Source organism: Streptomyces sichuanensis, from assembly GCF_020328095.1.
Classification (GTDB): domain Bacteria; phylum Actinomycetota; class Actinomycetes; order Streptomycetales; family Streptomycetaceae; genus Streptomyces; species Streptomyces cinnamoneus.
Genome location: NZ_JAIXMK010000081.1, coordinates 1 through 57,671, shown reverse-complemented (window position 1 = coordinate 57,671; position 57,671 = coordinate 1). Strand labels below are relative to the sequence as shown.

General features: G+C 72.4%; 35 protein-coding genes and 2 pseudogenes (1 of these 37 running past the window's edge). 18 read left to right on the top strand and 19 right to left on the bottom strand.

Annotated elements, in window-relative coordinates:
• Window positions 1-380: the end of a class I SAM-dependent methyltransferase gene (locus LE181_RS22095; RefSeq protein WP_225663255.1), read on the top strand. 481 nt of this gene lie to the left of the window's left edge; 380 of the gene's 861 nt are visible here — the last part of the coding sequence; the start codon falls outside the window, past its left edge; its stop codon occupies window positions 378-380.
• Between the two features lie 36 nt (window positions 381-416).
• Here the strand turns inward: LE181_RS22095 and LE181_RS22090 are convergent, their stop codons facing one another.
• From LE181_RS22090 to LE181_RS22065, 6 genes are read right to left on the bottom strand one after another with little or no spacing between them, the layout of a single operon-like run.
• A complete protein-coding gene (locus LE181_RS22090) occupies window positions 417-1,481 on the bottom strand; it encodes a class I SAM-dependent methyltransferase (protein ID WP_225663254.1) in 1,065 nt (354 codons plus the stop codon).
• Window positions 1,478-2,659: a glycosyltransferase gene (locus LE181_RS22085; protein WP_225663253.1), complete on the bottom strand. Its 1,182-nt coding sequence runs from the start codon at window positions 2,657-2,659 to the stop codon at window positions 1,478-1,480. The genes LE181_RS22090 and LE181_RS22085 overlap by 4 nt, the downstream gene beginning before the upstream one ends.
• Window positions 2,656-3,450: an alpha/beta fold hydrolase gene (locus LE181_RS22080; RefSeq protein ID WP_225663252.1), complete on the bottom strand. Its 795-nt coding sequence runs from the start codon at window positions 3,448-3,450 to the stop codon at window positions 2,656-2,658. Before LE181_RS22080 ends, LE181_RS22085 begins: the two co-directional genes overlap by 4 nt.
• Window positions 3,447-3,767, bottom strand: coding sequence for an acyl carrier protein (locus LE181_RS22075; RefSeq protein ID WP_225663251.1), 321 nt, complete (start codon window positions 3,765-3,767; stop codon window positions 3,447-3,449). The genes LE181_RS22080 and LE181_RS22075 overlap by 4 nt, the downstream gene beginning before the upstream one ends.
• Window positions 3,764-8,320, bottom strand: a complete 4,557-nt coding sequence (locus tag LE181_RS22070) for a type I polyketide synthase (RefSeq protein WP_225663250.1) — start codon at window positions 8,318-8,320, stop codon at window positions 3,764-3,766. Before LE181_RS22070 ends, LE181_RS22075 begins: the two co-directional genes overlap by 4 nt.
• A gap of 2 nt (window positions 8,321-8,322) precedes the next feature.
• Complete coding sequence (locus tag LE181_RS22065; RefSeq protein ID WP_225663249.1) at window positions 8,323-15,246, bottom strand: type I polyketide synthase; 6,924 nt, start codon at window positions 15,244-15,246, stop codon at window positions 8,323-8,325.
• A 314-nt stretch (window positions 15,247-15,560) separates the two neighbouring features.
• Here LE181_RS22065 and LE181_RS22060 point away from each other — a divergent pair, with 314 nt between their 5' ends.
• Window positions 15,561-16,415 carry a serine hydrolase domain-containing protein gene (locus LE181_RS22060; RefSeq protein ID WP_225663248.1) on the top strand — a complete coding sequence of 285 codons (855 nt, stop codon included), beginning with the start codon at window positions 15,561-15,563 and terminating at the stop codon, window positions 16,413-16,415.
• Window positions 16,416-16,452: 37 nt separating this feature from the next.
• On the opposite strand, the gene LE181_RS22055 is transcribed toward LE181_RS22060, so the two are convergent.
• Entirely contained in the window at window positions 16,453-17,226 is a 774-nt protein-coding gene (locus tag LE181_RS22055; RefSeq protein ID WP_225663247.1) for an SDR family oxidoreductase, read from the bottom strand.
• A gap of 106 nt (window positions 17,227-17,332) precedes the next feature.
• Between LE181_RS22055 and LE181_RS22050 the strand changes: the two genes are divergently transcribed.
• Window positions 17,333-18,247, top strand: coding sequence for a sigma-70 family RNA polymerase sigma factor (locus tag LE181_RS22050; RefSeq protein ID WP_225663246.1), 915 nt, complete (start codon window positions 17,333-17,335; stop codon window positions 18,245-18,247).
• 100 nt (window positions 18,248-18,347) lie between these two features.
• Here the strand turns inward: LE181_RS22050 and LE181_RS22045 are convergent, their stop codons facing one another.
• From LE181_RS22045 to LE181_RS22025, 5 genes are read right to left on the bottom strand one after another with little or no spacing between them, the layout of a single operon-like run.
• The gene (locus tag LE181_RS22045; RefSeq protein WP_225663245.1) at window positions 18,348-19,247 is read right to left on the bottom strand and encodes a class I SAM-dependent methyltransferase; all 900 of its coding nucleotides are present in this window, start codon (window positions 19,245-19,247) and stop codon (window positions 18,348-18,350) included.
• A gap of 21 nt (window positions 19,248-19,268) precedes the next feature.
• Window positions 19,269-20,795, bottom strand: coding sequence for an FAD-binding oxidoreductase (locus tag LE181_RS22040; protein ID WP_225663244.1), 1,527 nt, complete (start codon window positions 20,793-20,795; stop codon window positions 19,269-19,271).
• 15 nt (window positions 20,796-20,810) lie between these two features.
• Complete coding sequence (locus LE181_RS22035) at window positions 20,811-21,983, bottom strand: Rieske 2Fe-2S domain-containing protein (protein WP_225663243.1); 1,173 nt, start codon at window positions 21,981-21,983, stop codon at window positions 20,811-20,813.
• Window positions 21,980-23,404 carry a cytochrome P450 gene (locus tag LE181_RS22030; RefSeq protein WP_225663242.1) on the bottom strand — a complete coding sequence of 475 codons (1,425 nt, stop codon included), beginning with the start codon at window positions 23,402-23,404 and terminating at the stop codon, window positions 21,980-21,982. Before LE181_RS22030 ends, LE181_RS22035 begins: the two co-directional genes overlap by 4 nt.
• Complete coding sequence (locus LE181_RS22025; protein WP_225663241.1) at window positions 23,401-24,465, bottom strand: NAD-dependent epimerase/dehydratase family protein; 1,065 nt, start codon at window positions 24,463-24,465, stop codon at window positions 23,401-23,403. The genes LE181_RS22030 and LE181_RS22025 overlap by 4 nt, the downstream gene beginning before the upstream one ends.
• Window positions 24,466-24,792: 327 nt before the next feature.
• Between LE181_RS22025 and LE181_RS22020 the strand changes: the two genes are divergently transcribed.
• Genes LE181_RS22020 through LE181_RS22010 form a run of 3 tightly spaced genes read left to right on the top strand, consistent with a single transcriptional unit; the run spans window position 24,793 to window position 29,597 of the window.
• Window positions 24,793-26,940 carry a squalene/oxidosqualene cyclase gene (locus tag LE181_RS22020; protein WP_225663240.1) on the top strand — a complete coding sequence of 716 codons (2,148 nt, stop codon included), beginning with the start codon at window positions 24,793-24,795 and terminating at the stop codon, window positions 26,938-26,940.
• Window positions 26,937-28,304 (top strand): cytochrome P450, encoded by a 1,368-nt coding sequence (locus LE181_RS22015; RefSeq protein ID WP_225663239.1) that lies wholly within the window; start codon window positions 26,937-26,939, stop codon window positions 28,302-28,304. Before LE181_RS22020 ends, LE181_RS22015 begins: the two co-directional genes overlap by 4 nt.
• Window positions 28,305-28,310: 6 nt before the next feature.
• Window positions 28,311-29,597: an FAD-dependent oxidoreductase gene (locus tag LE181_RS22010; protein ID WP_225663238.1), complete on the top strand. Its 1,287-nt coding sequence runs from the start codon at window positions 28,311-28,313 to the stop codon at window positions 29,595-29,597.
• Between the two features lie 35 nt (window positions 29,598-29,632).
• On the opposite strand, the gene LE181_RS22005 is transcribed toward LE181_RS22010, so the two are convergent.
• On the bottom strand, window positions 29,633-30,700 hold the full coding sequence (locus LE181_RS22005) for a phosphatidylethanolamine N-methyltransferase family domain-containing protein (protein ID WP_225663237.1): 1,068 nt from the start codon (window positions 30,698-30,700) through the stop codon (window positions 29,633-29,635).
• Window positions 30,701-31,068: 368 nt separating this feature from the next.
• Here LE181_RS22005 and LE181_RS22000 point away from each other — a divergent pair, with 368 nt between their 5' ends.
• Window positions 31,069-33,315 (top strand): MMPL family transporter, encoded by a 2,247-nt coding sequence (locus LE181_RS22000; RefSeq protein ID WP_225663236.1) that lies wholly within the window; start codon window positions 31,069-31,071, stop codon window positions 33,313-33,315.
• A 218-nt stretch (window positions 33,316-33,533) separates the two neighbouring features.
• A complete protein-coding gene (locus LE181_RS21995; protein ID WP_225663235.1) occupies window positions 33,534-41,153 on the top strand; it encodes a LamG-like jellyroll fold domain-containing protein in 7,620 nt (2,539 codons plus the stop codon).
• On the opposite strand, the gene LE181_RS21990 is transcribed toward LE181_RS21995, so the two are convergent.
• On the bottom strand, window positions 41,135-42,619 hold the full coding sequence (locus LE181_RS21990) for a condensation domain-containing protein (RefSeq protein ID WP_225663234.1): 1,485 nt from the start codon (window positions 42,617-42,619) through the stop codon (window positions 41,135-41,137). The two genes, LE181_RS21995 and LE181_RS21990, sit on opposite strands and share 19 nt — an antisense overlap.
• A gap of 375 nt (window positions 42,620-42,994) precedes the next feature.
• On the opposite strand from LE181_RS21990, the gene LE181_RS21985 reads away from it, so the two are divergent.
• Window positions 42,995-43,138: a hypothetical protein gene (locus tag LE181_RS21985; RefSeq protein WP_225663233.1), complete on the top strand. Its 144-nt coding sequence runs from the start codon at window positions 42,995-42,997 to the stop codon at window positions 43,136-43,138.
• A gap of 200 nt (window positions 43,139-43,338) precedes the next feature.
• Window positions 43,339-44,652 carry a protein-glutamine gamma-glutamyltransferase gene (locus tag LE181_RS21980; RefSeq protein WP_225663232.1) on the top strand — a complete coding sequence of 438 codons (1,314 nt, stop codon included), beginning with the start codon at window positions 43,339-43,341 and terminating at the stop codon, window positions 44,650-44,652.
• A gap of 40 nt (window positions 44,653-44,692) precedes the next feature.
• Here LE181_RS21980 and LE181_RS21975 read toward each other — a convergent pair whose 3' ends face one another.
• Window positions 44,693-47,359 carry a SpoIIE family protein phosphatase gene (locus LE181_RS21975; protein ID WP_225663231.1) on the bottom strand — a complete coding sequence of 889 codons (2,667 nt, stop codon included), beginning with the start codon at window positions 47,357-47,359 and terminating at the stop codon, window positions 44,693-44,695.
• A 231-nt stretch (window positions 47,360-47,590) separates the two neighbouring features.
• Between LE181_RS21975 and LE181_RS21970 the strand changes: the two genes are divergently transcribed.
• On the top strand, window positions 47,591-48,070 hold the full coding sequence (locus LE181_RS21970; RefSeq protein ID WP_225663230.1) for a hypothetical protein: 480 nt from the start codon (window positions 47,591-47,593) through the stop codon (window positions 48,068-48,070).
• Between the two features lie 192 nt (window positions 48,071-48,262).
• Window positions 48,263-48,447 (top strand): annotated as a pseudogene (locus tag LE181_RS21965) (IS110 family transposase); the annotation flags it as partial.
• Between the two features lie 4 nt (window positions 48,448-48,451).
• Here the strand turns inward: LE181_RS21965 and LE181_RS21960 are convergent.
• On the bottom strand, window positions 48,452-48,784 hold the full coding sequence (locus LE181_RS21960) for a hypothetical protein (protein WP_225663229.1): 333 nt from the start codon (window positions 48,782-48,784) through the stop codon (window positions 48,452-48,454).
• Window positions 48,785-49,066: 282 nt separating this feature from the next.
• Here LE181_RS21960 and LE181_RS21955 point away from each other — a divergent pair, with 282 nt between their 5' ends.
• Window positions 49,067-49,870: a GNAT family N-acetyltransferase gene (locus LE181_RS21955; RefSeq protein ID WP_225663227.1), complete on the top strand. Its 804-nt coding sequence runs from the start codon at window positions 49,067-49,069 to the stop codon at window positions 49,868-49,870.
• Window positions 49,871-50,127: 257 nt separating this feature from the next.
• The gene (locus LE181_RS21950; protein ID WP_225663225.1) at window positions 50,128-50,835 is read left to right on the top strand and encodes a DUF4232 domain-containing protein; all 708 of its coding nucleotides are present in this window, start codon (window positions 50,128-50,130) and stop codon (window positions 50,833-50,835) included.
• Between the two features lie 176 nt (window positions 50,836-51,011).
• Here LE181_RS21950 and LE181_RS21945 read toward each other — a convergent pair whose 3' ends face one another.
• From LE181_RS21945 to LE181_RS21935, 3 genes are all read right to left on the bottom strand, one after another.
• Window positions 51,012-51,494, bottom strand: a complete 483-nt coding sequence (locus LE181_RS21945; protein WP_225663223.1) for a nitroreductase family deazaflavin-dependent oxidoreductase — start codon at window positions 51,492-51,494, stop codon at window positions 51,012-51,014.
• Between the two features lie 323 nt (window positions 51,495-51,817).
• On the bottom strand, window positions 51,818-52,621 hold the full coding sequence (locus LE181_RS21940) for an alpha/beta hydrolase (RefSeq protein WP_225663221.1): 804 nt from the start codon (window positions 52,619-52,621) through the stop codon (window positions 51,818-51,820).
• 227 nt (window positions 52,622-52,848) lie between these two features.
• The gene (locus LE181_RS21935) at window positions 52,849-54,111 is read right to left on the bottom strand and encodes an MFS transporter (RefSeq protein ID WP_225663219.1); all 1,263 of its coding nucleotides are present in this window, start codon (window positions 54,109-54,111) and stop codon (window positions 52,849-52,851) included.
• A gap of 110 nt (window positions 54,112-54,221) precedes the next feature.
• Here LE181_RS21935 and LE181_RS21930 point away from each other — a divergent pair, with 110 nt between their 5' ends.
• The 4 genes and pseudogenes from LE181_RS21930 to LE181_RS21915 all read left to right on the top strand — a co-directional run.
• Complete coding sequence (locus LE181_RS21930) at window positions 54,222-55,319, top strand: ABC transporter substrate-binding protein (RefSeq protein WP_225663217.1); 1,098 nt, start codon at window positions 54,222-54,224, stop codon at window positions 55,317-55,319.
• Entirely contained in the window at window positions 55,309-56,445 is a 1,137-nt protein-coding gene (locus LE181_RS21925) for a FecCD family ABC transporter permease (protein ID WP_225663208.1), read from the top strand. Before LE181_RS21930 ends, LE181_RS21925 begins: the two co-directional genes overlap by 11 nt.
• Window positions 56,442-57,245, top strand: coding sequence for an ABC transporter ATP-binding protein (locus tag LE181_RS21920; RefSeq protein ID WP_225663206.1), 804 nt, complete (start codon window positions 56,442-56,444; stop codon window positions 57,243-57,245). Before LE181_RS21925 ends, LE181_RS21920 begins: the two co-directional genes overlap by 4 nt.
• Before the next feature lie 11 nt (window positions 57,246-57,256).
• Window positions 57,257-57,671: pseudogene (locus tag LE181_RS21915) on the top strand (Rossmann-like domain-containing protein); the annotation flags it as partial.

The following is a 57,671-nucleotide window of genomic DNA, read 5'->3' as shown; positions in this document are numbered from 1 at the left end:
CCCCGGAGCGGGGCACGATCGTGACCGCGCAGGCGTTGATGATGTATCTGCGGCCCCGCGAGGTGAGGGACATCATCGCCGCGTGTGCCGACCGGCTGCCCGGCGGGGTACTGGTCCTGGACTCGATGCCCCGCTGGATCACCAGACTGACGCGCGAAGGGAAGATCCGGATCGGTGAGCTGACCATCCCGCCGATGCACTGGTCGATGGCGCCCGGTGACCGCTCCCGGCTGTACGCGGTGCACCCGCGCATCACGGACGTGCGGGCACTGACCATGGCGCGCGGCCGTGGGGTGACGGGCCGGCTCATCCAGTACCAACACCTGGTGCCGGCCTTCCGGTCCATCTCCCCCGCGGTGACGCTGCTGCGGTTCGCCTGAACCGCGCCAGGTCGGTGCCGGCCGCGAATGCGGTGGTCAGTCCGCGGTTCCGTTGCGTGCCACGATCCGGTACGCATTGGAGAGTCGCGTACGGCGGAGGAGCGGAGCGAGCAGCTGTTCCGCGCCGTACACACCGGCCAGCAGGGGGACGGCCGACCAGAACAGGGCCGCACGGGCTTTGCGCTGGGGACCGCTGGGCGGGGCGGCGTGCCAGGGGTCGTCGGCGGGCGGCAGGGCGTGGGCGAGGGCGAGGACCGCGGCGCCGGTGATGTCGAACGGGATGTGCGGTTCGTGCCGTTCGACGGCGACGACGGTGTAGCCGAGAGCCTCCAGTTCGCGGCGGAGGTTGGCGAGCGGGATGAGGTGCAGGTGCTGGGGCTGGAAGTAGGGCATCCACCAGCGGCCCAGGATCCCGCTCGACAGGCACTCCGGGTCCGGGACCTCGATGATCAGGTGACCGTCGGGGGCGAGGACCGTGCGGGCGGCGGTCAGTTCCGCGCGCGGGTCGGTGGTGTGCTCCAGGTAGTGGAACATGCTCACCGTGTCGTACGTGCCCTCCAGCTTGGGGGCGAGGTCGGTGAGGAGGCCGCGGTGCGCCTCGGCGATCCGGCCCTGGCGCTTGCCCTCCTCGACTCCTTCGCTGACGTCGAGACCGTCGAAGACGGTGGCCGGAAGAACCGTCCTGGCCGTCTGGGGGAAGTGCCCGTGCCCGGTGCCGACGTCCAGCCAGCGGCGGGGGGTGCCGAACGGGAGGAAGGCACGGGCACTGGCGAGATAACGCTTGTGGTTGCCCTTGCCGTTGAAGACCCATTCCGCCAGCTCGGCTCCCAGGCCGTCGTAGAAGTCCCGGTAGTAGAAGTCCAGACCCTCGGGCGTGAGCTGCGGGTTCTGGAAGGAGTGGGAGCAGTCGCGGCACTGGTCGATCACGAAGGTGCCGGGCTTGTGCTGGAGCAGGTCGACGGTGCGCAGCCGGGTCCGCAGGCGGGAGGAGTCGCACCAGGGGCAGGTGGTGCGCCTGGGCGCGTGGAAGCGGTCCGTGCCGAGGGCGAGTTCGCGCTGGTAGTCGACACGGAGCCGGTCGACCTCCTGGGTCCGGTTCATGGTGTTCCTGGTTCTCCCTGTCGTGTGGTGGCGGCGAATGCTTCGAGGTGCGTGGCGGCCGCGGCGGCGCCTCCCGCGGCGCGGAAGGACTGCCGGACGCGGCGGGCGGCCGCGCGGTACCGGGGATCGGTGAGGACGGCGTCCAGTGCGGCGCCGATCGTGTGGCGGTCGCTGCGGCCGAACCGGATCCTGACCCCGGCACCGGCTGTGGTGAGCTGTGCGGCGATCACGGGCTGGTCGTCCCGGATGGGGGCGGCGACCAGGGGCACCCCGTGCAGCAGGGACTCCGCGACGGTGTTGTGGCCGGCGTGGCAGACGACCGCCGTGGCCCGGGGCAGCAGGGCGAGTTGCGGCAGGTGCCGTACGGCCAGCAGGGTGTCGTCCGAGGTGCCGTCGAGCGCCCCGCCCGGGTCGGCGATGACGGCCTGGAGGCGTGGTGCCCGGTCCCGTACGGCCGCTGCGCACTCGGTGAGGAAGCGGCCGCCGATGTCGGTGTTGGCGGTTCCGAGGGACACGAGGACGGTGGGCCGGCCGGGGGCCAGGCGGTCCCAGGGGAAGGGTGCGGGGTCGGGCCGTCCGGTGAGGGCGGGGCCCACGAACCGGGTCTGCGGGGGCGCGGTGCACTCCCCCGTCAGGGCGGTGGTGGTGAAGGCGAGGACGAGCCCGGGTGAGAAGCGGGGGTCGTGGGTGCGCGCCGGGTCGCCGAGGGCGTCCCGCAATCCGGCCAGCACTCCCTGGATCCATTCCTCCACCTTCGGGGTTCCGGCGAGTGCGCCGGAGAACTCGGCGGAGGTGGTGGCGGAGGTCGCGCAGGGGATGCCGAGCCGTTCGGCGGTCAGGGTCCCGGCGAGCGCCTGCTGGTCGGCGACGATCACGTCCGGGCGAAAGGTGGCGGCGGCCCGTTCCACGCCGGGCGCCATCGCGGTGGCGAGCGGCCCGAGGAAGTCCTGCCACAGGAAGCGCAGTGCCGCGACCCCGCGGAGTCCCGGCGGTCGGCGCAGGTCGTGGGGTGCCGCGCAGGGGTGGATGTCGGCGTCGGGCCCTGCCAGCTCCTCGACGAGTCCGGGGAGCCCGGCCCAGGCGACCCGGTGGCCGCGGCGGGTGAGTTCGGCGGCCACCGCGACGGCGGGGTTGATGTGCCCGACGAGCGGCGGCACGACGAAGAGGAATCGCCTCATACGCGAACGGCCTTCGCCCGGTGCCGGTGCCCCGTGCGGATCCAGTCGAGCATGAGCGTCCCGACGGTCCGGGGGTCGCCCACGAGGACGGAGTGGCCGTGGCCCGCGACCTGGTGGGTGCGGCAGTTGGGGAGCAGGGCCTCCAGCCGGGTGGCCGTGTCCGCGAGGTCGGAGGTGTTCCCGTAGACCGCGAGGACGGGCACGTCGAGGTCCCGCCAGCGTTCCTCGGCGGGTATCCGGCTGGTCGCGATGTCGGCGGCGATCGTCGTCTCCTGCAGCAGCGGGCGGGCCCGCCGTACGAGCCGGGCGGAGTGCCGGCCGTAGTTCCGCTCGATCCAGGGCAGGGCCCGCCCGTCGCGGAGTCTGTTCGCCGAGTCCTCGAGGAGGGTGCTCATCTTCGTGGCCCAGGCCGCGGTGGGCGGCTCGGACTCCACGACGAGGAGGCTGGCGACCCGGTCGGGGTGGCGCAGGGCGTAGTCGAAGGCGACGGTGCCGCCGAAGGAGTTCCCGACCAGGTGGACCGGCCCGGTGGTGTCCATGCCGTCGACGAGGGCGGCGAGGTCGCCGGTGAAGTCCTCCAGCCGGTAGCCGCTGGGGGGACGTTCGCTGCGGCCGTGGCCGCGCTGGTCGTACATCACCACGTCGTGTCCGGCCTCGGCGAGCGCCGGCGCCACGGTGAAGTAGTAGCTGGTCAGGTTGTCCGTGGCGATGCCGTGGACCAGGACGGCGGTGTCCTCGCCGGGTCGTCCGATGCGGGCCACGTTCAGGCGCGGGCGGCGGGCCGTCGTCACCTCGGGCGCCCTGCGATGTAGCGGACGAGCTGCCCGGCGGAGAGCTCGATGATCTCGGTGAGTTCGAGGGAGGCGAAGAAGGCCGGGAAGTCGACCCGGTCGCCGTAGCGGCGTCCGAGTTCGGCGGTGAGGGTGACCAGGTCGATGGACTCCAGGTCGAGGTCCTCGACGAAGCGGGTGTCCATGGTGACGGCCGTGCCCTCAAGGGCGATCTCGGGGACGACGGCGTGCAGTGCCTCCGTGAGCTCGGCGAGGACGGCGCACTCGTCGGTCCCCGGGAGGGGGGTGACGGCGTCGGGCGTGGGGGTGGTGGTCATGAGGGCTTCTCCTCGTGGTGCTGCCGGTGGGGGTCCTCGGTCCAGGCGACGACGTAGCGGCGGGGGCGCAGGCCCGGCGGGTTGCCGACCTCGGCGAGGGAGACGGAGTGGGTGCGGCCGGAGGGCGTACGGACCGTCATCCGGTCTCCGTCCGCGGTGGTGACGCGGAAGTCGCGCGGTCTGCCGCGCAGACCGGTGCCTTCGGCCTTGGCCGCGGCCTCCTTGGCCGTCCAGAAACGGACGAGGGTGCGCGCGCCGCAGCCGAGGCGGTCGTGGAGCGGGAGTTCCTCGGGGGCCAGGACCGTGTCGCGGGTGGCCTCCGGCCGCTCGGTGATCTCCTCGATGTCGATGCCTGCGGGCGCGGCGCCCGCCGGGCGGGCCAGGGCGACGGCGGCTTCCGCGCAGTGGGCGAGGGAGAGGTCCAGGGGCGGCAGTTCCCGGCCGTGCACTCCTTCGGGGTGCGGCCGGCCGGTGTCGTCGTTGCGCACCCGGATCTCGGCGGGGAAGACGGGGCCGGCGCCGTGCTGCCACAGGTGGTGGCGTACGGCGTCCTTGGCGGCGATCCGGCCGAGCAGCCACTGCGGTCTGCCGCGCGCCGGACGGGCCGCGTAGGCGTCCCGTTCGGCACCGCCCAGCAGGTTGCGCATCATCAGCTCGCGGGAGGCCGGGTCGGGCCAGTGCTCGAAGACCAGGTGCCAGCCGCCGGGCTGGATCCGGGCGAGGGTGCTGTCCTCGGGTCTGCGGCGGAAGGCGTCGGTGGCGGGCGGCGAGTCGAACCGGCGGTCCTCCCAGCCGGTGATCTCGCACCAGACGGTTCCGCGGTGGCTGAGCTGGATGTCGGCCACCAGCCGGGTCTCGGTGAGGGTGGTGATGCGGACGTGGCAGTCGAGGCGCTCACCGGCCGCGGGCTCCGGGCCGTGGAAGCGGATCTCGTGGATGCCGACCGGCAGCACGACCGTGCGGTCGGGGCGGGTGGCCATCAGCCAGTAGCCGAGGAGCTGTCCGGCGTTGTCGAGGAGCGCGCCGGGTGCGGGGGGTGCGGTGATGACGCCCCGGACGTGGCGTGCGCCGAGCCCGGTGATCGCGGTGACGCCCTGGAAGAGGGGGCCGTGGAACATCCAGCGCTCGTCGTACATCCGCCGCGCCGAGACGGTGGGCGCTTCTTCACCGGCCGGGACGGGCCAGAGGGCGGGCGGTGCCGGGTGGCGGGGTGCGGTTTCGGTCTCCGCGCGCGCGTACCGGCCGAATTCGACGGTGTGGCAGGCGGGGCGGCCGGGGACGGTCCGGACGGCCGTGGTGACGTCGACGGCGGGCTCGGCGACCAGCCAGGCGAGGAAGCGGGCGTCGCGGACGGCGACCGTGACACCGGTGCCGGCTGCGGCCGCGGCCTCGGTCATGTGCCCGATCATGGTCGTCGCGGGGACGACGGGCCAGCGGTCGGCGAGGTCGGGCCAGTCCGGCCGCTGGCGGTAGAAGCAGTGGTCGGTGAGGTGGGGCATGGTGTCGAGGGCCACCCGGAGCATGGTGGTCCGGACAGGGTCCGCCGCGTGGGGCGGTCTCGCCGGGCCGGAGGCGGCCCCGGTGGCCGGGACCGTCTGAGGCGGCAGCGGGGCCGCCGCGGCCGTGCGGGGGGCGGGGCCTTCGGTCGCGTCCTGGAACGCCGGAGGGGCCGCCGCGGCCGTGCCGGGGGCGGAGTGCGCCGCGAAGAGGGCCGCGGCCGTGTCGGCCGTCTCGGTCAGCAGGGCGCGCAGCTGGGCCGCCTCCGGGAACCGCCCTGCGGCGGCGTCGAGCTGACCGGTGCCGGGGTTTCCCCCGCCGGTGAGGGCGTCGCGCAGCTCCGTGCGGAGCCGGTCCCGGGTGGCGGGTTCCAGGTGGACGGGTCCGGCGTCCAGGCCGAGCCGTACGTCCGGCCGGGCCGGTGCCGCGGGCGGCAGGGGGACGGTGCCGGTGGAGCGGCCTCCCCCGGGGGCCAGGGCGGCGAATTCGGGCTCCGCCCCGTACGCCCACAGGCCGGCCACCGCCCGGCGCAGCTGGCCCAGGCCGTCGCCGTCGGTGCTTCCGGCCGTGACCGCCAGGTGCTCGCGGTCGGCGAGGATGTCGTCGACGAGGGCGGGCAGCTGGCCCTGGCCCGCCTGGACGAAGGCCCGGAACCCGGCCGTGTGGAGGGATTCGACGAGTCCGCGGAACCGCACCGGCTCCAGGAGGTGACGCACGGCCAGCTCACGGACCTCCGCCTCCCGGTCCGGGAACGGCGCGCAGGTGGTGCCCGACCAGACCGGCGCCGAGGGGCGGTGCAGGGTGAAGCGCCGCATCGCCTCCCGGATCGGCCCGAGGTAGGGCGCCAGCATGGGTGTGTGGAAGCCGGACGCGAAGGGCAGCGTACGGCCGAGCACGCCCTCGCGGCGCAGCCGTTCCGTGACCTTCTCCACCTGGGCCGCGGGGCCGCAGGCCACGGACTGGTGCGGGGCGTTGTCGTGGGACAGGACCACGTCGCCGGTCCCGGTCAGGGCCGCCTCCACCTGGGCGGCGGGCGCTCCGTAGGTCACGAAGACCAGGTCGGGGACCCGCAGTGCCAGGGGGTCGAAGTCCCTCAGGAAGGCGTCCACTTCCTTGTCGGCGAAGATCCCGCCGACGGCCATGGCGGTCCACTCCCCCACGCTGTGCCCGGCCAGGGCGTCGGCGCCGACGCCGGTGCGGCGCAGCGCGGTGGCCAGGAGCCGGCCGAGGTCGACGACGGCGGCGCCGTGCTCGGCGACGGCGCCGACGCGGGCCTGCTGCCAGGTGGGGCGGGGCAGTCCGAAGTGGCGGGCGACGTCCTCGCCCTGGGGGGTGAACCCGGCCTCCAGGCCGGGGAAGAGGAAGGCGGTACGGCCGCCGGCCGGTCCGAGCAGGGGCCGGGGCGCGAACCACACCTCGCGGCGGCCTCCCCACGCCGTGCCGCGGGCGGCCACTTTGCGGGCCAGTGCGAGACGGTCGGCGCCGGGCCCGGCCACGACCAGCCGGGTGCCCCCGGCGCCGGTGTCCCTTCGGGCGCGCAGTTGGGCGTCGTCGGTCGCGAGGAGTGCGCGCAGTTCCTCCGTGCTGTCCGCCGCGATCCGCAGGACCGGTTCGGGCTCGTCGACCCGGAGCGTCGTGGACGCGGACCGTCTCTTCCCCGCCGCGGGGCGGAACTCCTCCAGGACCACGTGGGCGTTGATGCCGCCGAAGCCGAAGGCGTTGACCCCGGCCCGGCGCACCTCGGCCTCCCAGGGGCGGGCCACCGGGGACGGGCGGAAGCGGGTGGCGAGCAGCCCGGGGTGGGGGTCGTCGCAGTGCAGGGTGGGCAGCAGCACCTGGTGGTGGAGGGCCAGCGCGGCCTTGACCAGGCCCGCGGCGCCCGCCGCCGGCATGGTGTGGCCGATCATCGACTTGACCGAGCCGATCACCGCGTCCGGTTCGCGCGGGGTGCCGAACACCCGCTGCAGCGTGGTGATTTCGGCCGCGTCGCCGTTGGGGGTTCCCGTGCCGTGCGCTTCCAGCAGGCCGATCGCGCCGGGCGCGGCGGGGTCCGCGCCGGCCGCCTCCCAGGCGAGCCGGACGGCCCGGGTCTGTCCGTCCGGGTCCGGGTTCACCAGGGCGGCGGCGCGCCCGTCGCCGGCCACTCCGGTGCCCCGGACCACCGCGTACACCCGGTCGCCGTCGCGCACGGCGTCGGCGAGCCGTTTGAGGACGAGCACCGCGGTGCCCTCGCCCATCAGCACACCGTCCGCGTCCCGGTGGAAGGGGCGGATCCGCTGTGTCGGGGAGAGGGCGCCGAGCCGGGTGAACACCGTCCACAAGGTCACGTCGTGGCAGTGGTGCACGCCTCCGGCGAGCATCACGTCGCAGCGTCCCGCGGTCAGCTCGCCCACGGCCTGGGCGACCGCCAGCAGGGAGGAGGCGCAGGCCGCGTCGACCGTGTAGGCGGGACCGCGCAGGTCGAGCCGGTTGGCGATGCGGGAGGCGGCGAAGTTGGGGACCAGGCCGATGACGGCGTCGGGGCTGTCCGGTCCCAGGGCCTCTTCGAAGGCGGTACGGACCCGGGCCAGCCGCTCCTGGCCGAGCCCGGGCAGCAGCTCTCCCAGCGTGCGGGTCAATTGGCCTGCGGTGCGGACGCGTTGGTCGAGCCGCGCCAGCCCGGGCGTGAGGTAGCCGCCGCGGCCCAGCACCACTCCGACCCGTGCGGGGTCCACCGTGGAGAGGCCGCCCGCGTCGGCGATCGCGGCGGCGGCCGTGTGCAGGGCGATCAGCTGGTCGGGCTCGGTGGCCGGGACGGAGTCCGGCATGATGCCGAAGGCGACGGGGTCGAAGCCGGTGAGCCGGTCGTCGACGAAGCCGCCGCGTCGGCAGGAGAGGGCACCGGAGCGGTACTCGTCCTCGTCCCAGCGCCCCGGCGGCACCTCGGAGACGGCGTCCACGCCGGTGAGGAGGTTGTGCCAGTAGCAGTCCAGGTCGCCCGCGCCGGGCAGCACGACCGCCATGCCGGTGACGGCCACCGGTTCCTGTGCGGGGTTCCCGGAACGACCGTGGTTCACCGTCACCACCCCGGAGCGGCGTAGACGACCTCGCACGTGCCGTCGTCGCCCCAGGTCAGCTCGCGCAGCAGGGCGAGCGTCCCCTCCCTGGGGTCGATGAGGCCGATGCCGCGCCGGGCGTACTCCCGGGCGAGTTCGGGGCCGACCATCCCGCCGTGCGTGCCGTCCGGGGCCCACGGCCCCCAGTGGACGGTCACCGTCCGCGTGCCCGTGGAGCGGTGCCATGCCCTGCCCTGTGCGGCGAGGGCGTCGTTGGCGGCGGCGTAGTCCGCCTGGCCCCGGTTGCCGTACACGGCCGCGACGGAGCCGAACAGCACGGTGAAGCGGGGTGGTGCGGGGAGCCGGCGCAGCGCGGCGAAGAGAGTGCGGGCGCTCTCCGCCTTCGTGTCGTGGACGCGGGTGAAGGACGCCGGGTCCTTGCCGGCGATGAGTCTGTCCTCGATGACGCCGGCGGCGTGCACCAACCCGTCGATGCGTCCGTAGCGGGCGTGGGTCTCCTTGACCGCCTGTTCGACGGCCTGCGCGTCCCGCAGGTCGACGGAACGGTATCCGCCCTCGCCGCCAGCCGCGCGGATCGCGGCGAGGGTCGCCTCGATCTCGCGGCGGGCCAGGACGAGACCAGCTTGGCGGTCGATCTCCGCTGGACGGAGCCCGCCGCTCCCGGCGAGTGCCGCCCGCAACGCCGCGCGCCCGGTGACGCCCGCGATCCCGGGCGGCTCGGGGTTGTCGGCCGTGCGCGTACGGCCGAGCAGTTCGACCCGGCAGCGGGCGGCCGCCGCGAAGGCGACGGCGACGCGCGCCGCGATGCCGCGCGCCCCGCCCGCGAACAGCAGCACAGACTCCGGGCCGAGCCCGAGGGCCGCGGCCGCCCGCTCCGCCGTGGACTCGTCGTCCGTGAGCAGCGGGCCCAGCGGGGCCTCCTGCGGCTCGGTGCCGAACCGTCGGCCGTCCTCGGTGCGGACGACGACGGATTCCCGGCCCGGCGAGAGGAGTTCCGCGACGATCGCGGCCGCCGTACCGTCGGTGTCGTGCCCGTGCCCGTGCCCGCCGGGAAGGGACACCAGGCGGGCGACCGTGTCCGGGTACTCCCGGGCGACGGTGCGGAGGAAACCGCCCAGCCCGTCGACCCGGTCGCCGTCCTCGGTCCACCGTACGCACAGCAGGCGGCGCGGTCCGCGTCCGAGCAGGTCCTTCAGGAGGGGGAAGGCGGCCGGCAACACGGGCCCGGCGTGCTCCCCGGCGGGCCCGGCCAGCAGGATCACCCCGTCCAGCGGCCCGGCCGGGTCTCCGGACGTGCCGTCGGAGCGGGTGGCGTGCGCCCCGTGCTCCCGGAGCCGGGCGAGGAGGGCGCGGGCGGTACGGTCGCTGCCGCCGAGCACGAGGACGTGCGTGTCCCGCAGGGCCGGGGAGCCCTCGGGTGGCGGAGCGTCGTCCAGGGCCACGCTCCGCAGGATGTACCGCCGGGGCGCGACGCCGGTCGGCTCTGTGGCTGCGGTGTCCTCCGGCTCCGGTGCCGGGCGCGACGTGAGGTCCTCCGCCTCTGCCGGACCGCCCGTGTGGGCGTCCATCCACTCCACGATCGATGCCGCGGTCCGTGCCCGGGTCAGGGCCTCCAGCTCCTCGTCGTCCGGGATCCGTGCCCCCGCACCTCCCAGCCGCTTCACCAGTTCGCCCGCGATCTCCGTCCGCTTGATCGAGTCCACGCTCAGGTCGGCCTCAAGGTCGAGCCGGGGGTCGAGCATCTCCACGGGGTAGCCGGTCCGTTCACTGATGACCGACAGCACCGTACGCAACAGGTCGGGCTCGTCGGCTTCCGCGGGACGGGCCGTCACCACCGTCTCAGCCGCCGCTGTCGCTGCCGTTCCGGTGGCCGTTTCCGCCACCGGAACGGGGGCCTGCGGCGGGATGGCCGCCGTCCCGCCGAAGTACGTCAGCAGGACGTCCCGCTGTGCCGCGACCAGCTCACGGCTGCCGCGCAGGAAGTCCTGGAGGAGGACCGCCCGGTCCACCCGTCCCGTCCCGTTCGCGCCGTCACCACCCGTGGGCGGTGTCAGCGGTGCGATCCGCCGGGCCGGCCGCATGCCTCCGGGGAGCAGCCCGCCGTCCGCGGTGCGGACCAGGTGCCCGTCCACGATCCAGCCAGGGCGCTCCGGCGTCCGTCCGGGCTCGGCCACCACCGCGTCCCGGCCCGCGAACAGCGCTTCCGCGTCGACGTGGACGCCCGCCGAGACCGCCAGCCGGGCCAGCGTCTCCAGGTGGCCGCGCAGCCCGGCGTCGGGGTGCGGCTCGAAGGGGACGGCCAAGTGCGGCCGGTCGCCGAGAATGGCGCGCACCAGACCGGTGAGTACGGTGCCGGGACCCGCTTCGACGAAGATCCGCGCTCCGGCCGCGTACATCGCCTCGATCTGCTCGACGAAGCGCACCGGCGCCGTGATCTGCCCGGCGAGGCGGGCCCGCAGCTCCGCGGGGTCCGCCGGGTAGCGGGTCGCCGTCAGCCCGGACCACACCGGGAGCTCCGGTGCCCCTAGGGGGCGGGAGGCGAGCACCTCGGCGAAGGTCTCCGCCGCGCCGGCCATCATCGGGCTGTGGAAGGCGCACGCCACGTCGAGCGGCTGCACGCCGAATCCGGCGTCCTGCAGTGCCGCCACGCCCTGGCGCACCGCCGGGCCCGGCCCCGCGACCGTCGTCTGGGACGGGGAGTTGTGGCCCGCGACCACCACGTGGCCGGCGAGCCCGGTCCCGGCCAGTACGGCTTCCACCGCGGCCGCCCCCGCTGTGACGGCGGCCATGGCGCCCGGCTCGTCCCCGGCCGCGCTCAGCATCGCCTCGGCACGCAGCTCGCTCAGCTCCGGCAGGTCCGCGGCGGGGAACGCGTCGGCCACGCACAGCGCCACGAGTTCCCCGTAGGAGTGACCGGCCACCATGTCGGGGCGGACTCCGAGTTTCGACAGCACCTCGTGGGCGGCCAGACAGGCGGCGCCCAGGGCGGGCTGGGCCCGTCGGGTGTCGGCGAGCCGGGCACGCTGCGCGTCCCGGCCGGCCGTATCGAACGCGGCCGGCGGGAACATCGTGGCGGCCGGGGCCCGGCGCAGGTGTTCGTGCGTCTCCGGGAAGGCGGTGAACAGGTCCGCCAGCATGCCGGGCCGCTGGCTGCCCTGGCCCGGGAAGAGGAAGGCCAGCTTGCCGGACCCGCGATCGGCGGCTGCCGTGTGGTCGTTCCGCTCGGCCTCGGCCGTTGGGGCGTTCCGCTCGGCCCCGGCCGCGAAGATACCCGGCGCCGCGCGGCCTGCCAGCGCGGCCCGGAGCAGGCCGGGCAGTTCGGCGAGGTCGGTGGCGACCACGGCCGCGGTGACCGGCCCGGCGGCCGGGTCCGCGGCCCGGCGCGCCGCTGTGCGTGCCAGGTCGCGGAGCCGCCACGGCCGCCAGCGGGCCGTGCCCGTCCCGTCCGCGGCGGCTGTTCCGGCGACCGCACGGTCCGCGTCCGTGTCCGTCTTCGCATCCGTGTCCGTATCCGTCTCCGCCAGTCGCAGCAGCTCCTCGATCGCCGCCGTGCCGCGGAACAGGAACAGCTCGGCGGGCCAGGCGTCGGCGGCCTGACGTGGCGGCGCTTCGTCGTCGCACCCTCGCAGCACCGCATGGAAGTTGGTGCCGCCGAAGCCGAAGGCGCTCACTCCGCCCACCCGGTCCCCGGACGGCGTGGCCCAGGGCAGGGCCCGTTGGTGGAAGACGAACGGGCTGCTCTCCGGCCGCCACGCCGGATTGGGCCGCCGGACGTGCAGCGTCGGCGGGCGCACCCCGGTGTACAGCGCCAGGGCCGTCTTGATCAGTCCGGCGAGACCGGCCGCGCACTTGGTGTGGCCGATCTGCGACTTCACCGAACCGATCACACACCCGCCCGGCTCGGCCCCCGACTCCTGGAACACCTCGGTGAGCACGTCGAGTTCGGTACGGTCGCCGACCACCGTGCCGGTGCCGTGCGCCTCGACCAGGCCGACCCGGGCCGGTGGGATCCGGGCCTGGGCGTAGGCACGCTCCAGCGCCGTGCGCTGGCCCTCCGGCCGCGGCGCGGTCAGGCCGCGGGAGCGTCCGTCGCTGGAGGAACCGACGCCCTTGACGACGGCGTAGACCCGGTCGCCGTCGCGCTGCGCGTCGGCCAGTCGTTTGAGCACCACGCAGGCGACGCCCTCGCCCAGGGCGATGCCGTCCGCCCCGGCGTCGAAGGTCTTGCAGCGGCCGGTGGGAGACAGTGCGTGCACCGACGAGAAGAGGACGTAGTCGTTGATGCCGTTGTGCAGGTCGGCGCCGCCGCACAGGACGAGGTCCGCCGCGCCCGTCGTCAGCTCCTTGCAGGCGACGTCGAGGGCGGCGAGCGAGGAGGCACAGGCGGCGTCCACGGTGTAGTTGGCCCCGCCGAGGTCCAGGCGGTTGGCGATCCGGCCGGAGATGACGTTGGCGAGCATCCCGGGGAAGGAGTCCTCGGTGAGGGCGGGCAGCTGCTCCGCCAGGTCCTCCGGGAGCCGTCCGCCCAGGTAGGACGGCAGGACGGTGCGCAGGGCGGTCGCGTTGGACATGTCGCTGCCCGCCTCGGCCCCGAAGATCACGGCGGTGCGTGCGCGCGGGACGTCACGCTGCTCGTAGCCCGCGTCGGCGAGGGCGCGCCGGGCCGCTTCCAGGGCGAGCAGCTGCACGGGGTCGACGGAGGCGAGCGAGGACGGTGGAATGCCGAAGCGCAGGGGGTCGAAGGGGATGCCCGGCAGGAAGCCGCCCCATCGGGACGCCGAGGTGTCGTGCGCGGGTGCTTCCGGTCCGTGGTGGAGGGCCGGATCCCAGCGTCCCTCGGGCACTTCGGTCACCGCGTCCGTGCCGGCGAGTACCTGGGCCCAGAAGTCGGGCAGGTCGGGGGCTCCGGGGAACATGCCGGCCATGCCGATGATCGCGACGTCGAGCGGTGGCGGGGCGGGGGCCTGTGTCGGGGTCGTGCGGGACGTCGCCCCGGACGGCGCGTCGCCGGTCAGTTCCGCGGCGCGCCGCTCGTAGAAGGCGGCCGCCCGGTCCGTCACGGCACGGTGCAGTTCGGCGACGGTCGTGGTGGCGTCGCGGAGCACCGCGACCTCCCCGGCCATGAACATGCCCTCGTCGAGCTGCCGTTCCCCTTCCACCCGGCGGAGCTCGTCGTCCACGCGCTCGACGCCCTTGGCGGCGATGCGCAGCCGTCCCAGGTTGAGCCGTTCCAGCCGCTCCCAGGCATCTCGTCCGTGGACGCCTTGCCGGCGCAGGTCCTCCTGGCGCCTGCGGTAGGTGTCGGTGAACGGGCTCGGTACGCAGCGGGTGACGTGGCCCGGCGCGGTGTCCAGCAGGACGGTGCTCTCCGCGGTGAGCACCCTCTGCTGGAAGCCCGGCTGGACGGCGCCGCTCTCCACCGCCTCGCGGGTGAAGAGGTACGCGGTGCCCATCAGGACGCCGACGGCGGCACCGCGTCGGGTGAGCCCGGTGGACAGGGCCGCGACCATGGCCGCCGAGCGTTCGTCGTGGATCCCGCCGGCGAACAGCACCTCGATCTGCGGTGGCTCGTCCCGCTCCCGCCGGTGGTGGTCGTCCAGGAACCGTTCCAGGACGTCCAGCTGGGCCTCCCAGAGCGGGAAGGAGTTGCTGGGACCGACGTGGCCGCCGCACTCGGCGCCCTCGAAGACGAAGCGCCGGGCTCCCGCGTCCAGGAACTGCCCGAGCAGCCCGGGCGTCGGGACCTGCAGGAAGGTACGGACTCCGTGGGCTTCCAGCGCGGCGGCCTGCGCGGGGCGGCCACCGGCGAGGACGGCGTGGGTGGGGCGGAGTTCGCGTACGGCGTCGAGCTGGGCGCGGCGCACGTCCTCCGGCGCGAAGCCGAGGATGCCGACGCCCCAGGGCCGCCCGCCGAGCGCGGCCCTGGTCTCTTCCAGGAGGGATCTGGTCCGCTCGGGTCCGGACAGGGCCAGCGCGAGGAACGGGAGTCCGCCGGCCTCCGCGACGGCCGCGGCGAAGCGCGCCTGGTCACTGACCCGCGTCATCGGGCCCTGCGCGATGGGGAGTTCGGTGCCGAACGAGCGGCTCATGGCGGATCGGGGGCGCAGCGCCTCGGGCCCGCCGGGGGCCCGGAGCGCCCGGTCGATTCCCTCGCGCACGGACCGTACGGCGGCGCCCACCGTGCGGTGGTCGCGGGCGAAACGGCGGGCGAGGAAGGCGTCCTGGCCGAGGGGGACGGGGCGGTCCCGCAGTGCGGCGGGAAGGCCCGGTCGGTCGCGGTCCACCAGGCGCCGCCCGTCGGCGAGGACCGTGCCCGTGCCGTCCGTCGTGCGCAGCAGGCGGGCGAGCGCTGGCGGAGTGGCCGCTTCGTCCAGCAGCGCGAGCTGCACGTCGAGTACGACGCCGGCGGCGCCCGCGAGCACGGCCGCCGCGGCGGTGTTCGGCCCGATGCCGCCGCACGCCCAGACGGGGACGCCCACGTCCGGGTCGGCGAGCAGCTGTTGCAGCAGCACGAAGGTGGACAGTTCGCCGGCCGGTCCCCCGCACTCGCTGCCGCGCGCGACGACACCGGCCGCCCCCGCCCGTACCGCGGCACGGGCCTCGGCCCGGGAGCGGGCCTCCGCCAGGACGGTGACGCCCCGGCCCCAGTCCTCGGGCCGGCCTGCGCCGGGGGCGAGCAGGACGGTGTGCGGCCCGGGGGCATGCCGGTCGTGGAGTTCGTCCGGACGGAGTGCGCAGTCCTCGGCAATGCGCACGCCGAACTCGCCGCCGGTCCAACGGCGGGCGAGGGCGAGGGCTTCGCGGGCGTGCCGGCCCCCGCCACCGAGGTCGAGGACGCCGAGCCCACCGGCTCTGCGGACGGCCGCGACGAGTCGCGGGTCGGCCTCTCCGAAAGGACTGACACCGATGACGGTTGTCTGCACCACGAAGTCGGCTCCCCACCAGGGACTCTGGAATCTGGACCATGCCGGAGGAGCCGAATGCAAGGACGCCCGCTCCCGCCCCCGCAGTTGCTTGCGCCTCGGCAGCAAACGTTCCGGATCAACCTTTCACGCCGCAACCAGCGGGACAAGTCCGGTCACACGGCGCACAGTTGCACGTACGGGATTCCTGTCAGCGCCCGCGCATCATATTCCGCTTGACAACAGACCTCAATACCTCTTCCTCGGACGGGCCGTTCGCTCGTTCCTACGGGGGCTCCGCCCCCTCGGACCTGACCCGTCCGTCAGTATGGGCTGCCATGGACTCCTCTGCGCCTTCGTGCGTCCTCGGCAGCGACGGCCTCTGCGCGCCCCACACCGGCCGTGGCCACGACCCTGATGCCTTCGTCGAGATCGGCTCCCTGACGAAGGTGCTGACCGGAACGCTGCTGATGCGGCTGGCGGCGCAGGGCGTCGTCTCCGTCGACGACCCCGTGGAGCGACGGCTCGCGACACCGGCGGGCACGGGCATCACCCTGCGGCAGCTCCAGGAGCACACCTCGGGCCTGCCCCGCCTGCCGCCCCTGCTGCCGGGCGCGAAGCGCTCGGATCCGTACCGTCCGTTCACCGACCAGGCACTGCAGGACCTGCTGGCCGCCGGGTTGGGCACCCTCGCGGTCACTCCTCCAGGGGAGAGGGAGGAGTACTCCAACCTCGGATACGCGGTGCTCGGGGCGGCGCTGGCGACCGCGGCGGGTGCCCCGTACATGGACCTGCTGGCGGAGCACGTACTGCGCCCGCTGGGCATACGGAGCGAGGTCACTCATCGGCCGCCGCAGGACCGCAGTCTGATCCCGACCGGGATCTTCGGCCGCCGGCTCCGGCCGTGGACGATGACCGGTGCGATCCTCCCCGCGGGCGGCCTGTGGGCGACCCCGCGGGCGGCGGCGCGCATCCTCACCGGCCTGGTGGTGGAACGTGTCCTCGGCGAACCGGCCCCGGCATGGCGGCGGGCGGGCGAACTCGTCTGGCACAACGGCGCCACACGCAACGCCTCGGTCTTCGCCGGCGCCTTCCCCGACGGCCGCTGGATCCTCGTCCACCGCCTCGGCGGCACGGCGGACGCGACGGACCGCATGGCCATCGACCACTTGCGGGGCCAACGGTGCGGGTAGGAAGGTCGCGGCCTGGGGCCGAGCGCCGGTCCGGCCGTCAGGCGGCCACCCGCTCGGCGAGGAAGTCCTCCCAGGTGCGCTGCCCGACCGAGGCGCCCTCCAACGTCAGGTTCTCGCCCGCGCGATAGACGCGACCAACCTTTCCCGGCACCCGGACGGGCAGCATCATCCTGTGCTTGCCGCGCGCCTGCAGATAGCAGCGGCTCAGGTCGCCCAGGCCGTACACCGTGGGCCCGGTGAGGTCGGGCACCAGGCCCGCCGGCCGGCCGAGGGCCAGTTCCACGAGGCGGGCGGCGACGTCGCGCGCATCCACCGGCTGCCAGCGGAGACCGCCCGGGGCGGGCACCACCGGCAGCTTCGCCATCTTCTCCACGACCGTCAGGGCCAGGTCGTGGAACTGGGCGGCCCGCAGCGTCGTCCACGGAATTCCGGATTCCGATATGGCCTGCTCCGCGCCCAGCTTGGCCCTGAAGTAGCCCAGCGGCAGCTTGTCCGCCCCGATGACCGAGATGTACACCAGGTGCTGCACACCGGCACGCTGTGCGGCCCGCACCAGGTGCCGGGTGGCCTCGTCGTCGCCCTTCGGGCCGCCTGCGAGGTGAAGGACGGTCTTCACGCCCTCCAGCGCGGCGTCGAGGCCCTCGCCCTTGAGCAGGTCGGCGGAGACGTGCTCGATGCCGTCCCCCGACTCGCCGCCACGCCGGCTGAGCACCCGGACGGTACAACCGGCCTCGCGCAGAAGCGGTACGACGACGCGGCCGAGCGTGCCCGTGCCACCGGTGACCAGAACGGGGGCGGTCTTCGCGGTCATCTCCGGCATCTCCATCATCTCCCACGTGCTCGCCCGGGAGATGATCTCCCAGGTCTGTATCTCTGCCTCTGCCTCTATGACCCGCCGCGAAGAAGGAATGTGACAGGTGGACGAAAAAACTTCCCCCGCCTCTGTGAGCACGGTGACCGGGCTCTTCGAGGAACACCGGCCCCGCCTGAGGGCCGTGGCCTACCGCATGCTCGGCTCGCTCAGCGAAGCCGACGACGCCGTCCAGGAGACCTGGCTGCGACTGGACCGCACCGACGCCGCCGAGATCGACAACCTCGGCGGCTGGCTGACCACGGTGGTCGGGCGCGTCTGCCTGAACCTGCTGCGGTCGAGGGAGCAGCGGCGCGAGGACCCCCTGGAGATACGGATCCCCGACCCGGTCATCAGCCGCGAGGACGGTGCCGCCGACGCCGACCCGGAGCAGAAGGCACTGCTCGTCGACTCGGTCGGGCTGGCCCTGCTGGTCGTTCTGCAGTCCCTCGCTCCGGCCGAACGGCTCGCGTTCGTCCTTCACGACATGTTCCACGTCCCCTTCGACGACATCGCCCCGCTCGTCGAGAAGACCCCGGCCGCGACGCGGCAGCTCGCCAGCCGCGCCCGTCGACGCGTACAAGGCCGGGCCCCGGCGCCCGACCCCGACATCGCACGCCAGCGCGTCGCCGTCGACGCGTTCTTCGCCGCCGCGCGCGACGGCGACTTCGAGGCCCTCGTCTCCGTCCTCGACCCCGACGTCGTCCTGCGCTCCGACGGCGGCGTCGCCCGCGCCGGCCTCACGGTCGCCGTCCGGGGCGCGACGACGGTGGCCGCGCAGGCGACCTCCTGGGGCAAGCTGTCCCCGTTCGCCCGCCCGGCGCTCATCAACGGCGCCGCCGGAGTCGTGGTCGTCCCGCAGAAGCAGCCGGTGTCCGTCATGGCCTTCACCGTCGTGGACGGAAGGATCGTCGCCATCGAGGTCCTTGCGGACCCCGAGCGTCTGAGGCGGCTGGACTTGTCGGTCCTGAAGATCGCCTGACGGCCCAGGGGGCCGTCCCCGCTGTCCGGCGGGGACGGTTCCCTCCGGTCGGCGGGTCGTCGCGGTGACGGTGCCGACGCGCGCTCCGCGCGCCATCGCATCACGCGGAGGGCGCTCCCGGTTTGCGGGCCTCCCAGAACTCGATGAGGAAGGCTCCCTCCCGGGCCGCCCGCGTCAGTGCGCGGGCGCCTTGGACCATGAACTTCCTGACCGGCGAGTCGTCGAGCTGTTCGCCGAGAGCGGCCAGCTCGTCCAGGTAGTCCCAAGTGGACGCGAGGTCTCCCGTCGCCTCGGCGTCGCCCACGACGATGCCGGTGAAGCCGGCGCGCCGCAGCTGTGCGGCGAGTCCGCCCGGCGTGGCCAGGTGCGGCAGGGCGTAGTAGCGGCAGACCGGCTCGACGAGGCGGCGGACTTCTCCGGTGGTCAGTCCGTCGCCGGCGAGCCACTCGTAGCCGATCGAGAGCCCGCCGGGCTTGAGGACCCGGGCGACCTCGGCGTGGGCGCGGTCCTTGTCGGCCGTGTGGCAGATGGCCTCGAAGGCGTAGACGACGTCGAACGAGGCGTCCTCGAAGGGCATGTCCATGGCGTCGCCCTCGACGAACGTGGTCCGCTCCTGCAGTCCGAGGTCACGGGCTCGCGTGCGGGCGCGCTCGACACGCCCCGGGGTGAGGTCCAGGCCCGTCACATGGGCACCGGAGAGGCCGGCGATGTTGAGGGCCGGACCGCCCACCCCGCTGCCCACGTCGAGGACCTTCATGCCGGGGCGCAGGCCCGCACGGTCGGCGAGGAACTTCTGGCGCGCGGCGAGGGCGTCGACGTGCGAGTCGCCGGGCTTCAGGGGGGCGAAGTGGTGGGACGCGCCCCAGCCCTCCAGGTACAGGTCCGTGACCAGGTCGTAGTAGGACGTCACGAGGTCGCGGTAGTGACCGCTGCGGGCGGAGTCGCCTGCCGCGGCCAGTTGGCGGTAGCGCTCCAGCGCCGCCTCGGTGGTTTCGGTCATCGTCGTGGCCCTTCCGGTGGGTCAGTTGCGGCTGACCTTGTCGTAGATGTCGAGAAAGGAGCCTTCCGCCCCGTACTTCTCGCGGGCGGCGAGGTAGGGCCGGCCGTCGAACATGGTCCAGAACTCCTCATGTGTCATGTGCGAGGCGACGTAGGGGACCTGGAAGCCGCCGTTGTCCAGCAGCCAGGTCTCGAATTCCCTGGTGGCCTGCCGGGCGTCCCAGGGCCGGCCGAGCCGGACCGGTTCCGGCGTCTCGAAGACGACGGCGATGTCGACGTAGAGTCCGTCCGGGGTACCGGGGCTCACCAGGCCCTCCGGCTCGGTGCGGCGCAGAGTCACCGGGCACAGCCACATACGGTCCACGTGGAACGCCTCGCGGCACTTCTCGATCGCCTCGGGCAGCGCGCGCACGGGTACGAGGGCTTCCTGCGTCGCCGTGTTCTGCAGGTACATCCGGCGGATCCCGGGCGTCTCGGTGCGCTTGAGGAACGCGGCCTTGGGCGGCATGAGCCAGCCCAGGGTGTACCGGAAGAGTGGATGGTTACCGCTCGGGACGAGCATCTCGGCCGCCCAGTAGATGCTGCGGCTGTGCCGGAAGTAGAAGTCCCGCAGCGGTACGTACTCGGCGTTGCGCGGCAGCCGGCATCGGGCCCGGGCGTGCTCGTAGAACCAGGGTTTGTACCACCGTCCCATCCGGTTGACCGTGCCGTCGCCGGCGCGGGGGCGGTCGGCGAGGGTGCCGGTGACCACGACGCTTTCCGTCGGTGAGAAGTGGAAGCCCTCCACGAAGTCGGGCGGGTGGGGGCCGGAGGAGTACGACGCGATGCACTCGGTGAGCGCGGCCGCGCTGTCGAGCCGGTGGTAGGTGAGGCGGACCCACGGGGCGGACGGAACCATCCGCAGCCGCACGGAGGTCAGCAGCCCCAGGGTGCCGCGGCTCCAGGGCAGGGCGTGGAAGAGGTCCGCGCGGCGGGTGCGGTCGGCCACCACCACCTCACCACCGGCCAGGAGGACCTCGCAGGATGCGACGGTGTCCGCGAACAGGCCGTGGCGGTGGGAGGACGTCTCGATGCCGTAGCCCATGATGAGGCCGCCGACGGTGAGGTCCTCCATCTCCGGCACGACCGGCAGGGTCCAGCCGCGCGGCAGCGCGGACGTCAGGCGCCCCATGGTGACCGCCGGGCCGACCGTCACGGTGCCGCGCCCGGTATCCACGTGGAGGATGTCGTCCAGGTGCGCCGGCACCAGGAACGCCCCGTCCTTGTAGGACTCCTCGCGGGAGTGCGCCATCGAGCGCCACTGCGGGCGGGCGGTGCAGATCAGCCCTTCCCCGCCCTGTCGTTCGCGCTGCCGCACGCGGGCCTGCATCCGGGCCACCCGCCGCCGGTGGCGCCGCAGGGCACCTCGCCGCGGACGGAGCAGCCGGGAGGAGGACAGCGCCTCGGCCAGTGCGTACGCCTTGGACAGCGGCAGCAGGACCGGGACCACGTACAGCCAGCGGTGCTCGGCCAGCCACCGGGCGGAGCGGGGAACGGGCGTCCGGCTCATGGGCGCGCTTCCCTGTCAGCGGCCGCGGGGGGAGGGGACGACGCGTCCGTCGGCAGTGACGATGCCTGAGGAACCGGGGCGGGATCGGTCGCGCTCAAGGAATTCCTCCCACTTGCGGATGGTGAGGTCCTGGAAGAGGCCGACAGCCGGGTTGAGTTCGACGATCGGGGCGGCGTAATGGGTCTCGTAGCCGAGCTGTTCCGCCTCCACGGCATCGCCGTCCTCGCACAGCAGCGGTTTGACGACGAGCGCGCCGGCCAGGCGCATGAAGTGCGGGAGCAGGCTGCGGGGCAGTGTCCGCCGGGTGCCGGGGATCTTCACCGCGTCGAAGTAGAAGACGAAGAACACCCTGCTGGTGCGCCGGTCCATCGGCAGCACGAAGCACCAGTGCTTGATCGACCCCCCTGTGTCGGAGCGCTGGTAGGGGTAGTCGAAGGCGAGCTCGATGGAGGTGGTGTCCACGCGGCGCCGGTCCACGAATCGGGACGTGAGGCGGCCGCCGCCCACGAAGGTCTCGTACGACAGCTCCACCCGGTCCCCGATCAGCGCGTGGCGGGTGAGTCTGGCGTCCCAGAAGGGGCGGAAGCGGCGGTGCAGATAACTGTGGGTGAAGTCGCTGACGTTGTCGATGATCATCGAGTGGTGGGCCTGCCAGGTGTACGAGGCGTCCAGCCGGGCCCACGGCCTGCTCCCCGACAGCTCCGGGATGGCCGGGATCGTCCGCACGGGGGCCAGGGCCGGGTCACCCGGGAAGATCCAGACCAGGCCGTGCCGGGTGGTGACCGGATATCCGGGCACCTTGACCTCGGGCCGGGCGCGGCCGAACAGGTCGTGGGCGTAGTGCACCACGTTGCCGTCGCCGTCGTAGGTCCAGCCGTGGTAAGTGCAGGTCAGATGACAGCCGTTGACCTCACCGCCGGAGAGTTTCAGCTGCCGGTGCGCGCAGCGGTCCTCCAGGGCGTGCAGGCTGCCGTCCGTGCCGCGGTAGACCACGATGGGGTGACCCCAGAAGCGGGTGGCCAAGGTCTTGCCGCGGGGCAGTTCGCTTTCGTAGGCGACGGCGTACCAGTAGTCGGGATCCATGCCGGCCGCCCGCACCTTGGCCCGCTTGCTGCGTGCCTCGGCGAACGCCGGGGGCCGGTGCGGGTCCGGCCGGGCGGGCCGGGCGGGCCGGCGGTCGCCGGTCACGACGCCCCCGCGGAACGCTTGCGGTGGCGGACGGTGCAGGGGGCGGTGGGGGCGGGGACGAAGGTCGAGTAGTCCGGCGCGTAGGCGGAGCGGGCGGGCCGCAGGTCCACCGCGCGCAGCAGGACGCTCCACACCGTCTTGACCTGGAGGTAGGCGAAGGCGAGTCCGATGCAGCGGTGTTTGCCACCGCCGAAGCCGATGAGGCCGTAGGGGCGGTGGTGCTCGGTGCGCCCTGCGCCGTAGCGGGAGGGGTCGAAGCGATCGGGGTCGCGGAACACCTCGGGCATGCGGTGCGCCACCGCGGGGGAGACCATGACGAGGGACCCGGCCGGCACCCGGTGGCCGCGGATCGTGGTGTCGCGCAGCGCTTTGCGCATCAGCAGGATCAGCGGCGGGTGCAGCCGCTCGGCCTCGCGCACGCAGTTACCCAGGAGTTCCATGCGGTGCAGGATCCGGGTGCCGAGCCGGCTGCCGGTTTCCCACAGCTCGTCCTGCTCGGCGCGCAGCCGCGGCACGTACTCGGGGTGGCGCATGAGCAGCACGCCGGTCCAGGTGGCGAGTACCGCGCTCGTGTGCTGGCCGGCGAAGATCATGCCGATCAGGATGCCGGTGACGATGTGGTCGGGCAGGGGCTGCCCGTCCGGGGTGCGGGCCGCGAGCAGCACGGCGAGCATGTCCTGTTCGCGGGCGGCGTCGGAAGGGTGGCCGGGGAGGCCGGCGGGCCCGCCCCCTGGACGCCGCCCGCGGCGTTCCGCGATGACTTCGCCGATGGCGTCGGCGATGGCTGCGCGGGCCCGGTCGCGGCGCCGGAAGGCGGGGATCGGTGCCTTGGGGCTGAGCATGCCCGCGAGCCGGATGCCGCTTTCCAGTTCGTGGTAGAGGCGGGGCAGTTCCGGGCCCATGCGGCGGTGGAACTCCTCGCCGATGAGACAGCGGGTGGCGATGGCCACGGTCATCCGGTTCAGCTCGGCGAGCAGGTCGATCTCGCCTTCCGCCGGCCAGCGCGCCACCTGGGCGCGTACCTCGGCCTCCATGACACGGGCGTAGGCGTCGAGATTCCGGGAGCCGAGGACGGGTCGGATGGGGGCGATCTGCGCGTCCATCTCCTCCGGGGTGGCGTCGTAGCCGATGCCGCGCCCGAAGACCGGTGCCATGAAGCGGTATGCCTCGCGCGGGCTGAGGACCGTCTCGTCCGCTTCGAACACCTCGGCATGTGCCTCGGGTCCGCAGACGAAGACGATTTCCTGACCCAGAAGGGGAAAGGCGAAGGTATTGCCCACCTGTTCGCGCGCGGTGCGCAGCAGGGCGACCGGGTCGCGGTGGAAGGCGGGCAGCGGCCCAAGCCACGGCAGGTGGCGGGCCGGCAGGCGGGGCGCGGGCAGGGTCCCCCGGCCGGCCGCCGCGGAGGTTCCGGTCGTCATCGCGGCACCGCCCCGGCGCCCCGCGCGCGCCGCCCGGCGGGGCGGGGCGCGGGCTTCGCCGCCCCGCGCCGTTCCAGCAGCCCGCGGTCGGCGAAGCAGCGGTACGCCTGCTCGACGGCGGTGGTGATGTCCGTGGGGCGGTAGCCCAGGACCTCGCGGCTGAGGGAGCAGTCCGCCCGCCGCTCGGAGCGCAGGAAGCGAACGGCCGCGGGGGTGAAGCGCGCCTCCCTGTGCGGCGTCAGCACCGACCGTGGCCCCTCGGCGAGCCGGGCCAGCACCCCCATGGCCGGTGCGGGGATCCGCAGGCGTGGCTTGGGGCGGCCGGTGGCCCGCGCGTAGAGGTTCATCATCTGGTCGACCGTGCGGAACTCGGTGGACAGCAAGTACTTGTGCCCCGACAGGCCGCGTTCCATGGCCAGCAGGTGGCCCTGTACGAGGTCCTGGACGGAGACGAACTCGAAGCCGCCGGGGATGTAGGCGAGCAGCCGTCCGTGCGCGAAGTCGAGCAGCACGCGTCCCATCCTGGACGGGACGTAGTCGTGCGGGCCGATGATGGCCGTCGAGACCGCGACCACCACGTCGAGGCCCTGGGCCGCGGCCTTGCAGCACTCGTGCTCCACCAGCACCTTGCTGCGCGTGTACGGGGTGTGGGCCCCGAAGGGGTAGTGCGGGTCGCGCTCCGTGCTGGCCCGCCCCGGGGTCGGGCCCGTGGCGCTGAACGACCCGGTCACCACGACCCTGCGCACGCCGTGCCGGCGCGCGGCTTCGAGCACGTTGCGCGTGCCCAGCACATTGACCGCGTGGATGTCGCGGTGCCCGCGCGCAGCCGTCGACACGCGCGCCGCGCAGTGGTACACGCCCTCACAGCCTTCGACGGCGGCCGCGACCGCCGCCGGATCCCGCACGTCGCCGACCGTCCGGCGGACGGGGAGTCCGGCCAGCGCCTCGACGGCCGTGCGGGCGGCCGGTCCGGAGGGCCGTACCAGTGCCCGGACCTCATGACCGTCGGCCAGCAAGCGGCGCACAAGGTTCGCCCCCAGATGCCCACTTGCGCCTGTCACGAGAATCACGGCCCCCCTCCCCCGTTTTTCAGTACGTATGAAGATGACGGCTTCCCCTGTATGCGGGATACACGGAAGGATTCCCCCGCCACCGGGTGAAATTCTCGCGCCAGGGGTCGCATGGGCACTTGGATACGGCGCACAGATACGCCCGCGCCCTTCAATACGATGAGCCGGATCGTATGAAGATGAGGATTTCTCTTTTATAGGGAACCGTAGTCCTCATTCGATGGTGCAGCTTATCGATCAGGAGCCGAAGGAAGAATCCTCCGTACGGAAGCCATCGACCCTTCCCGCGACCGGCATATCGAAAGAGGATGACGGCTCATGGCGACGCCCGACACCGCCACCGGCGACTCCGCGGCCGGCACGCCGGTGCCCGGTGCGCGCCGCGCGTACGACGCCGCCTGCGCGCGCCTGCTCGGCCTCCAGCACGAAAACGGTGCGTGGGAGGGCGAGATGGAGTGGAGCACCATGATCCTCTCCCAGTACGTCATCGTCCTGCACATCCTGGAACGTCCCCCGGACGAGCCGACGCGACAGGCCATCCTCCGGTGTTACCGGACGACCCGTTCGGATGAGGGAAGTTGGGGCATGCACCCGCAGGCGCCGCCGTCGGCGTACGCCACGACGCTGGCCTACGTGGCCCTGCGCCTGCTCGGCACCGAATCCGACGACCCCCTCGCCGCCGACGCCAGGAAGTGGATCCACGCACAGCCGGGCGGTGTCCACGCCGTTCCGCAATGGGGGTTCTTCTGGCTCGCATTGCTGGGCCTGGTGCCCTACCGGCAGGTGGCGCCGGTTCCCCCCGAGATGATGCTCCTCCCCCAGTGGGCTCCCCTGCACCCCGGACGACTGCTGGGCTGGACCCGGATGCTCTACCAGGCCATGGCCTACCTGTACGGCGCGAGGTTCTGCGCGGACCCGGGCCCTGTCGGCCGCGACCTGCGCCGTGAGCTGTTTCCCGGACCGGGCCCGGAAGCCGGTGCCGGTGCCGGTGTCCCACCCGGCCGCAGCACGGACGTCTACGTCGCCTGCGGTCGCGCGCTGCGCGTGCTGCAGTGCTGCCTGCGCGGATGGGAGCGGGTGCACAGCCGCCGCCTGCGCCGTGTCGCGCTGGAGCGCTGTCACCGCGCCGTCGTCGACGAGCAGCACGCCTCGCCGCACCACGGTCTGTCCTCGGTGAACGCCCTGGTGGAATGCCTGGTGCTGTTCGCCCGGAACCGGCATCACCCCTTGCTGGAGGACGCCGTCGCCCGCCTGCGCTACTGGTGCTGGGAGGACGGCGACCGCGGCCTGCGCGTCTGCGGGGACCGCTCCATCGTGTGGGACACCTCTTTCGCCGTGGAAGCCCTCCTGTCGGGAGGCTCGGGAGGCTCGGGAGGCTCGGGAGGCTCGGGAGGCTCGGGAGGCGCTGCTCGCGAGGACCGGGAAGCGGTCCACGAAGCGGACCACCGGCTGGGCCCGGCGCTCCACCGGGCGCACACCTTCCTGCGCGGGGCGCAGATCACCGCGTACACCGGCCGTGTGCCGCCCCTGCGCACCGTCCGCCATGGCTGGGCGTTCTCCGACGGCCACAGCCGCTGGCCCGTGAGCGACTGCACGGCCGAGGCAGTGGGCGCCCTGTTGGGGGCGCAGCGTGCGACCGGCCTCGGCGCCCACCGGGTTCCGGCGACCGCCCACCTCGACCGGCAGGCCCTGCTCGGCGCGATGAAGGTCATGCTGGACCGGCAGAACCCCGACGGCGGGTTCGGCACCCTCGACCGCCGGCGCGTCGGCCACTGGATGGAGGCACTGAACCCGACGGAGATGTTCGCCGGGTGCATGACCGACACGTCGTCGGTCGAATGCACCGGCTCCGTCCTCACGGCCCTGGGCCGCATGCGGCCCCTGCTGGACCCGGCCGCGCGCCGCCGTGCCGGAAAGGCGACCGCACGAGGCGTCGCGTACATCCGCGCGTCCCAGAATCATGACGGGTCCTTCAGCGGAACGTGGGGCATCAACTACACCTACGCCGCCTTCCACGCCGCCCGCGGGCTGCGCGCCGCGGGGGTCCCGGCCGACGACCCGGCGCTCGCCGCGCTTGCCGGCTGGCTGCGGAAGACCCAGCTCAAGGACGGCTCCTGGGGCGAGGACTGGCGAAGCTGCCTCGAACGCCGTCACCTCGCGCTGGACAGAGGTCTGCCCGAGATGACCGCCTGGGCGGTCCTGGCCGGACTCGACACGCTCGGGCCGCGGCACCCCGTCGTCGAGAACGGCGTCCGCTGGCTGTGCACCCATCAGCAGGAGGACGGCTCCTGGGCCGGTGGCCACGTCAACGGTGTCTTCTTCACCACGATGATGCTCGTCTACCGCCTGTACCCGGTGTACTTCCCGGCCATGGCCGTGGGCTGCTACCTGCGGGCCGTCGCCCCGTTCGTTCCCTCCACCCCCGCGACCCGGATCGCGCCCGAAGGACCCGAAGGTGCACCATGACCACCGAAGCACAGGCCACTTCCCCGCCCGAAGGACGGGAACTCCCCGAGGTCGAAGGAGGGTTGCCGCTGATCGGGCACACTGTTCCCTTCGTCCGCGACCCCGTGGGTTTTCTGTTGCGTGCGCACAGCAGGCAGGGCGAGGCCGTCGCCTTCTCGCTGCCGGGCCGGCGGGTGGCGTCGTTCTGCGGGCCACAGGCCAACGCCGCGGTCCTGGGCCTGGACGACTCCGAAGCGGACCGCCGCCCCGTCTACGAACCACTCGTGACTCCCCTGTTGGGCCCGGGGGTGGTCTTCAACATCCCCGATGACGTCAAGACATGGCATGACACCCTGCTGCTGCCCCACCTCCGACGGGATGCCCTGGCCCGGTACGTCCCGGTCATGTTCGATCAGGTCGAGCGGCACATCGCCCCGTGGGGGGCCTGCGGCACGTTCGAGCTCATGACGACGATGCACTACCTGACCATGCGCATCACCGCCCACTGCCTGATCGGACCACGGTTCGGCCGGACGATGGGACCGGTCTTGCCCCAGCTGATGAACCGGCTGGAGACCGCCTTCTTCATGTCCTTCGTGATCGGCTCCCGTGCTCTTCTGCCCCACCACCGCCGAGCCGGCCGCGCACGGGAGAGCCTCACCCGCGCCATCAAGGAGATCGCTCCCCACGACTGTCCCGAGGGCGACGAGCGCAGCCATTTCGTGGAGCTCATGCGTGCGGTGGGGCCGGACGGCCGTTCCCTGGACGAGGACACCGCGGCCGCCCTCATGCTCGGCTGGCTGTTCGCCTCGGCGTCCACCCCGGTCCACGCCGCCTGGACGGGAGTCCTCCTGCTCCAGCACCCCCAGTGGCTTCCCGTTCTGCGCGCGGAGCAGGAAGCGGCGTTCACGGACTACCCGCCGACCACTCTTTCACCACTCCACGAACTCGACCGCCTGGGCCACTGCCTCCTGGAGTCCGAACGCCTGCACCCGCCAGTCTGGCTGCTCGCCCGCACGGCCGCACGAGACCTGTGCGTCCAGGGCTACCGGGTACCGCGCGGTCACATGATGTGCGTCTCGCCGGGAGCGTCGCATCGCCTGCCGGGCGTGTTCCGCGACCCCGGGAGGTTCGATCCAGACCGCTACCTTCCGGATCGCGGGGAACACCGCACCACTCCCCCCGTCTTGATCGGTTTCAGCGGAGGACGGCACCCCTGCCTGGGCTCGGCCTTCGCCCAGCAAACGATCAAGGTCATCTGGAGCGTCCTCCTGCGCGCCTTCGACCTCGAACTCGCCGACCCCCAGGTTCGCGAGGCCCGCTCCACCCTGAGGCACCCGCCCCGGCAACCGTGCACGGTGCGCTACCGCCGCAGGAAACGATGACCACCGATGGACACGCCGTGCGACGTCGCCGTCATCGGTGCGGGCCCGGCCGGCTGCGCCGCTGCACTCGCCCATGCCCGCGCCGGCCACCGCGTGCTGCTCCTGGAGGCCGCGCGCCGGCCACCCACCCGGCTGGCCGGGGAGTGGCTCCACCCCGACGGAGTCGCCGTGCTGCGCAGGCTCGGGGTCGGCATGCCGCCGCGCCTCGCCCTCCCGGCCCTGGGCTTCGTCCTGCACCCGGAGGACGGCAGCCCGCCGATCACACTGGCCTGCCCGCGCGGCGAGCGGGCCGCCACCGTACGCCACTGCGAGCTCGTCGACGCTCTCCGGGCCGTCGCGGCGGACCACCCGGCCATCACCCTCACTCTCGGGGCGCGCGTCACCTCCGTCCGGCACGCCACGGTCACCTACACCCGGGAGGGCGGACCCGAACGGCACGTACCCGTGGGGCGCGTCATCGGTGGCGACGGACAGTCCTCCGTGGTGCGGCGCGCGATCCACTCCGCCGGCCCGGCGACGACCGTCTCCCGCACGGCCGGTGTGCTGCTGCGCGGCCTCGCCCTCCCCGCGGAGGGATACGGTCACGTCTTCGCGGGCGGCCCCGGCCCCGTACTGGCCTACCGGCTCGACGACGACACAGTCCGGGTGACCATCGACGTACCCTTGTCACCCTTGCGCTCCATGGACCTGCCGTCCTACGTACAGCGCGACTACTCACGCTTTCTCCCCGCCACCCTGGCCGGGCCCCTGTGCACGGCCCTGGAGCAGAGGACGGTGCAGTGGGCGGCCAACCGGGTCCGGCCGCGCACCTTCCACGGCCGGGGGCCCTACGCCCTGGTCGGTGACGCGGTCGGCACCTGTCACCCGCTCACCGCCTCCGGGCTGACCATCGGCCTGCGCGACGCCGAATGTCTCGCCCGCAGCGAGGACGTCGCCGCTCACGGCCGGCGCCGACGGGCCGCCGTGCGGGCACACGAACACCTCGCCGCCGCCATGCACCGCATCTTCTGCGACCCGGGCCGGGCCACCGGGGACCTGCGCCGCAGCATGTACGCCGTCCTGCGCGCCAGTGGGACCGAACGCGAACGGATGATGCGGCTGCTGTGCGCGGAAGAACTCGGCCCCCTCTCCCTGACGGGTGCCGTCCTGCACGTCGCCGGTCACGCACTGCGCGAACACCTGGTGACAGGCCGGTGCCGCACGACATGGCGCACGTCCCTGCGCGCGTGCGGGGACTACCTCGGCTGGCTGCGCTGGATGAGCCGCCCTCCGGGACACGGCTGGGGCAGGTGAACGAGGGTGCTCAGTAACCTCAGCAGACGCACATCTCAGTAGACGAACGGGAACATCCGGAACCGGGCGCGGCGGCAGTACTCCTCCCAGAGCCGGCCGTACTTGACGCGGCAGCGGCGGTCGTCGCGGTGCGCCCGATGCACGAACATGAGCAACAGGAAGGCCGGGAGCAGGTACGGCAGGACGGAACCCGTGCCGCAGAGCAGCGTCCAGCTGAGGTACACCAGCAGTTCGCCGGTGTAGTTCAGCTTCCTGCCGATGCCCCAGAACCCCGACACCAGGAGTTTGCCGCCCAGCGTCTCGGCCGGGCGGCCCCAGATGGTGGTCGCTCCCCCGGTTTTGAAGCGGTGCTTCTGGTCGTTCGCTCCACGGAAGAGCCAGAAGCCGAAGACGAACAGCGCGCAGCACACCGCTCCCAGCCAGAGTGGGAGGGGGGTGTGGACGTGGATCAGCGTGCGTCCGCAGATGCCGTAGAAGAACGGCACGAGAACGTAGTCCCCCCACACCAGCATCCACCCGAATCTCTCGGCGATGAGGTCCCACGTGTACACCATGCCGCCCTCGAACTGAAAATAGTTGGCCAGATAGAGGAAGCAGAAGAGCTGGTAGAGCAGCATCCGGCCGCTCACCGAGCCCTGGGCCGTGTATTGGGCGGCCGCGGCCGACATGTTGAAGACGAAGAGCCCGATGAGAGAGGGACGGTAGGAGAAGAACTTCAGGTCCACCCCCGCCCATACGGGGTTCGGCTGCACTCCGTAGAAGTAGTCGGCCAGGCCGCGCCGCCATCCGGGCCCCCGGGAGGCGGCCGGCGTCCGGCGCCTGCCGGCGCGGAACAGCAGCCAGGCCAGTGTGAACGCGAACACGTTGGCCACCAGGAGCAGTTCCCCCCAGTGCCGGTCGGGCCAGGCGAGGACCCGCGGCGCCCGGAGCCAGCAGCCCGCCACGGCGCTCGCGGTCAGCGCGAACAGCCACGCACCGTTGAGGCGGTAGGCCCGCGGAGTGCCCGTATCGTCCGTCACCGCTGCCTGCACCGAACGCCCGGGAATCCAGCGCGAACCCGCGAAAAGCACCAGAACGAAGGCCATCAGGGCGAGCGCAGCCATGGATGAGAATCCTTCTGTGGATGTGCCACGGACTACCCCGCCTCTGCGTGAGGGAAACGCCGGCGGAGGCCGTTCCGTCTAAAGCGGTACGTACCGGCTCCCTGCTGTCGAACAGCGGAGCGCTCTTCGGCCGCGATGCGCAAGGAGTCGGCCCGGCTCTGCGAGGCAGAGGCTGCTTGCGACTCGACCCTCGAATTTCCGGGTAGCCCTTGAGTGCGGTAATCCCGAATGAATCCGGTGATTCCCTGGGCCAGTTACCTCGGGGAACACGCGGCTCGCCCGTCCGTCGGCACACCGGAAATTCCCCGTTTCCCCATGCGGCCTTGCGGCATGACCGAGTGGCCGGCCGAGCGCAGGGAGGTGCGTCCGTGCACCGTCGGCACAGCGTTCACGGCAAGACGAGCGTTCACAACGAGTCGGCGACCCGGGGCGGCCTTCGTCTCCTCGCAGCCGTCGTTCGGTGGCGGCCCTGGCACACCGTCCGCCTGACACTGGCCGCCTGCGCTGTCGCCACCGTGGCCATGGGCCTGTTCGGCACAGGCGGCCTGGACCGGCTCAGCATCACCGGGGCGGCCCCGTCCCCATCCGCCGCCATCCGGGACGGCGCCACGCTCGGGGAACGCTACGGCTTCTCCGCCCCCGACCTCGTGCTGCTGCTGCGCGCCACGTCGGACGTCCGCACGCCGGAGGTCGCGGCGGTGGGCCGCGCGGTGGAGGGGCAGGTCCGGCGGACGCCGGGGGTTGGACCCGTCTCCTCGTACTGGAGCGCGAACGATCCCGCCCTGCTCTCCCGGGACGCGCGCTCGGCACTGGTCACCGCCGATCTGACCGGTGACGAGTCGCGCAGGGCGAAGACCGCCCAACGACTGGTCGCCGCCCTCGGTGAACACCGCGGGCCGGTGACGGTCATGCCCACGGGAACGGCGTGGACTCATGCCGAATCCCTGGAGGACAACCGTGCCGACCTGCTCAGGGCGGAGCTGATCTCCGCGCCGGCCTGTGCGCTCATTCTCCTCTTCGTCTTCCGTTCCCTGGTCGCGGCGCTGCTGCCGGTCGTCAGTGCGCTGATCGCCACGGCGGGCACCCTGGCCTTCCTTCGGCTGCTGACCTCCTTCACGGAGGTCTCGGTGTACGCCTCGAACGTCGCCACCGCTCTGGGGCTCGGCCTGGCGGTGGACTACGGCATCCTGGTGGTCTCGCGCTTCCGCGAGGAATCCGCGGGCGGCGCATCCCTGCGGGAGGCCATCGGACGCAGCGTCCGCACCGCGGGTCATACGATCGTCGTCTCGGCGAGCATCGTGCTGGCGTCCCTTTCCGCCCTGCTGCTCTTTCCCTTCGTGTTCCTGCGCTCGGCCGCCTGGGCCGCCATCGCCGTGGTGGTGTTCTCGGCAGCGTCTTCCGTCATCGTGATCCCGGCTCTGCTGGCGCTTTTCGGACGGCACATCGACCGGTTCGACCTGTTCGCCCGCCTCCGCGGGCGCGGCGCCGCCGGCCCGGGGGGAAGCCCCGGCTGGCGCCGGGTGGCCCTGGCCGTCACCCGGCGGCCTGTCGTGGCAACACTCGCCGCCGCCTGCGCGCTGGCCGCGTTGTCGCTGCCCGCATGGCATGTCGTCCTCGGCCCGAACAGCGTGGACGGTCTTCCCCAGCACAGCAGGACCCGTACCGCCTCAGTGGCGATCCGTCAGGACTTCGCCTCGGCCCCGGAACGCGACCTGACCGTCGGACTCCCGAAGGGGACGTCGCGTGAGGACGTCGAAGGCTACGCCCGTACCGTGTCGGCGCTGCCGCAGACTGCCGGCGTCCGCGCCCTCACCGGCCGGTACCGCGGCGGCACGAGGACCGAGGCGCCGGGCCCCTGGGACGCGCACCTGGATGCACCGGGCGGCCCGGTGCTGGTCGTCACGTCACGTCGTGCCCCCGTCACGGAGGAATCGGCGGGCCTGGTGAGGCGGCTGCGTGCGCTTCCCGCCCACGGTCGTGTCCTCGTCGCCGGGGAGGCGGCGGAGGCGGTGGACGCCTCGTCCGCCATCCGGCGGACCCTGCCCTGGTCCAGCGGGCTCATCGCGGCCGGGACGTTCGTGCTCATGGCGCTCTTCACCCGCAGTCTGCTGGTGCCGCTCAAGGCCGTGGTGGTGGCGGTGGCAAGCCTGACGGCGACGCTGGGCTGCCTGGTGTACGTGTTCCAGGACGGGCACCTGCGGGGTGTCGTCGGTGACTTCCACGCCCCCGGATACCTCTTCGACACGACGACCGTCTTCCTCCTGGCGACCGCCTACGCGCTGTCGGTGGACTACGAGGTCTTCATCGTCGCCCGCATCAAAGAGGAGTACCTCGCGTCAGGTGACAACACCGCGGCCGTGGTCGCGGGGATGCAGAAGACGGGCCGCCTGGTCACGGCGGCGTCCCTCGTCTTCGCGACCGCCATGGCCGGACCCGCGACCTCCCAGGTCACCCCGCTCAAACTGACCGGCGCGGGGCTGGCCCTGGCCGTCCTGCTGGACGCCGTGGTGGTGCGGGGCGCTCTGGTTCCCGCCCTGATGACCCTGGCGGGCAGGGCCAACTGGTGGCTGCCGGGGGGACGGGGGCAGCGCTGCCGGATCCGCCGCGGGGCATGAGGTCGTCGTCGGACGCCCGGTTCGGCTGGCTTCCCCGGCAACCGTGTGGCGCAAAGCGCTCCTTGACGCCGTCCCGGGGCTGATAAATCGTTTGTCCGCTGGCGCGCCGCCTCCTCAGCACCGCAGGTCAGCGGCGTTTCTCAGCACGAACTCATCACGGTCCGCACCTCGGCCCGCGCGAGCCACTCGCCGGTGCCAGGGCCCCTCAAGGAGACTTCTTGTCCGGCGAGCAGCACCTTCTCAAGGTCTACAGCGACCGCACCTATGTGCACACCACCACGGTCAGGCATCAGGGCACCACGGTGGCCCTGGCGATGGACGACCGGCGGCGGATCGTCTACAGCGTGCTCGATCTCTCCCGGCACGACGACGCCAAGGGCGAACTCGACGCCGCCTACTGGTCGGAGAACCCGCTTCCGCTGCGTTTCCCCGCGGAGATCACGGACATCGGTTTCGCGGCCGCCGGGGCCACCGCCTTACCGGTGGTCAAGAACGGCGGGCGCATCGAGGCGGCAGCCGGTGAGCGGCTGGACGCGGACGAGGTGGACCCCTTCCTGTCCACCACGGCCAGGCTCACGGCCCCGGTGCCCTTCCACGTCCTGTCGGACGGCACGCACATCGTCGTCCTGCGCCAGGCCATAGGCGCCGAGCACCCGGATGCCGTGCACCGGCTGGCCGCCGGTGGGTCCTCCGGCGACGCGGAGCGCGCGGGCTACGTCACGGACGGCACGGGCGCCAAGGTGCCGCTGGCGGCGGACACCCTGCTGTGCGACCGGTTCCTGCTGGTCGGCGCGGAGCTGAAGCCCGTGCTGGAGGCGCGGTACCGCCGCAGCCGGCACAGGACGCGTCCGGATTCGGCCAAGGACAGCCTGGGCACGACCGACATGGAAGGCCGCCCCTTCCACGAGCCGACCCAGCACCTGTCCTTCGTCCGGCACCTCTCCGGCGGCCGCTTCACCGCCCTGCTCGTTCCCACGGCCGTGCACGGGCAGCAGCGCTGGCAGGTCTTCGCCCACAACGACGCCACCGGCCGCATCGACTCCTTCAACGTCGAGCAGGGCCGCGACGGGCTGTTCAACCTCCAGGGCACCCAGGCATGGACCAGCCCCGACCCGGCCCACCGGGACGCGGTCTACGAATCGGGCCCCGGCACCTGCCCGTTCACCGGACTGCCGCTGGTTCCCGTCGTCAGCACCGAGGGTCACGCCGAGACCGCCCTCGCCTTCGGCGAAGGTGACGCCCATGTCCGCGTGACCGAGGGACCCGAGCTGGCCGGCCGCGACTTCACGGTTGAGTTCTGGGCCCGGCGCACCGCACACGGCCGCCAGGAGTTCCTGGTCGGCCACGGGGACGAGTCGGGCAGTCCTCTCAAGTCCCTGCACATCGGCTTCCGTCAGGACGACCGCTTCACCTTCGCCTTCTACGCCGACGACCTCAACGCCGACGGCCCGGTCACCGACACCACCTGGCACCACTGGGCCTGCGTCTACGACCACAAGGCCCGCCGGCAGACCGTCTACCGCGACGGTGAGGAGGCGGCCAGCCGCACCACCGGCGGCGACTACGCCGGCACCGGTGCCCTCCTGCTGGGCCGCGCCCTCGCCCAGAGCGCCCGCGCCGAGCTGGACGAGGTACGGGTCTGGAACCGCGCCCGCACCGCCGAGGAGCTCAAGCGCGACAAGGGCGTCCGTCTCATCGGCAACGACCCCGGTCTCGTCGCGTACTACCGCTTCGACGAGGGATCCGGCACCCGCCTGCACGACCAGACCGACCACGCGCGCCACGGCGAACTCCTCGGCGGTCCGCGCTGGGTGACCTCCGAGGCGCCCGTCGGCGACCACCCGGGCGTGCGCCGCGACAGCTTCGCCGTCGCCGGCCGGAAGACCGCCTCCGGGCTCTCCGCCGTCCTCTACCACCAGCAGGAACAGTCCAGCACGGGCTACGACAAGGACCCGAAGCCGGCCAAGCGCCAGGCCCGCGTCCTGCTCTCGTACGCCACCTCCGGGCCGGACCCCAGGACCGGCGCCGCCACCGACGACGCGTACATCGCCACCGTCGACTTCGGTGTCGGCCGCGACGGGCGCCTCGCCCAGGTCCCGGACGAGCTGGCGCTCCCGGTGCTCGCCGCGCCGGACGGCAGCTCGGACGTCGAGACCATCAGCGAGCTGGACGCCCGGATCCGCGAGCTGGTCCAGGGCATCGCGGCCAAGGAGACCGAGGTCGCCGACCTCGCCCGGCAGACCGCCGACGTGCCGGAGCTGGAGCGCCTCCGCGAGGCGTTCCACGCCAAGTGGCAGGAGATCGACGGCTGGACATGCCGTCTCCGTTTCAAGAACACCCGGGACGGCAAGCCGCAGTACCTCGCCGTGAAGGACGACGGCGCGGGGAGCGAGCCGCCGCTGATCAGGACCTCCGACAAGGAGGCGAAGTCGGCGCTGTGGGCCGTCATGATGCCCCCGGGGGCCTCCTGGAGCGGCCCCACGCCCTACCTTTTGCACAATCCGCACACCGGCAAGGACATGAACGTCGCCGGTGAGCGCCGGGACGACGACGCGCCCCTGATCGTGTGGCGGCGGCAGGCCGGCGCCTGGAACACCCACTTCCACATCCAGGAGCGCGGCGACGGCTTCAGCACCGTCGTCAACCGGTACAGCGGGAAGGCGGTCTGCGCCCCCGACCGGCTCGGCGACCGCGTCGTCCAGTACGACCCCGCGGCGGTCACCGAGTCCGGCGAGGGGCTGTTCGTCATCGAGCGCGTCGCCCTCCACGACTTCTCCGGCTCCGCCTTCCGCGACGCGGCCAAGCGCGTGGAGGCCCTCGACGCACAGCTCGCCGAGCTCCGCCCCATGCGCGAGCTGCTGGAGCGGCGCCGCCGCGAGATCGAGGCCGGCCAGGCCGAGCTGACGGCCAAGCGCGACGAGCTCGCCCGGCTGACCGGCGGCCTCAAGGGCGCCGACGACATCGCGCTGCCCGTGCCCCAGCTCTCCCTCGACCGCACCGGTCTGAGCACCTCCGGCGCACTGCTGGCCTTCGCTCGCTCGGCCGACCGGCCGTACCTGCTGGACAGCGCCACCGGCAACGTCGTGCTGTACTTCCGCGGCACCAACGGACAGTTCTTCGCCACCTACTACGACACCGCGGTCGCGCGCTCCTCCCGCCGGCTGGCGGCGGGTGACGGCCAGGCGGTCACCTTCACCGCCCGCGACTCCGGCACCGGCCTGGGATCGGTGACGATCCGTGTCACCGCCGGTGACGGGCCCGGCCTGTGCGACGTGACCATCGAGCGGGGCGAGGAGCGCGAGACCTGGCAGCGGCTGCCGCGCCACGCGGCCGACTTCGCCGCGATCGTCAACGGGACCCCGGAGGAGCCCGTCACGATCGGCGCAGTGAAGTCGTTCGACGCGACCAGCAGACTCCTGTCCGGCGGCAAGGCCGGCGACGTCGTCGGCGGTGAGCTCCGGCTCGCCGAACCCCTTTCCGTCGTCCTGCCCGCCGGCACGCCCGTCACCGTCGGCGGCCACCTCTACCTCACGGGCGCCGGCTACGCGCCGGGAGCCACGAGGCTCCTGCTGGACGCCGGCGAGGGCGGCCCCGAACCGCAGCCGGGCGAGCCCGTCCAGCGGCTGCGCCACGACCATCGCCGCGCCTCCTCCAACCGCCCCGGCGTCCCGCTCTCCGCGGGCTCCCGGCTGGTGCTGGCCGACCCGGGCACGGCCCGGGAGGTCCCGCTCGGCGAGGTGTCCGACCTCGTCGCCGGGCACGGCTGCCGCTGGCGCGCGGACAAGCCGGGCCGGGCATACTCCTTCGACGGACAGCAGAGCGTCCTCACCCTCCCGCGGGAGGGACTGGACCGGGTGGCGGTGAGCAGCGACCTGACCCTGGAGGCGTGGGTCAATCCCGAGGGGGTGTCCGGCGCGGCCAGGGTCGTCCACGCCGGCACCGGCGCCGTCCCGTACACCCTGGGCCTCCTCGCCCCGACCGCCTCCGTCGTGCCCGCGCTGGCCTTCGACGGCACGAGCGGCGTGGCCATGACCGAGAAGGGCTTCAGCCTCGCCGGACAGTCCTTCACCGTGGAGTTCTGGGCGCGACGCACCAAGGAATGGAACGGCAAGGCGCAGTACGTCATCGGCCACGGGACGTCGCACGGCAGTACCAGGGGCGCCCTGCACATCGGCTGGCGCGAGGGCAGCGCCTTCACCTTCGCCTTCTACGGCGACGACCTCACCACCGACTACGGGTACGACGAGACGGACTGGCACCACTGGGCCTGCACCTTCGACGCGACCACCCGCGAACAGGTGATCTACCGGGACGGCGTCGAGGAGACCCGGCGCACCGCCTCCGCCGCGTACCAGGGAGACGGCCTCTTCAGCTTCGGCAGCCACTTCGGCGGCTGGGTTCCCGACTACGCCGCCGTGGAGACGGACGAGGTCCGGCTCTGGGGCACCGCCCGCACCGCCGCCGAGGTCCGGGAGCTGAAGAACCGGCGGCTGACCGGCAAGGAGTCCGGTCTGATGGGCTACTGGCCCTGCGCCGAACCACTCGCCCAGGTGGGCGGCAAGCCCGGCGTCCTGGACCGCTCCGGCCAGAACCGGCACGTCTACCTTCGCGGCGGCGTCACCACCACGACCGCGCCCGCCGCGCTCGCGACGGCCGCTGACACCACGTACCGCATCGTCGCCGGGGCCGGTGACCGGATGGTGGCCACCCGTGATGCCTTCCCCCCGCACGAGTGGACCCACCTCGCCGTCGCCTACCAGCAGTCCTGGGCCGTCGAGCTCTCCGACGGCGCGTACCTGGAGACGCCCGACAACGACGCGCTCGACATCGCCGACGACCTCACCCTGGAGGTCTTCTGCCGCGTCGACACCCTCGGCGCCACGCAGGGCCTGCTCTCCAAGGGCCGCACCGCCGACGGGGCCGGCGGCAGCGTCCCGTACCGGCTGCTCGTCCTGCCCGACGGAAAGCTGGAGTTCGGCTTCGAGGAGCCCGGCGGCAACCTGGTGCGCTTCACCTCCACCGAGGCCGTCGGTGCCGGAACGTTCCACCGCCTCGCCGTCGTCCGCAAGAGCGGCCGGTCGATGCAGGAGCGCAAGGGCAACAAGGAGATCACCGCCGCAGGCGCCGACGGCAAGCCCGTCAAGCAGACCGTCGAGCTCGTCGAGTCCGTCGACGTCCAGGAGTGGCAGGACATCCGCTTCTTCATCGACGGCCGGGAGGCAGGCTCCGCCCGCTACGAGGGACCCGGCGCCAAGGGCAACGCCGGCACGCTCGACATCGGCCGGGCCCGCGCGGGCCTGGACATCCACTCCTTCACCGGTGTCGTCGCCGAGGTCCGGCTGTGGGGCCTCGCGCGCGACGCCGCCCAGCTCGGTACGCCCGTGTCCGCCCGCGACCGCGGCCTGACCGCGCAGTGGCGCTTCGAGGAGAACGCCGGCAACACCGCGGCCGACACGACCGGCTCGCATCCCGCCCGGCTGCGCGGCGCCCGCTGGACCCGCAACCCCGACCCGCGCGGCAGCGCCTTCCGGATCTACCGCAACGGCGTCTCCGTGGCCTGCGACCCCCTCGACGGCAAGGACTTCGCCGACTACGGCGACGCCCAGCTCTCCCTCGGCGCGCGGCTCAAGGACGGCCAGGTCACCCAGCCCTTCCACGGCATCCTGGAGGAGGTCCGCGTCTGGCGCACCGCCCGCACCCAGGAGCAGGTCCTCGACAACCTCTTCACCCGCCTCAAGGGCGAGAAGGAGGACCTGATCGCCTACTGGTCCTTCGACCGCGCCTCCACCGACGAGTCGTCGGGCGTCGTCCGCGACGAGGGTCTGCGCGGCAACGACCTCGCGCTGGCAGCCGCCCCCCGCCGCCCCGCCACCGTGCTGTCCACCGCGCCCGTCTCCAGCGACACCGCGCAGGTCCGCTCGGCCCTGGCCGCGATGCGCACGCCCTTCCACGAGACGGTCTCCGGTGCGCCCGCCGTCGCCGAGTACGCGGACATGCAGTACACCGCCAAGGGCGAGGCGTTCGGCGTCCTGAAGCGCGCGTACGGCTATCTGCGCGACGGCCGCTGGCACCTGGTCACCGGCTACAAGGTCGGCGACCTGGTGAGCGAGTGGGTCAGCCAGGTGCAGTTCGACCCGCAGCTGGTCGGCTACGTCGAGGGCGCGCCGCCCGTGCCGTCGGAGAACCTCACGCCCAACACGATCGACCCCGGCAGCGCGACCTACGACAGCGTCGCGTCGGTGGAGCTCACGCAGGCCGAGGAGGTCGTCCACTCCCTGTCGTCGGCCAAGGAGCGCAGCGTCGACGCGGCGTTCGATTTCGCCCTCTCCAACGAGGTCGACGTCGACATGTGGATGATCGCCGCGCCGCTGGGCTTCGGCGTCGCCAAGTCGATGGCGAAGGCCAGGGTGTCGGTGGGTGTGCGCGGCAGCCTGGAGTTCTCCAACAGCTGGGCCGACGAGACCGCCGTCTCGCAGGGCGAGAACACCGCCCGGGCCATGAAGGTCGACCTCTCGGGCAGCTGGGAGGACCCGCTCAAGCCGCTCAACCCCTCTCTCGGCCGCCGCTACGTCCCCGTCAACACGGGTTTCGCGGTCGTCCAGTCCCAGACCGCCGACGTCTTCGCGCTACGCCTGGCGCACAGCGGCACCCTGGTCGCCTACCGCATCCAGCCCAACCCGGACGTCCCCAAGGACTGGAGCGTCATCCCGTTCCCGCTCAACCCCCGCTACACCAAGCAGGGCACGCTGGACGGCACGGTCGGCTACGACGAGCGCGGCAGGGTCCTCGACCCCGACTACGCGGGCGCCCGCGAGCAGGGCGAGTACAGCTACTACAAGCCGCGCGAGGCGTACGCGATCAAGCGGCGCATCCAGCGCGACCAGCAGCGGCTGCGCAGCTACTACGAGACGGTCTCGACCGAGACCGGCACGCCCGACCCGACGGCCGAGCGGGCCGGCCGCGTCCTCGGCGGCGCGATCGGCGGGGACACCTCGCCCGGCAAGGGACGGGAGACCGCCGGCAACTCCACCGGCGACGGCTTCTCCCGCCGCGACCTGGTCAACACCTATGTGTGGACGGCGGACGGCGGGTTCTTCGCCGAGACGACGGAGACGACCGACGTCGTCAGCGAGACGACCTCCGGTTCGTACTCCATGTCCGGCTCGGTGGGTGCCTCCGTCGGCAGCTCGTTCGACGTCATGGGCGTGGGTATCAACGCCCAGCTCGACGCCTCGGTCGGCGGCGGCATGACCACGACGCGGGCGCGCGGCAAGGAGGCCACGCGCTCGTTCGGGCTGAACGTCGTCTGCTCGCCGTCCGGCAACGTCCAGCAGTACGACGCCAACCGCAAGCCGGTCTTCGACGCCGACGGCAAGCCCGTCAACGCGCCGGGCAAGGTGGACGCGTACCGGTTCCTCAGCTTCTACCTCGGCGAGGACACCGAGCACTTCGACACCTTCTTCCACAAGGTCGTCGACCCGAAGTGGCTGGAGAACGGCACCGACCCCAACGCGGCCGCCCTGCGCCAGGCCCGTCAGTCGGACCGCAGGCCGCCGTGCTGGCGCGTGATGCACCGCGTCACCTTCGTCAGCCGGCTCCTGCCGCCGGTGCCCGCGGCCGAGGCCCCGCCGCTGGAGCGGGCGATGCGACAACTGGACGTGGAAAGCAACTACGAGCTGGTCCGCCGCCTCGACCCGTACGTCAAGGCCGCGGCCACGAGCCGCGCCGAACTCGCCGGCGCCGTCCGCTCCGCCCTGGCCACCCACCTGCCGGAGCTGGTGGCACACGGCGAGGAGGTGACGGAGTTCCTCGCGCAGTACTACGGCGTGGAGGGCTGACGCACACCGATCCGCAGTGCGGTGCCCGGGCGGGCTTCGGCCCGGGCACCGCGCCGGGCCGGGTCCTCCGGGGGCCGGCTGCGGGTGGGTCCGGCCGCCGAGAGGATCACGTCCCGCAGCCCCTCGACGTACCGCCGCATGTTCTTGTACGCCACATCCGTGTCCGGGTAGCGGCAGGTGAACCACATGCCTTCGTGGAGCCTGTTGAACCACACGTACACCTTGTCGCCGTGCGTCACCCTGCCCAGCCCGTACACCTTCAGGTCGGCCCAGCGCGTCGAGCCGGGCACCTCGCGGGTGTCGAGGAAGGAGACGACCGAGTACAGGTCGGGCGACTCCGGGCGGAAGCCGGGGCCGAGGAGGCGCAGCACCCGGTCGAGGGGGACGCGCGCGAGCGGTCTGTTGGCCCGCAGCTCGGCGCGTACGGCTCTCAGGACGGTGTGGAAGTCGGGTGCCCCCGCCACGGGGACCTCGATCGGTGCGGCGCCGACGAACCAGCCCACGGAGTCCGACCACCGGCCTTTGAGCCGCGTGTGGAACGGCACGACCGTGCGGTACACGGGCGTTCGGCTGATCCGGTGCACGACGAGGCCCGTGGCGGCCAGGATGCCGAGGAGGCTGCCGCCGAAGGGCCGGCAGTGCGCCTCGAACGCGGCGGCGGCGTCCGCGTCCACGAGCATCTCGCGCATGAGCTTCTGGGTGTGCAGGCCGCCGGGTTCCAGGCCGAGGTCGACGGGGAGGTTCGGCAGTTGTCCGCCGCAGCGGGCGATGAACCCCCGCCATCGGGAGACGATCGCGTGGTCGTCGTCGATGCGGTCCGCCTCCGTGCGTTCGGCCTCGCAGAAGTCGACGTAACTGCTGGCGGGCGTCCCCTCCACGGAACGGCCCTCGACGCCCGCCGTGTACAGCTCGTGGATCTCCGCGGGAATGCGCATGATGGAGTACCCGTCGACGTTGCTGTGGTCGAAGGCCATGTACACGCTGGTGCAGTCGTCGCGGACGACCGCCGTGTAGATGAAGTTCGGCCAGCCGAGTGCGTACGCCGCGGCGTCGAAACGGTCCTGGAGGTAGCGGATCAGTTCCCCCGCCTCGGGAAAATCGCCGATCTCCTCCCGCTGCAGCTCCACGGCCCCGGCGTCGAGCGTGAACCGGCGCATGTCGTCTTCCACCCAGCGGAAGCCGCTGCGCAGCGTCTCGTGCCGCAGCGTCCAGTGGTGCAGTGCCTCGTGCAGGGCGTCGAGATCGACCCGGCCCGGGATGTCGAAGGCCGCGCCGAGCCAGGTCGGCAGGACCAGACCGTCCTCGCGCACCGATCGGACCGTGCGCACATGCGACTCCTGGATGTACGCCGGCGGCCGGGGGTCCTCCGGCAGGCCCGGCGCCAGCGCGACGGTCGCCGGACTGAGCGTCCATTCGACGAGCCGCCCGGGACGGACCTCGCAGCGCTGGATGTCGGTCATTCGCACGGGGCGCCTCCGTTCGCAGTGGCCCCTGACTCGATCAGGGCAATGCCGAACCGATGACCGTCACACGCCGTGTCGCGGAATCTTCTACGGAACGGGTGACACCCCGAACGACTGAACGGTCAGCCGGTGAAGACCCGGCGAGGGCGAGGAACGTGCCGAACGCCGAGCCGGATCCGATGCATGGCCAGATTCCGTCTACGTGACGGTTGGCCGGTTTTGAAGCCATGATGTTGCCGGGGAGTTAACACAGAGACATGATCACTGCTCGTATCCACCTGATCACTCATCCAGGAGCCGAGAAGTGATACGCAGAACCGCTCTGCGCACCCTCACCACCGTCCCCGCGACCGCGGCACTCGCCCCGCCCCTCACCCGGTGAGCCCGGTCGACCACCGCGGCCAGGTCTGCCTGACCGACGCCGAGTTCATGCTCTCTCCCCCGCGCGTCGAGGTCCGCTACGGCGACCCCGACCACCCGGACCGGGCCCGCGTCGTCGCCGAGGCGACGACCCTCATGTAGCGAGCCACCGGCCCCGACCGGCCCGGGCGAACGGCCCACGCCGGGCCCGGCCCGCCCGGTGGCCGGCACTCAGGGCGGCGACGACCGCGCCGCCACTGAGTCTCCCGCGTTCACTGCACTCCTGCCGCCGGCGCGGCACCGCAGGACAACGCGGCCAAAATCCCTGAGCGGCAGCTCGCCGCAAACCCCTGCATTGCGTCGTGCTCTCGCACGCCCTCGTTCCACGAGATTTCACCACAAGGGAGTTATCGATCTTCATGTATCAACGTCGGAGAGTTCTCGCCTTCGCCACTGTGGGTGCGGTCATGTGCACCGCTGGATTCGTGCCGTCGGTCAGTCAGGCCGCCGGCAGCGGCGACGGTGGAAAGAAGGGGTCCTACGCCGAAACGCACGGCCTGACGGCGGATGACGTCGAGAACATCAACGCACTGAACGAACGAGCTCTGACCGTGGGTCAACCCGTCAAGCCTCCGGCGGGACTGCCTCCGAGCGCCGGCCCGTCCCTCCGGGCCCCCGGCTTCGTCGACGACCGGGAAACCCCTCCCGCCGAGCCGCTCGACAGGATGCCTGACGCGTACCGGGCCTACGGAGGCAGAGCCACCACGGTCGTCAACAACTACATACGCAAGTGGCAGCAGGTCTACAGTCACCGCGACGGCAAGAAGCAGCAAATGAACGAAGAGCAGCGAGAAAAGCTCTCCTACGGTTGCGTCGGCGTCACCTGGGCCAATTCGGGCCCCTACCCGACGAACAAACTGGCGTTTGCGTCCTTCGACGAGAACAAGTACAGGAACGACCTCACGAACACCAGACCCCGACCCGGCGAAACGCGGGCGGAGTTCGAGGGTCGCATCGCCAAGGACAGCTTCGACGAGGGGAAGGGCTTCAAGCGGGCGCGCGATGTGGCGGCCATCATGAACAGGGCCCTTGAAAATGCCCACGACGAGGGGGCTTACCTCGGCAACCTCAAGAAGGAGCTCGCGAACAACAATGACGCTCTGCTCCAGGAGGACGGTCGCTCGAACTTCTACTCGGCGCTGAGGAACACGCCGTCCTTCAAGGAGAGGGACGGAGGCAACTACGACCCGTCCAAGATGAAGGCGGTGATCTACTCGAAGCACTTCTGGAGCGGACAGGACCAGCGGGGCTCCTCCGACAAGAGGAAGTACGGCGACCCGGACGCCTTCCGCCCCGCCCAGGGCACGGGCCTGGTCGACATGTCGAAGGACAGAAACGTTCCGCGCAGTCCCGCCAAACCCGGCGAAGGCTGGGTCAACTTCGACTACGGATGGTTTGGGGCCCAAACAGAAGCGGATGCCGACAAGACCATATGGACCCACGGCGACCACTATCACGCGCCCAACAGCGCCCTGGGCCCCATGCACGTACACGAGAGCAAGTTCCAGAACTGGTCTGCCGGGTACGCGGACTTCGACCGCGGAGCCTACGTGATCACGTTCATACCCAAGAGCTGGAACACCGCCCCCGCCAAGGTGACGCAAGGCTGGCAGTGACCGGCCGGTAGCAGGCTCGCCGCAACGCTGAGCCGGAGGCTCACTCGGCGGTCGGCAAGGGCTGCTCGGTCCAGATGGTCTTGCCGGTGGGGGTGTAGCGGGTGCCCCACCGCTGGGTGAGCTGGGCGACGATGAACAGGCCCCGGCCCCCCTCGTCGTCGGCGGCGGCGTGGCGCAGGTGGGGCGAGGTGTGGCCGGTGTCGGCGACCTCGCAGACGAGGCTGCGGTCACGGATCAGCCGGACGTGGACCGGCCCGCCGGAGGCGTAGCGGACGGCGTTGGTGACCAGCTCGCTGACGATCAGCTCGGTCGTGAACGACAGGTCCCCGAGACCCCACTCGTCCAGCTGCCCGCTGGTGACGGACCGGGCCCGCGCTACGCCGGCGGGGTCGGCGTCCAGCTCCCAGACCGCCACCTGGTGCTCGCCGAGCATCCGGGTACGGACCAGGAGCAGGGCCGCGTCGTCGTCCACCGGGCCGGGCAGCAGCTCGGCCACGGTACGGTCGCAGAGCTCCTCCAAGGGGCGCCGGCACTCGGTGAGGACGCCGGCGAGCAGGCCGGTCCCCGTCTCGGTGTCGTGGTCCGGGGTCTGGACGAGACCGTCGGTGAACAGGGCGAGCAGGCTGCCGGGCGGGAGCTGGAGTTCCACGCTCTGGAAGGGCGCGCCGCCCAGGCCCAGGGGCGGGCCCTCCGGGAGGTCCGGACGGCTGACGGCGCCGCGGGCGGGGTCGACGACGACGGGCGGCGAGTGGCCCGCGCGCGCCATGCTGCACCGCCCGGACGCCGGGTCGTAGACGGCGTACAGGCAGGTGACCCCGAGGGCCTCGTCGCCGCCGGCTCCCGGCCCGCCCCCGCCGTGGCCGTTCGCCCGTTCCTCGGCGGCCTGCTCCTCGACGGTCCGTCCGACCACGTCGTCCAGGCGCGCGAGCAGCTCGTCCGGGGCGAGGTCGAGCCGGGCCAGGACCCGTACGCTCGTACGCAGCCGGCCCATGGTGGCGGCGGCGCGCAGCCCGTGGCCGCGCACGTCCCCGACCACCAGGCCGACCCGGGAGCTCGACAGCGGGATGACGTCGAACCAGTCGCCGCCCACCCCGGAGCGGCTGTCGGCGGGCATGTAGCGGCTGGCCGCCTCGACCCCGGTCAGCGACGGCAGGTGGTGGGGCAGCAGACCGCGTTGCAGTTTGAGGGCGGCGGTGTGTTCCCGCGTGATGACCAGCATCAGGACGACACCGACCAGCAGGGCGCCCAGGCCCACGACGCTCACCCCGCCGGTGCGCCCGAGGAGCGGCAGATCGAAGGAGGTCGAGCCGTAGTCCGGGGCGGCGTAGACGACGAAGGCGGCGTAGCAGAACAGGCTGAGCATCAGGAGCCCGCCCAGCCCCGGAAGCACCCCCTTGAACAGCAGGTCCCGGGGGCTGCGCGTGAGCCGCCCGCGGTAGCACCAGACGCAGGCGAAGCCGGTGAGGCCGTAGTAGAAGGCGATCGCGAGGCCGACCGCGCTGATGGAGTCGGCCAGCACATCGTGGCTGATCACGGTCAGCAGGACGAGGAAGCCGATGGAGACCAGGCCCATGCCGACCGTCGACCAGGTCGGGGTGAGGAACCGGCGGTGCACCCGGGCGAAGCGCGACGGGACGGCCTTGTGGGCGGCCATGGAGAAGACGGTGCGGGCCAGCGGCAGGATGGTGGTCTGGGTGGACGCGACCGCAGAGGTCAGCACCGTGAAGATGAGCAACTTGGTGAGGAACCAGCCGGGGCCGGTGGTGCCGAAGACGGCGCCGCCCAGGCCGGAGAGCACGTCCCCGGAGTTGGCCGCGTTGCCCAGACCGGTGCCCTCGGTGCCGATCCCGGCGAACGCCTGCGCCGACGTCGCCACCAGGGCGTAGATGCCCAGCAGGAGCACGGTGGAGACGACCGCCGCCCGTCCGGGGGTGTGCCTGCTGTCGGAGGTCTCCTCGTTGACCGCGACGGCGGTGTCCCAGCCCCAGTAGATGAAGACCGCGGCGAGGAGGCCCGCGGTCAGCTCCCTGGCCGACGGCACGTGGAGGGGGTTGAACCAGGAGGCGGAGACGTGGATCGCCGTCGGCGGCCCGTCGGTGTAGACCCTGACCAGGGCGGTCACCGCGAACAGGACCAGCACCGCCACCTCGGCGCACACCAGCCAGCGCTGGAGAGCCGCCGACACCTCGATGCCCACGTAGCAGACCGCGGTCGTCACGGCGATCCAGGTGACCCCCGCGACGGTGGTCCACAGCCGGTCCTCGGCGAGCGAGTCGAACCCCAGCAGCCGGAAGCCGTAGATGCCGGCGATCTCCGCGAGGTTCGCCATGGCGATGACGTCGGCGACGATGATGCCCCAGCCGCCCATCCAGCCGATGCGCGGGCCGAAGGCGCGGGAGGCCCAGGTGAAGGTGGTCCCGCAGTCGGCGTCGCCCGCATTGAGCTCCCGGTAGGCGTACGCGATCAGCAGCATCGGGACGAAGGCCAGCATCGTCACGACCGGGGCCTGGAGGCCGACCCCCGCAACGATCAGGCCGAGCGTCGCCGCCAGGCTGTACGCCGGAGCGGTGGAGGACAGGCCCATGGCGACCGAGGAGACCAGTCCCAGGGCATCGGCCTTGAGCCCCTTCTCGCCCGCGCCGGGGCCGGACGAGAGCGGCGCGGCGGGCTCGACCGGACCACCGAAGGACTTCACCCCTGCACTCATCTCCGCATCTCGCCTGGAGAGCTCGCGCCCCGGCAGAGCTCGTGATCACCATTTTCACCGCGGTCGATCAGGTCCGCCAGGCGATGACGCGCCGGGCGGGTGCGGTTGCCACGTGGGGGGCTTCGCAGCGGTGTGCCGGAGTGGAGGTACGACGCGACAGCGTGGGTGGGGACGTACACGGACCTAGCGAGGAGCACACGGGCCTGTTCGGGCAGGCTCCGGCGGTCCTCGTTGGTCCGGCAGAGTGTCCTCGACCGGCTCGACGAGGTGTACCGCACCGGGGCCGTGCGCCGGAACCGGGGCGGGCACCTCGCGCTCGGTGGGCGAAGAGACCACCGGGAGGAATTCTTCGACATCACCTACGGGCCCCGGCGGGATGCGGTCGGCCGGGTGAACGGGGTGACAGTGATCGCGGTGGAGACCACCGCGTACCACCACACGCAGCTGCTGGCTGCCGAGCAGCGCGTCCTGCTGGAGCAGATCGCGCGTGACGTCCCGCTGAGCGAGATCCTGACCGGCATGGCGAGGGCGATCGAGGAGCTCTCTCCGGACATGACCGTCTCGGTGCTGCTCCTCGATCCCGACGGCCGCCACCCGTGCCACGGCACCGCCCCACGCTGCCCGGCTTCTACAACGACGCGATCGACGGGATCGCCATCGGCGACGGAGTCGGCTCGTGCGGCACGGCTGCCCAGCGGCAGGAACCGCTGATCGTCAGCGACATCGCCGCCCTGGCGATCGAGCGCCACCGCGCGGTGGAGGCGGGCCACGCCGCCCAGGAGCGGGAGAAAGCGGCTCGTGAGAACCTGGCCTTCGCACCCGGCCGTCCTGATGCTGCTGAAACGGTTCGGGTCCCCGGCCCAGATCCGCAAGGCCGGACACCGACGGCTGATCACGCTGACACGGCAGCTCAAACGGGCCTTCTTCCTGTCGGCGTTCGCAGCCCTGGCCGACCCGGCCTCCAGGGCCCACTACGACAAGAGATCAGCCAAGGCAAACACCACGCCCAAGCCCTGCTCTGCCTCGCGAGACGACGGGCCGACGTGCTCTTCACGATGCTCCGCGGCGGCACCTTCTACGAACCGAGACCCGCTACGTGTCAGCCTGACCGCCAAGGGCCTGCCTCGCCCGAGCCCACACCTGCTCGAACTCCTCGACGGAGAGCTCATCGGCATCCAGTTCGTCCTCCCAGCCGTCGAAGACTCTGCCGTCCGCCAGAACTCCGTACTGCTGCTCATACCGGCTCATCGCCGCCCGATCGCAGTGATCACGCAGATACAGGACCTCCTTCAGAGACGCGGCCGTCACCGGCCGCGAATCCACCCCCCGAATCTCAACCTGACGGACCGCCCAGCCCTCACCATCCGCCTCGAAGTACTGCCACAGATCTTCATCCTCGTCATAGGCACGGAACCAGATCGTCATGGCACCATCCTCGCCCCACCGCCTTGACCAAACCCATGGGGGCACCCCCCGCCTGCGTCTCACCGCATCAGCCCGGGGCCGTCAGGCGTTGTCGGTGGGGGCGGGCTCGGGCGAAACCGCAGAGGGTGAATGGCTCGGCTATCTCGGTTGAGATCGGCCCAGCTATCAGAGACATTACGTCGTTGGGTTCGGAGGCATGACGAAGACCTGAGCCGACTTCTGCTCGGGCCCCGCCTGCCCCTTCGCCCGGTTCACCGCACAATGACTGAACAGGAGCCATCCGTGGCCAATACTCAGCAGACCGCCCCCGACGCTCGTGTCGAGGATCGAAGCAGGCAGGACCGTCCGGATCACCCCGCGGCCTTCGACGACGCGGCGATACGCCAGGCCCGCAACTCCGCCGCGTTCTGGGCAGCAACCGGAAACTCCCGCGGTCACGAGGTGATCCGCCGACGCAGCTTCCTCGCCGTGCTCGGTGACAAGCGCGCCGGGACACGCATCTTGCTGCAGGAACCCGACTGCGACGCGCACGAGTTCGCCGAGCTGACCGAGCTGGCCGGCCGATCGAACGGACCGGTGGACGTTGAGGATCCGTTCAGTTCCACCGACCTGAGTCACCTGGGCATGCGCAACTGGCAGATGCCGATCATGGTGCGCCCGCCCGGCCCTGTCGCCGCCCCCGCGATGGAGGTGATCCGAGTCCAGCGGACGCCCGAGCTGCAGACTGCCGAGCAGATCGTGATCGAGGGCTTCGAGCTGACCAGGTTCACCCCCTACCGTCCCGGCGAGATGTTCCCCACGACACTGACCGAGCAGGCAGGCGTGGACGTCTTTCTCGCCGTCCTCGACGGCGAGGCGGTCGGAGCCGGTGTCACCGTCGTCCACGACGGGTCCGGCAGCCACTACTGGGTCGGCACGCCGTCGGCGCACCGCTCCCGCGGCGCCGGACGGGCCGTCATGCTCGGCTCGCTCGCTCCCATGGCGAATCTTCCGGTGACACTCACCGCCTCACGGCTCGGACGGCCGCTGTACGAGTCGCTGGGCTTCACCGCCGTCACCTCGTCGACCTGGTGGTCCTCACAGTGACCATCGCCGAGGGGTGACTCGGCGCCCCGGCCGGCCCGGCTGATTCCCGCCCTGGGCGACGGCAGGGACAGGCCGGGGCGGGCGGGGATCGCCCGGTGGCGGTGCCCGTCACGCCTGGTGTGCATGTAACAGGAGGTATGAGGAGCGTTTGGGCGGAACGGTTGGCTGGGCCGGGTGCATCCTCGTGGTCAGAAACACTCGCTCGTACCGACTCGCACTGAGCGTCCGACGCCCCCAACCGATATGAGGAAGAAACAATGCGCGTTCGAAAGTTAACCTTCGTCGCTCTGGCCATCGCCGCGGGTCTCACGCTCACGGCATGCCAGAGCGACGATGACGGCAAGGGCCGAAGCGCTCCGTCGTCCCCGCCCTCTGCGTCTTCCTCGGGCGGTGGCCCGGGCTCCGACGGCTCGGGCGCGGGCGGTTCGGACCAGGGCGGCGGAAAGGACTCCGCCGGGCAGACCCCCGCCGGAAAGGGCTCGGCCGGGAAGAGCTCCGGCGGGCAGGGCGCGACCACCGGGACCGGCTCCAAGGAGAGCGGCAAGGCCGCCAAGTGCCGCACCGACGATCTGGAGATCACGGCGAAGGACGGCACCATCGACGGTGACCCCGATGGCACCGTCGTGGTGGAGCTGAAGAACCGCGGTGACCGCAGCTGTGCGATGTCCGGGTACGCGGGCGTCGACCTGAAGACCAACGCGGGATCGCTGTCCGCGAAGCGCACTGGTGAGCAGGCCCCCTCGGCCATCCTCAAGGCCGGGCAGTCGACGTTCTTCGGCATCAACTATCCGTACAACACGTCGGGCGGCTCCGGCGTCCGCGTCACGGGACTTCTGGTGACCCCGCCGAACGACACGAAGACGGTCTCCCTTCCGTGGCCGGGCGCCGCCACGTTGCCCGTCACGGACGGCTCCGGCTCCCCGGTGAAGGTCGGCCCGATCGGCAGCGCAGGTCAGGGCGGCTGATCCGCACACCTGAAGGACGGCGTCACGTGAGCGTAGGCATCATGGGAAGGGTGGCCGGAGCAACTACGACGCTCAGTCACAACCGTGTTCATGGGCCGCCGCACAGCGCTCTGGTGGCGCCCCGCCCTGGTTCGGTTCGCATTCCGGGACAAGGCCAGGTGGGCCTGTCCAGGCGTTCAGTTCCTGGTCGGTGCCGGGTTCTTCGTCGGCCCGGCCAGGTGCTCGGGTTCGAGTACGAAGACGGGGATCACGCGGTCGGTCTTCTCCTGGTATTCGGCGTAGGGCGGATACGCGGCGACCGCGCGCTGCCACCACTGTGCCTTCTCGTCCCCCGTGAGCTCACGGGCGATCATGCTCTCGTGTGTGGGGCCGTCCTGGAGATCCACCTGTGGGTCGGCCTTGAGGTTGAAGTACCAGACAGGGTGGCGCGGGAAGCCGCCCTTCGAGGCCACCGCCGCGTACCGCCCCTCGTGCTCCACGCGCATCAGCGGAATCTTGCGGATCCTGCCGCTCTTCGCGCCGCGCATCGTGACAATGACGACCGGCAGGCCCGTGTCCCAGAGCGTTGTGCCCTGTGTGCCACCCGAACTCTCGTACAGCTCGACCTGTTCGCGCACCCACTGCGCCGGACTCGGCTCGTACTCGCCCTCAAGAGGCATCGCCTTCACCCCATTGTCACGTACGGATTCTGCCGGGACAGTCCAGCACAAGCCTCGCACGAAATGGAGCCGACAGGCACAGTCGCGGGGCAGTTGGCCACCGAGCGACCGGTGGGGCCCGAACACCCCGACACCCTCACCGCCCGCAACAACTCGGCTCGGGCGTGTCATCCTCCGCGAACGCGTCGGGGCCCTGCTCCGGCTCGCAGGTCCCGCGCACCCCGGAGGTCACGGGCTTGATCGAGCGCCAGACCGACCAAGCCCACACGCACACCAGACGGCCGCGCATGACCAGCGCCGGCACCGAGCCGGCTCCCAGACCGCTACGCCTCGGGCTGCGAACCCGTGAAGGGCGCCACCGGACCTGCGATCTCCGCCAGCAGCGTGGCCAGCTCCTCCGGTGCTGCGAGGAACGGTGAGTGTCCGCCGGGCAGATGACGAACCGTCCCTGCTCGTTCGGCCATCCTCTCCTGGTGCGAAGGCGACAGACTCCGGTCGTCGTCGCAGACGATGTAGGTGGAGGGCAGGGTGTGCCAGCCGGCCCGGGTCACGGGTTCGGTGAAAGACCGCGCGCTCTGGGGCACCAACCTGGCCAGCGCCTCGTCCCGCACGGTCTTCGGCACGTCCCTGTAGAACGTGTCCGAGCCGTTCTCAGGGACCGGGTAGGTGCCTTCGACCGAATCCGGATCGGCGTGCGGGATCCCGAGGAAGGAAAAGGCGCTCTCGCCGATATCGAGCTGGAAAGCCGTCAAGTAGACGATGTGCGTGACGTTCGCGGCACCGGCGGTGGCCTCCGTGACGGGGATGCCACCGTAGGAATGTGCCACCACGACCACCGGGCCGTCGACGCCGTCGATCGCTTCGCGGACCACCCGCGCGTCGTCGGCTACTCCCGGCAGCCGCCCGCTCGACTCCTCGGAGACAGCGCTGGGCAGATCGACGGTGCGTACGTGCCGGCCGCGGGCTGCGAGAGCGGCCCGCACCTTCTCCCAGCACCACGAACCGTGCCAGGCTCCGTGAACCAAGAGCAGTTCAGGACGGCCGGATGCGGCCGGCTCGGAGGACGCCGAAGACACCGAAGACACCGAAGAAGCGGAAGGGGTGGAAAAGGCGGAGGATATCGACATGTCGTCAACCGTTCCATGCCCGGCGGCCGTTGGCCAGCGGATATTCCCGTCGCCGACGACCGGTGCCGGTCGGGAGGCGCGACTGCATCCGGTCTCCGCCTGATCCCATGCACCGAAAGACCGCCCGCAGCCGTCCGGCCGGGCTCCCCGGCCGGTAGCGGAACGACCGGCCGGGGCCCTCGCCCGCCAGGTCGGGGCGGGGACGACGTACGTGACCTGCCCGGCGGTCAGTCCCTCGTCGCCGGGGCCGTGCGTGCGAAGTGGCGGGCGGTGGGCACCAGGGCCGCCGCGGCCGGTACGAGGAAGCAGGCGGCGGCGCACACGGCGAGGACGGGCGCGACTCCGAACGCGTCGATGGCCGGGGCGATCAGGGCCAGGCCGACGGGCGCCAGGCCGTAGGACACCAGGAAGTCCAGCGAGGAGACGCGGGCCAGCTTCTCCGGGGCGACCTCGCGCTGGGTGGCCGTGAACCAGGGCACGTTGAACAGCTCGATGCCGATCCCGGCGACGGCGTACGCGGCGACGACCACGACCGGGTGCACGGGCAGCATCAGGCTCAGCGGTGCGACACCGTACGCGGCCAGCCCGGCGAAGGCGGCCCAGCCCTGGGAACGCGGCCGCCAGCGGGCGATGACCAGGGCCCCGCCGAGCGCACCCACCGTGTACGCGGTCATGGCCGCGGCCAGCACCCACTCGGTGTCGTAGCGGTCCCGGCTGATCAGGGGCAGGGCGACGCTGGTGGCGGAGTAGCCGAGGGCGATGACGGCGACGAGAGCGGCCAGTCCGGCGAGGAACCAGGGGTGGCGGCGCGCCTCGCGTATCCCCTCCAGGAACTCGGCGCGGAAGCCGGCGCGCGGGGCGGGCTCGGCGGTGAGGGTCGCTGCAGCGGCCCCCTTGCCCGGGACGAGCGCGGCGACCAGCCACAGCAGGCCGATGCCGAGCAGGAGCGCCGGGACGTCGAGGAAGGCCGCGAGCAGCGCGGTCAGGGCGGGTCCGGTGAGCGTGGCGCTCCGTACCGCCATGGTCATGGCGGCGTTGGCCTGCTGACGGCGCTCGGGGACGACGGTCTCGGCGGTGAGCGCCTGGAACGCCGGGCGGCAGGCGCCCTGTCCGGCGCCCGCCATGGCGGCGGCGGCCGTCATCAGCAGGAGCGAGCGGCCGAGGCCGGCGGCGAGGAGGGGGGCGGCGACCGCGGCCGCGAGGGCCGACCAGAGGACGACCGCGCGGCGGGAGTGCCGGTCGGCCAGCACGCCGCCGACGGTGACGGCGACGAGGAAGCCGGCGGTGCGTGCGGCGAGGACCAGGCCGAGGCCGGCGGCGCCGAGGTCACGGTGGAGGACAGCGAGTCCGAGGACGAAGGGCAGGGCCCAGGTCGCGAGGCCGGAGGCGGTGGTGCCCGCCCACAGGCGCAGGAACGCGGTGTCGCGGAGAACCGAACGCGGGGGCGGTGCATCGGACTTGGTGGCTGTCGGTGCGGGTGCGGTCGGCACGGTGTGGTCGCTCCTCGGGTGTGGGGGTGACGGCTCGGCGAACCGCACCCGGATTCGTTAATGAAAATGAATACCATTACAGTACCCTTCGAACGCGGCACTTCTGCCCGGTGCACGACAACACCCACGCCTTCCTCTCCCGGATCCCCCTCCCCTCCCAGACCGGAGAACCCATGCGCCACCCCACCCGCCTCGGCATCGCCCTGGCTCTCGCTCTTGCCACCGCGGGCTGCTCCACGGCAGCCGGCGACGGCTCCATAACGAACGCCGAGCCCGGGACCCGGGCCTCCGCCCAGGCGGCCTCCGTCACCAGCTGCGGCCACCAGGTGTCCGTCGCCGGGCCCCCGAAGCGGGCCGTCGCCCTGGACCAGACCTCGACCGAGACCCTGCTCGAACTCGGGCTCCAGGACCGGATGGCGGGAACGGCCAACCTCAAGACGAAGATCCCCCCGCAGTACGGGGCCGCGTACGCCAAGGTCCCGGTCATCGCCCCGAAGATCGCCACGGGCGAGCAGCTGCGCGCCGCCACGCCCGACTTCGTCGTCGCCGGCTCCACGGACCTCTACACCAAGGACCGCGCCGGCACCCGCGAGGAGCTGGCCTCCCTCAAGGTCCCCACCTTCGTCAGCGCCGTCGACTGCCCGCAGCAGAACCCGGCCGGCAAGACACCCTTCGAGCTCCTCTTCTCCGACTACGAGAACCTGGGCAAGGTCTTCGGCACCGAGGAGCGGGCCCGCAAACTCGCCGCCGACCAGCGCGCGGCGGTCGCCAGGGCCGGGGAGAACGCCTCCAGGGTTCCCCGGGGCGACGACCGGCCCACCGTGGTCTACCTCTACTCCGTCTTCAACGGCATGCCGTACGTGGCGGGCAGGAGCGGCCTGCCCAGCGAGATGAGCCGGATCGTCGGCGCGAAGAACGCCTTCGACGACGTGAACGAGGACTGGCCGGAGGTCTCCTGGGAGGAAGTCGCCGAACGCGACCCCGACTTCATCGTGATCGGCGACCTGTCCGAGCGCGGACGGCCGGGCGACAGCGCCGCCGAGAAGCGCGCCGCGATGACCGGGCACCCGGTGGTCTCCAAGCTCGCAGCGGTCCGTGACAACAAGATCCTGGAGGTGCCGGGCATCGAGCTGGACCCGTCCGTGCGCTCGGTGCACGCCCTGGGACTGCTGGCCAAGGGGATGAAGGACCTCGGGTATGTCCGCTGACCCGGTGGCCCGGAGGGGGGCGACGGCCCGGCGCGGATCGGTGGACCTCCTGCTTCCGGCAGCCCGCGGGCTGGTGGCGGCGGAAGGGCCCGTCACTACCCCGCGGTCCGGCCGGCCCACCGCGACCCGGGCGGTCCTCTTCCTCCTCGCCGCGCTCGCCCTGGCCGGCTCGGTCACGGCGGCCGTGCGCATCGGCACCGCCGACGTGGGCTGGACCGACCTCGCCCGCGTCCTCGGCACCCGTCTCGGCCTGGACGTGGAGCCGTTGCCCCCGCTGGTGGACTCCCTCATCTGGGACCTGCGGCTGCCGCGCGTGCTGATGGCCGCCCTCGTCGGCGCCTCGCTCGCCGTGTGCGGCACGGTGCTCCAGGCGGTCACCCGCAACGCGCTCGCCGACCCCTACCTGCTCGGCGTCTCCTCGGGCGCGTCGACGGGAGCCGTCACCGTCGTCGTCCTCGGAGTGGGCGCGAGCGCCCTGGGAGTCACCGGCGGCGCGCTCGCCGGGGCGCTGCTCTCCTTCGGGCTGCTGCTGTTGCTGCTGCGGCGCACGGGGCTGGACTCGGTCCGCATCGTCCTCACCGGCGTGGTCGTCGGCCAGCTCTTCACCGCGCTGACCTCGCTCGTCCTGATGGCCTCGGCGGACGCGGACACCACGCGGGCCGTCACCCACTGGCTGCTGGGGTCGATGGCGCCGGCGCGCTGGAACACCGTCGTGGTCTGCGCGGTCGTCACCCCGCTGGGGCTGGCGGCGGCGTGGCTGTGCTCGAACGCCCTCGACGGGCTCGCGTTCGGCACCGACACCGCCGCGTCCCTCGGGATCGGCGTACGGCGCACGCGGATGCTGCTGCTCGTGGTCACGGCCACGCTGACCGCGGTGGCGGTGGCCACCGTCGGCGCCATCGGTTTCGTCGGGCTGATCGTCCCCCACGGCGTGCGGTTCCTCGTCGGGCCGCTGCACCGGGTGCTGCTGCCGTACGCGGCGCTCGCGGGCGCGGTCTTCCTGGTGTGGACGGACGCGCTGGCGCGGATCGCCTTCGCACCCCGCGAGGTCCCCGTGGGCGTGATCACCGCGCTGCTCGGCGTACCGCTCTTCCTCCTCGTCCTGCGCAAGAGAGGTGAACTGTGAGGATCACCGCCGAAGAGCTGAGCTGGTCGGTGGCGGGCACACCGGTCGTACGCGGCGTCAGCGCGGACATCGCCCCCGGCGAGACGGTCGGGCTGCTCGGACCCAACGGCTCGGGCAAGTCGTCGCTGCTGCGCTGCCTGGCCGGCCTGCGGGCACCCGACGCGGGCACGGTCCACTACGACGGCGAGCCCGTACGGGACTGGAGCGCGCGCCGGATCGCCCGTCATGTCGCCTTCGTCGAACAGGACTCGGGCGCGGACAGCGATCTGCGGGTCGCCGACGTCGTGGCCCTGGGGCGGACCCCGTTCCGGGACCGCTGGCGCGGACCGGACGCCACGGACCGGGCGGTGGTCGCCGCCGCACTGGAGCGCGTCGGGCTCACCGCGCTCGCCGGCCGCTCCTGGAAGGCCCTGTCGGGCGGCGAACGGCAGCGCGCCCACATCGCCCGCGCGCTGGCCCAGCAGCCGTACGGGCTCCTGCTCGACGAGCCCACCAACCACCTCGACGTCAAACACCAGCTGGAACTGATGCGGCTGCTGACCGGTACCGGGCAGACGGTCCTGGTCGCGCTGCACGACCTGTCGCTCGCCGCCCGCTACTGCGACCGGCTGCTGCTCCTGCACCACGGCCGCCTGATCGCCTCCGGCACCCCCGCCGCGGTCCTGACCGCCGAGCGGCTCGCCGAGGTCTTCGAGGTGGACGCCGAACTCACCACCGACGCCCTGGGGCACCCCGCGGTCACGTACCGCGGACCGCTCGGCACGCCTGCCGCGGCCACAACGCCCCACCCTTCTCCATGAACAGGAATCCCATGACCCGGACATCCCCCGCCCCTTCCATCCCTTCGACCGTCGACGCGCTCGTCGAGGCCGTCCTCGCGGGTGAACACGGCCCGCTCCCCTCCGATCTTGTCGCGACCAGCGTGTTCTGGATCCACCACGGCACCCGCCTGGCCGGTGGCGACACCACCTATCTCAACCAGTACGTCCTCGTCCGCCTCGGCGGCTCCTTCGGCGGCTGTGCCTTCGAGGCGGGCGAGACCGACCCGTCGATCTGCCGCGACTCCTCCGGCACCCGGCTCGACGTCCTGCTGCGCGAGGCCCCGCGTCCGCTGCGGATCGCCGCCCTCGACGCCTACCTCTCCGAGACCCGTCCCCACCGCGTGGCAGCCGAGGCGGGCGACGCCGAGCCCGTCACCCTCCCCGCCGGCACCCCGGAGGTCCGTG

Excerpts from the sequence above, each read along its gene's own strand:
- LE181_RS22015 (WP_225663239.1), top strand. The coding sequence starts at position 26,937 with ATGACCACCGAAGCACAGGCCACTTCCCCGCCCGAAGGACGGGAACTC.
- LE181_RS22085 (WP_225663253.1), bottom strand. The coding sequence starts at position 2,659 with ATGAGGCGATTCCTCTTCGTCGTGCCGCCGCTCGTCGGGCACATCAAC.
- LE181_RS22090 (WP_225663254.1), bottom strand. The coding sequence starts at position 1,481 with ATGAACCGGACCCAGGAGGTCGACCGGCTCCGTGTCGACTACCAGCGC.
- LE181_RS21950 (WP_225663225.1), top strand. The coding sequence starts at position 50,128 with ATGCGCGTTCGAAAGTTAACCTTCGTCGCTCTGGCCATCGCCGCGGGT.
- LE181_RS22055 (WP_225663247.1), bottom strand. The coding sequence starts at position 17,226 with ATGACCGCGAAGACCGCCCCCGTTCTGGTCACCGGTGGCACGGGCACG.
- LE181_RS21975 (WP_225663231.1), bottom strand. The coding sequence starts at position 47,359 with ATGAGTGCAGGGGTGAAGTCCTTCGGTGGTCCGGTCGAGCCCGCCGCG.
- LE181_RS22010 (WP_225663238.1), top strand. The coding sequence starts at position 28,311 with ATGGACACGCCGTGCGACGTCGCCGTCATCGGTGCGGGCCCGGCCGGC.
- LE181_RS21960 (WP_225663229.1), bottom strand. The coding sequence starts at position 48,784 with ATGACGATCTGGTTCCGTGCCTATGACGAGGATGAAGATCTGTGGCAG.
- LE181_RS22020 (WP_225663240.1), top strand. The coding sequence starts at position 24,793 with ATGGCGACGCCCGACACCGCCACCGGCGACTCCGCGGCCGGCACGCCG.
- LE181_RS21940 (WP_225663221.1), bottom strand. The coding sequence starts at position 52,621 with ATGTCGATATCCTCCGCCTTTTCCACCCCTTCCGCTTCTTCGGTGTCT.
- LE181_RS21925 (WP_225663208.1), top strand. The coding sequence starts at position 55,309 with ATGTCCGCTGACCCGGTGGCCCGGAGGGGGGCGACGGCCCGGCGCGGA.
- LE181_RS22030 (WP_225663242.1), bottom strand. The coding sequence starts at position 23,404 with ATGACGACCGGAACCTCCGCGGCGGCCGGCCGGGGGACCCTGCCCGCG.
- LE181_RS22005 (WP_225663237.1), bottom strand. The coding sequence starts at position 30,700 with ATGGCTGCGCTCGCCCTGATGGCCTTCGTTCTGGTGCTTTTCGCGGGT.
- LE181_RS22045 (WP_225663245.1), bottom strand. The coding sequence starts at position 19,247 with ATGACCGAAACCACCGAGGCGGCGCTGGAGCGCTACCGCCAACTGGCC.
- LE181_RS22040 (WP_225663244.1), bottom strand. The coding sequence starts at position 20,795 with ATGAGCCGGACGCCCGTTCCCCGCTCCGCCCGGTGGCTGGCCGAGCAC.
- LE181_RS22060 (WP_225663248.1), top strand. The coding sequence starts at position 15,561 with ATGGACTCCTCTGCGCCTTCGTGCGTCCTCGGCAGCGACGGCCTCTGC.
- LE181_RS21945 (WP_225663223.1), bottom strand. The coding sequence starts at position 51,494 with ATGCCTCTTGAGGGCGAGTACGAGCCGAGTCCGGCGCAGTGGGTGCGC.
- LE181_RS22075 (WP_225663251.1), bottom strand. The coding sequence starts at position 3,767 with ATGACCACCACCCCCACGCCCGACGCCGTCACCCCCCTCCCGGGGACC.